This is a genomic window from Dorea sp. MB18-49 (assembly GCF_023669465.1).
GTDB lineage: Bacteria > Bacillota > Clostridia > Lachnospirales > Lachnospiraceae > Dorea_A > Dorea_A longicatena.
Genome location: NZ_JAMOYX010000010.1, coordinates 1 through 57671 on the forward strand (window position 1 = coordinate 1; position 57671 = coordinate 57671).

Below are 57671 nucleotides of genomic sequence, written 5' to 3' on the forward strand. Positions count from 1 at the left end.
ATACTTATCTGGCATCATCTGGATAAAAGATAGCAAATTATTTTTATATATCAATTTTATATATTATTTTGGAGGATATTATGAGTACATACGATTATTACCGCATTTTCTACCATGTCGCACAACAGCACAGTTTTACAAAAGCGGCAGAGGTATTACACAATAACCAGCCGAATATTACCCGGTGTATGAATAATCTTGAGACAGAACTTGGCTGCCATCTTTTCGTCCGTTCGAACCGTGGGGTCTCACTGACTCCGGAAGGACAGAAGCTTTTTAACCACGTTGCAATTGCCTTTGAACAACTGGAGCTCGGAGAAACCGAGTTGAAGCGTGACCAGAGCCTTACCAGCGGACTCATCTCCATCGGAGTCAGCGAAAATGCACTACGTATTATGCTGCTGCCAAAATTAGAAGCATTTCACAATCATTATCCACATGTAAGGCTTAAGATTTCCAACCATTCCACTCCGCAGGCAATCGCTTCCCTGGAAAGCGGGCTGGTGGATTTCGCAGTTGTAACAACACCTCTTTCGGTCCAGAAGCAGTTCCAGAAGATTTCCCTTGGTTCTTTCCGGGAAATTCTGATCGCCGGTCCGAAATACAAAGAACTGGCTTCTCACATCTGCTCGCTAGAAGAACTTGCGGAATATCCTTTTGTCTCGCTGGAGAATAATACCAGCACCAGAGATCTTCATATTCAGTACTTTTCTTCCCACGGCTTTCCGTTCCGTCCGGATCTGGAAGTTACATCTACCGATCAGTGTCTGGCCCTGATCCAGCACAATCTCGGTATCGGCTTCTATCCGGAGAAACTTGCAGAAGAACCGCTGAAACGCGGGGAAATTCTTCAGATTCATCTGAAAGAATCTCTTCCTGCAAGACACATCTGTCTTGTACAAAATGCTTCCAGGCCACAAAGTATTGCAGCACAGAAACTAATCGAGACATTGATCCGCATCTGACAGCGGATCAATGTCTCTTATTTTTTCTTCTATTATGCTCTGCTTCTCCGTGCTTCTATATCCAGGAACATCAGCAGGAAGCTGACAATCAAAAGTCCGCACGATACCCATATCATATGGATTCCGTAATTGGCAGAAAGATTGCCGCCGATTCCGGCTCCTATCGCAAACAGAACTATGATTCCCAAATAATACATTGCCTGGCGCAGCTGCTCTGGTCTTCTTTCTCTCAGATAAAAAGACAGTGCTGCCGTTCCGCTTCTCAAATTACCGATACACATCGTACTCGCATATGAGAATCCATTCACCTTCCGGAAACTCTGCACCTGCATCGCACAGGCAAAGGATACCAGAACAGTCGCGATCATATTTCCGCGTTGTGGAATAAATCCTACAATGAACAGGATTATAATCTCTGCTCCCAGAATTCCCTGTCTCCAGTGCAGACGTTTTGCATATTTATACTTATGCTGGATCTGTTCTGCGATCAGAACACCCAAAGCAAATGCAAAAAGCGGAAATAAATACTTCAGTCCCGCCTCCCATTTTCCCGTCATGAAATTCTGGCTCATCAGCACCACGTTACCTGTCTGTGCATTCGAGAATACTTCATTACGCGTATTATAGGTATATGCATCCTGAAATCCTCCCGATAAAGCCAGAAATGCACTACAGATGAATGCCTCCGACATCTGTTTCCCGGAAAATAAACTTTTCATTACTCCCATGTTTTCATCTCCTTAGAAAAAACGGGGAATTGCTTTCACACGTTTTTACGTTTTCAAACCAATCCCCCTCAGCAGACTATTATACGAGAGAATATCAAAAATGTGAAACGTATATTTGATATATCTTTCATATCTTTTTTATATATTCAATTTGATATTAAGCCTCCCAGACTTCTTCTGCAACTTCTTTTACAAACGAAACCTTTTTCCACTGCTTTTCACCATTATTCTGAATTATTCTTACATCCCGCCTGTGTATTTTTTCAACGCTTCCATATACACCTTTCCATACCGGCTCAGTGCCACATCTTTCCGCACGATCGTTCCAATCCGCATATATTCATCCACCAGAAGCGGCTTCCCGATGATATTCTCACCGTTCAGTTCTTTACTGATCACGCCGGAGCTTACCGTATACCCGTCCAGGCCGACCGCCAGATTGAAAAGCGTTGCCCGGTCTCTGACTTTGATGTTCTTATTCCGGTCCAGTGTGCTTAATATCTCTTCGGAAAAATAAAAGGAATTATAATCCCCCTGCTCAAATGACAAATACGGATACTCCTCCAGATCTTCCAGTGTCAGTGCTTCCTTATCTGCCAACGGATGCTTTGAACTGATAAATACATGTGGCTTTGCTACGAATAACTCTTCGAATTTCAGATCATTCTGACGGATCAGTTTCATGATGATCGTCTCATTCTGTGAAGAAGTATACAGAATACCTATCTCACTTTTCAGCTTCGCCACATCTTCGATGATCTCATAAGTCTGTGTCTCCCGCAGTGTAAAATCATATTTTCTCGCATCAAATTTACGGATCACATCTACAAATGCATTGACCGCAAAAGAATAATGCTGGCAGGATACGGAAAATCTCGGGTTCCGTTCATTTACATTCAGATACCTCTCCTGCATGAGGCCGACCTGATCCAGAATCTGTCTTGCATAGGCGAGAAATTCATCTCCCTCTGCGGTGATCGTCACCCCTTTATTCGTCCGGTGAAAAATCGTCACCTGCATCTCCTGCTCCAGTTCCCGAATCGCATTGGTAAGACTCGGCTGGGAAATGAACAGCTCTTTTGCCGCCTCACTTATCGTCCCCTTCTCCGCAACCATGGTAATATACCTTAACTGCTGTAATGTCATAAATTCTTCCTCCCTACAGCATATAGATCAGTGCGTTACAGATACATGCCGCAATATTACTTCCGCCTTTTCTCCCCCTCGCTACAATATACGGGGTATCTTCCAGTGTCAGGATCAGTTCTTTGGACTGTACCACATTTACAAAGCCGACCGGTACACCGATCACGAGCTCCGGACGGATTCTTCCGTCTTTGATCAGTTCATACAGGTGAATTAGTGCTGTCGGTGCATTTCCGATGGCAAAGATCAGTTTTTCGTTCAGTTCACACGCCTTTTTCATACTGGCAACAGCTCTTGTGGTTCCATTCTTCTTTGCCGCCTGTGCCACATCTTCATCTGACATGAAGCAGTATACCTGACCGCCGTACTGTGCCAGTCTCTTTTTGTTAATTCCGGAACGCCCCATCTGTGTATCGGTTACGATGGAAGCACCGCCTCTGATCGCTTCGAGTGCTTTCTCCACCGCATGCTCGGAATACACCAGATTCTTCGCATAATCAAAATCCGCACTGGTATGTATGCAGCGCTTTGTAATTGGTGCCTGAATCTCAGGAAGCACGATGCCTTCCTGCTCCAGTTCTTCCGTAATGATCTCAAAGCTGCGCTTTTCGATCTCTGTCGGAAGAACATTTTCTATCTCTATTTTAGTATGTGCCGCGTGATTATTTTTCTGTATATTCAACGTTTTCTTCCTTTCTCTTCATAGTCCGTCATAGCCCACATCTCATCTTTTCTAACTACAAAACTTGCCATCGGCAACTTCTCTTGCATACTTTGGTATCTACAGCTCCTTACGAATACATAGTAATCCCGAAAAATTATTTCTGCATTCCCATGATCTGATAGATTGCCTTCATGTCCAGATGTTTTCTGAGTGTATCTGCCAGAAGATCATACTGGCTTTCTTTGAATGCTTTCAGGTCTACACCTTCCACTTCTTCCATTGAAAGTCCTTTCTTTTCTGCCAGGGATTTTACGATCTCCGATACAATTTTCTCCTTATCAAAAATGCCGTGGATGTATGTTCCGTATACATTTCCATGCGAGATTCCGTCTGTACTGTTCTCTATTCTGTTTTCCGGCTCCATATCCGGAATCTGTCTGTCCTTTTTCTTCACCGTATCGTGAATCTGATTCATCGGACATCCTTCCAGAAGTTCGGTCTTTCCCATATGGATCTCGTATCCTTCAAACTTCAGATTCTCAAGTGCTTTCAGATTCCCCTCCACATGAAGGAGTGTTCCATTCACCCTTGTTCTGGTCTTTTCTGTGGTAAATGTAGTCGTTACCGGCAAAAGGCCGAGTCCTTTCATACTGCCGCCATCTTCCACGCCTTCCGGATCACTGAGCGACTGCCCTAGCATCTGGTAGCCGCCGCAGATTCCCCAGACCACACAGCCGCCGGCATGCGCCTTTAGAATCTTCGCTTCCATTCCGCTCTGTCTTAACCATTTCAGATCTCCCATCGTATTTTTTGTTCCCGGAAGGATAATCATATCAGGATTTCTAAGTTCTCTTGGATTCTTTACATAACGCAGATTCACTCCCGGAGCATTTTCCAACAGCATGAAATCCGTAAAGTTCGAAATTCTCGGTGTCCGGATGACTGCGATATCCACCAGACCGATCCTTTCTTCTGCACCTTTTCCACCCTTTGTCATGTTAAAACGCTCTGTCAGACTGTCTTCATCTTCAATCTCGACCTGCATATACGGTGTAACTCCGACTACCGGAATGCCGCCTCTTTCTTCCAACATAACAATACCGGGATCCAGGATTGTCTTATCCCCGCGGAATTTGTTGATGACCAGTCCCTTTACACGTTCTTTCTCATCATCTTCCAGGAGCATAAGCGTCCCCAGAAGCTGGGCAAATACTCCTCCGCGGTCAATATCTCCGACCAGAAGCACCGGCGCATCTACCATCTTCGCCAGCCCCATATTTACAATATCATCTTTCTTCAGGTTGATCTCTGCCGGACTTCCCGCTCCTTCGATCACAATGATGTCATTCTCTTCTTCTAATTTGTGAAATGCTTTCATAATGTCCGGTATGAGCTGCTTTTTATAAGCAAAATATTCTCTTGCACTCATATTCTTCAAGACTTCACCATTTACGATCACCTGTGATCCTACATCGTTGGTCGGCTTTAACAGGATCGGATTCATCTCTACCTGCGGCGCCACGCCTGCTGCCTCTGCCTGCACAACCTGTGCACGTCCCATCTCCAGTCCATCCTCTGTAATAAAGGAATTCAGTGCCATATTCTGGGATTTGAACGGAGCCACCCGGTATCCGTCCTGTTTGAATATTCTGCAAAGTCCCGCACACAGAAGACTCTTTCCTGCGTTGGACATTGTCCCCTGTATCATAATTTTTCCAGCCATGTTATCAACCTTTCATTCTCTTCTTCAGATCTTATTGCAATCCGGTAATGCCCTTCTGTCAGTCCTTCATAGTTACTGCAGTCCCGGATCAACAGTCCGCTTTTCAGTGCCTTCTCATACAGTCCTGCTTTTCCTTTAAAAAATATATAGTTTGCTTCCGATCCCCATACATTCAGACCAAGCTTTCTCATCCGCTCTGTCATCCAGAACTTTTCTTTTTTTATATATTCTCTCGTTCTCTTTAAATATGCTTCGCAATCAACAAGTGCTGCCACACCTGCTTCCTGTGCCGTTACCGACACATTCCACGGCTGGAGCATTGCCCTCATTCGTTTCCTAAGAGCTGCATTCTCACACAATGCATATCCAAGTCTTACACCCGGCATACAGAATATTTTCGTAAATGCTTTGATAATGACCACATTCGGATACTGTGTCAGATACTCCCGGCATTCATATCTTTCTGGTTCTTCCAGAAACTCTATAAAACACTCATCCAGGACCAGTATCGTACCGCATTTATTACACCTGTTCATCACACGGATCAGCAGTTCTTTTTCCGTTGTCTGTCCGGTCGGATTATTGGGATTGCACAGAAATATCATATCTGTATCTTCCGTAATCTGTTCCAGTATATCCTCCTGTATCCGGAAATCCTGTTCTTCTTTTAATCTGTAATATTGTACCTCTGCTCCAACTGTGCCAAGTGCCCGCTCATACTCGGAAAAAGCTGGTGCCGTCACCAGTGCTTTTTTCGGTCTCACTGCCATTACGACAGCAAAAAAAAGCTCTGCAGCACCATTGCCGCAGAGTATCTTTTCTTTTTCTATTCTCTCAAAATCACTGATCGACTCCCGAAGTCTGTCGCATCTGACATCCGGATAATACATGATCCTGTCTGCACTTTCCTGTACGCTCTTTCGTACCGCTTCGGGAACTCCCAGCGGGTTACTGTTTACAGAATAATCTGTAACAGATGGATTCCGGTAAATGTCTCCACCGTGAACTGTCTCTTTTGGTTCTGCCAACGTTCCTTCACCTGTGCGGATAAACCGCTCTCTCTGCTATTTTGCTACAACCATCTTACTCACTTTGCAGAAAATAGTCAACCGGAATCTTATACCTGAATTCTTGTTGCCGCATCGCTGCTCATTGCGATCCGCTTCTCACCACTCCTGATGATCAGGTCTCTTCCGGAATTCTGAATGACTGTGATCTCACTGCCTTCATCAATCTTGCATTTTCGGATCTTATCCAGAACTTCCGGGATGCCGAACATCCACTTGATGGTGTAGCTTTTTCCAGCCGCCGCCTTTGACAATGCCTGCATAACTAACACCTTCTTTACCTCTTTTTTATATTGTAAGTTGCACTGACTATGTTAGTCAACAGGAACATTGTTTGCACAATTCTAACTTTTTATTCATAATTTGCAGATAATATTATTTGTTTTTTGATTTTTATTATCAATATCATCTACAGAACCAGAATCCGGAGGATGATTCCAAGTATCAAACCAAGCATTGCCGTCCCATATAACAGCTTATGCGATCTCCGGATATCCAGTAGTTCCATCTCCCGGACCGGATCTCCGATCGTCGGCTTCTTATGCAGCTTTCCAAAATACCACGCATCTCCTGCAAGCTGCACATCCAGCGCCCCCGCCATGACTGCTTCTGTCTGTGCCGAGTTCGGACTTTTATGATTAAAGCGGTCTCTTCGGAAGATACGTGCTGCATTCTTTCCATCCATTCCGGTCAGATATGCAGCCAGGATCATCAACACTGCCGATACCCTTGCCGGAATGAAATTCACCACATCGTCTAACTTCGCTGCTGCCGTTCCAAACCACTGATACTTGTCATTCTTATATCCAACCATCGAATCCATCGTATTGATCGCTTTGTATGTAAATCCCAGAACAGCTCCGCCGATCAGCATATAAAATAACGGTGCGATCACACCATCTGATGTATTCTCTGCCACCGTCTCTACGGCCGCCTTGGTCACACCTTCTTCCGTCAGATTCTGTGTATCTCTTCCGACGATCATGGACACGGCCTTTCTCCCGGCCTCCAGGCCCTTGTTTTTCAGTGCTATGTAGACCCTGTCACTTTCTACTTTCAGGGATTTCGTTGCAAGGATCTGATAACACCAGAAGCTTTCCAATGCAAGTCCAAGCTGCCAGAAATACTTATATGCAACCGATAAGATCACCGCCGGAACTCCTGTACTGACCGTCACAACCACCAGCACCAGAATCCCTCCACCGATGCGTTCCCCTGTCTTATTCGCCGGCAGACAGTTTCTGATAATTCTTTCGGTTCCCGATATCAGATGCCCGATCAGCCTCACCGGATGATACAGCCATCTTGGATCCCCGAAGATCAGATCCAGAACAAAGCCCGCCACGATCGCGATCGTCATATATGTCATTCTCTGAAATTCTAAGTTCATATCCTTCTCCATTCTTTATCTGATAATCATAATAACTTCCTGCTGGTGTCCCGTCTTCCTTTACTGCATACCGTTCCATGATACTCATGATCGTTCCGCCATGTGCCACAACCGCAATCGTCTCCCGGTCATGTGCCTGCGCATCCCGTACGACTTCCCGGAACCCTTCCAGTGTCCGCCGGATGAACGCTTCCCTGCTTTCCCCTTCCGGAAATGGCAGCTTCCCACCACTGTCTATCCATGCCTGATACTCCGGGCAGCCGGAAAGTTCGATATAATTATGATTTTCAAACAGGCCAAAATCACACTCCCGTAACTTTTCATTACAGCTATATGCTCCTGCTTTCATCATCTCCGGATAAATGATCTCTGCCGTCTGCACGCACCGCTTCATCGGACTTACATAGACATATGTAACCTCAGGATACATTCCTTTTCTCTCTTCCAAAAGCTGTATTCCTTCCAGACATAAAGATTCATCCGTCGTTCCGATATAGCGTTTTTCTTTATTTCCTTTCGTCATCGAATGACGTATCAGATAAATCCTCATACTTCCTTTATCACCTGTCCGATTCCGCACATCACACGGTATACTTTCTCCGAATATGCCGCAAGGCGCGTGCACACTCTTCCGGTCTGCTCTCTGTATTCCCGTTCCATCCGGTCAACCGGCACGATCCCGTATCCGATCTCATCTGTGATCAGGATCAGTTCCGGATTCTTCCGAATCAGTTCTTCTGCAAGATCATCTATCGGTTCTCCTTCCTTTATCTTTCTTTCGATATACTGATGGAAATGATATATCCCTTCGCAGCTATATAGTTCTTCTTCCGTACATACCGCACCGTCTGCCCATGTAACATCTGGGTAGATTTTCTTTGCGAATGCAAGTTTTCCCTGATATGCGCCGCCTATTATCATGATCATGACTTCTTTTCCTTCCTCCAATCCTGTATTTTCATCTTTCTGTTATTTTCTACTATTTCTCTGCTGTTTTCTTTCTGCCACTTGTTTTCTTCATTCTTTCCACACTTTTATCCAGCCTGTTCATCATTTGATGATTCCGCTTTTTACTACGATATCCACTACTACCACGACAAGCGCCATCACAAGTTCACATACCTGCAGGAAATATCCACACAGATCCCCAGTCACACCGCCGAAATTCTTCATCGCCATCCGGTAATAATATCCAAATACCACGCCTGCCGAGATCACACATCCGATTCCGCAGATTCCTCCGGTCAGTGGAATCAGGAAACACAGTACAATCAGATAAATGCTCAATACCATTCTTGTAATTCTGGTCGATGCACTTTCCGAAAAATCTGCCACCATACCTTTCTTCCTTGCCTGTGGAAATGTAACTACAGACAGTCCACTCAATGTTCTCGATAGCATGAAGCTATATGCGATCACTTCCATACTCCGTACACTCAGACAAGAATACACGCCAATATACATCAGAAAATAGACGGTACATGAAATGATAGCAAATGCTCCTGCGTGGGAATCTTTCAGTATTTCCAGACGACGCTCTTTCGTCTGCCAGGAACTCAGCGCATCCTGTGTATCCAGAAATCCGTCCAGATGAATTCCTCCCGTAATAAATACCGGGATCAGGATCAGAAATATTACAAAAAATAAGGAATAATTTCCTCCTCCATTCCCATCAAACCATTTTGAAAACCGAAACACTCCATAAGACAAAAGTCCGATCACCGCACCGATCCATGGAAAAAAACACATTGCATACGATTTATTTTCATCTGTCCATTCGCTGCGCGGCATCGGAATCCTGCTGTACATGGAAAACGCAATTTTGAAACTATTCCATATTCTTTTTATACTCTTCATACTTCTTTTGCTCCTTACGAATGCATACCGGAATTCCATACACAACTTCCGTTACTATATCTGCAAGCTCTGCAAGACTTTGATTCACCATTCCGATGCATTCCCGATATTTTTCCGTCTCTTCGCTATAGCTGTTTATATCTGCGTTCACTTCATTTGTAACAATTACAAGACGTGTCGTAGAATTGCTCAGTCTGCGTACTCCTGCCAATACTTTTTCTTTTGTTTCTTTTAAATCATTCAATGTCCCATCTTCTCTGTAAAGCTCATTGGCCACCAGATTCGATATGCACTCCAGAAGGATTCCCTGATTCTTTGGTATCTCAAGTTCTGATAGATCTGTATATTTTTCCAATGTCCGGAATCCTTTTCCGGCTCTCAGCCTGTGATGTCTTTCAATCTTTTTCATCGTTTCTTCTGTGTATGGCTGCATGGTTGCAATATATATGTAAGTACCATCCTTCTTATTTCTGCCTGTCAGCCAGTTCTCCGCATACTCAGATTTACCGCTTCCGCTTCCGCCTGTCACCAGATGTATCATTCTTTCTCACCTAATTCTTTATAATCTTCGATGTCATTTTCTGAAAATGTACTCATCCGTCCATACACTTCTGCCGCAAGATCCAGCACCGGAAGATATGCCACAGCTCCGGTTCCCTCACCCAGGCACATATCTGCATGCAATGGTGCATCCATGTGTAACTCTTTCAGGATCTTTTGCATTCCAGGTTCTTTCGAGACATGTGACACAATCATCGCATCTTTGACCCACTCACAGATTCTGACGGCCGCAAGTGCCGCAACCGCTGAGATAAATCCATCAACTACAATCGGGATTCGATATACAGCACCTCCCAGATAGAGTCCGGTGATTCCCGCCAGATCGAATCCGCCTACTTTTGCCAGTACATCCACCGGATCATCCCATTTCGGACGATTGACCGCTATCGCCTTCTCGATCGCGTGTATTTTTCTTTCCAATCCTTCGTTCGTCAGTCCTGCTCCCCGTCCCGTTATCTCTGCCGGTTCGTCTCCCAGAAGTACGGAAGCCACAGCACTGCTGGTCGTCGTATTTCCGATTCCCATCTCTCCGGTAGCAATGATCTTATATCCGGCTTCCTTCTTTTCCTTCACCTGATGGATCCCGGTTAAGATTGCCTGTAACGCCTGCATTCTTGTCATAGCCGGACCTTTGGTCATATTTGCGGTTCCATTTGCCGTTTTATATCTTGGGACTTTTGTATCCGCTGCCATACCGATATCGATGGGAAAGATGTCTACACCGGCTTTTTTACACATGATCGCCGCACTGGTATTACATGTCAGAAAATTCTCTGCAACAATTGCAGTTACTTCCTGTCCTGTCTGCGTTACACCTTCTTCTACCACTCCGTTATCCGCACACATCACGATCAGCGCCTTCCGGTTCAGATTCACGTCTGTATCGCCGGTCAGTGCCGCAATCTGCATAATATGATCTTCTAGTTTTCCCAGACTGTGTAACGGTTTCGCAATGGAGTTCCACTTTTTCTGCGCATTTCCTTTCGTTACTACATCTGCCGGATGAATGCCCGATACGATCTGATGGAATTCCTGTTCCAGTTGTTCTAAACTTTGCTCTGCCATGCTTTTATCCTCTCTGTTCTCTATGTTCTATCTCTTTCCCTAGCTCTTTTCTCTTGTTCCCTGCATCTTCTGCATTGTTCCAGAAAGTTCTCCGGAATCTTTTCATTTCCATAATAATGAATATGCGGATATCCTGCCAGTACCGTATCGGTACTGATCATGCATTTCCACGAACGGTTTGACATTGGTTTTTCCGCCAGAAATGCTTCCCCGCATACTTCTGAATCATAATAATGAAATTCATGTGCCGGGATACCTCCTGCTTCTTTACCGAATATTCTTCCCCCTGTCAGGGTAACATAGCCGAATCGCTTTAAGGAACCTGTCGGATAACTTTTCCCTTCTAAAAATCCAACCATTGGAAATTCTGTGCCGCTTTCATCTCTGATATATTCCTGCAGGTACATGAATCCTCCACACTCCGCGATACATGGCATTCCGCCGTTCAATGCTTTTTTAATACTCGTCTTCATTGACTCATTTTTACTTAGTTCTTCTGCATATAGTTCCGGATAACCGCCATAGAACAAAAGTCCCGACAGATTTTCCGGAATCTGCTTATCGTAAAGAGGAGAAAACGGAATCAGTTCCGCTCCCATCTCCTGCAGCAGTTCCAGATTATCCTGATAGAAAAAACAGAATGCATCGTCACTTGCAAGCCCGATCCGTACCGTATCTTTTGTTCTAACCGATTCTGTACTATACTGTGCATTTTCCGCCAAATTTTCTACCATTTCTGATGTATATCCTTGCGTTTTCTTTTCCTGCAGCTCCGGTGCATTTTCTGCCAGTTCCAGAAGGCCTGCGATATCTACACTTTTCAGAATCTGTTCTCCCAGTCTTGTGAGTTTGTCTTCCGTATCTTTTCGTTCTTTTGGAAGCTTCAGTCCCAGATAACGGCTCTCCAGTGCACAATCTTTCATAACCGGAACATAGCCGTAGACTTTGATTCCTGTCCGCACCTCGATCATCTCTTTCATTCTTCCATACATCATCGGAGACAAACGGTTCAGAATTACGCCTTTGATACGGCTGTCTTCTTTATAATGCAAAAACCCCTGGATACACGGCACTGCAGACACGCTTAGTCCTTTACAGTCCAGGATCATCACAGCCGGGGTATCGGTAATTCTGGCAATGTCATAAGCACTCGCCTCTGAAGAGATCCCTGCGATCCCATCATAGTATCCCATAACACCTTCCATTACGGAAATATCTGCTCCGGCACCATTTTTTTTCAGGATCTCTCTGACTCCATTTTCTCCACACAAAAAGGAATCCAGATTATAGCTGCTGATGCCGATCACAGTCTTGTGGAACATTGGATCAATGTAATCCGGCCCGCACTTAAAAGACGCAGGATTTATCTCCTGCATCTTCATTGCTTTCAATATTCCGCAGGTCAGCATGGTTTTACCTGCGCCACTTCTCATCGCAGTAATCAGAATTCTAGGAAGTTTCATTACTCAGATTCCTCCATTTCTTCCCGGATTTTCTCCGGTGTCAGATCCCCTACAGAGATCACTTTCGTAATATCCTCCACAATATCTCCGGCCATATCTCCGGTCATATCTTCCGGTTCCACCTCGTCCAGATTGATTTCTTCCAGAACGAAATCGTCTTCATTTTCCGGATCTGCTTCCTTTTTTGCCGGTCTGCTCGTAAAGCTGATCACATAGATCGGATTCTGTCCATTCATCATATGATAACTGCCCACTTTTTTCGCACGGCTTACCGCTACCTGAATGACTTCTGCCTCTTCTATCTCATTCTCTTCCGTATATTTTAACACCTGCATCATCGTCTCGAGTGAGATTGCATTGAGCACCACCCGTACAAATGGGTTCTTCTTCCGGATAGCATCCAGGATTTCATACAACTTTCCTTTACTGCCCCCGATAAATACGCAATCAGGTGCCGGCAGTTCTTCCAGTGCCTCCGGCGCCATACCTTCTATCACATGCAGATTATCCACGTGCATCCGCCTTGCATTTTCACGGATCAGTTCCTGCGCCTCCACTTTCTGTTCGATTGCATAGACGTTACCTTGCGTTGCAACCATGGCGGCCTCTACGGAAATAGAGCCTGTTCCTGCTCCGACATCATATACAACTGCATCCTTCTTAATCTTAAGTTTAGCAATCGAAATGCTTCTTACTTCTTCCTTGGTCATCGGTACATCGCCACGTACAAATGTATCATCCGGAATTGCCGGAATCACCGGGCTTTCGCCGCCGGATTCATTTTCAATATAAAGGACCGCCAGATTCTCTCCTTTGTAATGAAGCAGTGATCTTGCTGTTCCTGTCTGAATCTCTTCATTCTTATAAGAAAGTTCTGTTCCGATCCTGACTGTTACTTCGCCCATTCCATATTCCGTCATTTTTGTCAGGATCTGACGGATCTCTTCTGCATTACTTACAAGGGCGAATACCTTTTTATTCTCCTTAATGACCGCCATCAGATTTTCTTTTCTTCCATGCAGGCTTACTAGTGCCGCATCCTCCCATGTTACGCCAAGCTTTGATGCAAAATATATGATGGATGACACTCCAGGCACTACTTTTGTCTCAATCTGTGGGTCATCTTTCGTCAATTCCAGAATCTTCTTCGCACCGCTGTAAAATCCTGTATCACCGGACAACGCAATCGTTACATTTTCATATTCCGGATTTTCTTTGATATAAGAAATGATCTCATCCGGGCGGTATGCTTCATATATGGTCTGTCCGACTTCTGCCACTGCCTCGATCATCCTGCCTGCTCCGATCAGAAGTTCTGCTTCCTGACAGCATCTTTTTGCTTCCAGTGTAACCTGGTCTCTGGCACCTGCACCGATTCCCACCAGTGTAACTTTCCAGTGATTATCCAGTTCCAGTTCTTTCTGAAGGAATTTGGACATTTCTTCAAAATTCATTCCCTCTTCTTCTTCCGGCCTTCCGATCACAACCATTTTCACACCGGCTTCTAGTGCAGCCTGACATTTCTGCGGGTATCCGCCTGCAAGTCCTGATTCTTTCGTTACCATATAAGCAATATCATATTCCTTTAACATGGCACGATTCATTTCCGTAGAAAACGGTCCCTGCATACAGATGAGATGACGTCCGGAGAATCCAAGTTCTTCACAATTAACTGCCACCTGGCCAATAGACAGAACGCGCGCATATACCCGGCTTTCGTAATCCGTCAGTCTTGTATAGGATTCCAGCTCCTTGCTTCCTGTTGTTACCAGAATATTTCCTTCTGTTTTTTCCAGATACTTTATCGCTTCATCCATATTTTCCACACAGATGCTTTCTTTGGTCTCTTCACTTCCCCTGACCAGTCTTAAATACGGAACCTGCATAACCTCGCAGGCACTTTTCAAGTTTTTGGTCACTTCTTTGGCATATGGATGTGTTGCATCGATCACATAATCCGGCTCAAACACCCTCATAAACTCGCCCATCTGCCCACTGTCCATCCGGTCGTGTGTCACCGTTATATTCTTCTCTTCCGGAAGCAGACTCTCCCCATAAGCGGTTGCCACACAGACGTGCAGTCTTACGCCTCTTCTTCCGAGATAAGATGCTAATTTTCTTCCTTCTGTTGTCCCTGCATATAATAGAATCTTTTTGTCTTTCATATACGATATCCCCTTGGTGTAACCATTTTTTCCCGAATTACTTTTGTCTGTTTATTTCCGATAAATACAGTAGAGAACATATCTACTGTTGTCTCTTTTAATTCTTTCAGTGTCAGTGTCTGCATTGTTTCTCCATCGCGGGCAATGTTTTTCACTATTCCGCAGACGGTATCTTCCGCCTTATATTCCAGCATAATCTCACATGCTTTTGCAAGATAGGTACTGCGTTTCCTGCTGGAGGGATTATAAAGGCAGATCACAAAATCAGCTTTTGCCGCACAGCGAAGCCTTTCTTCAATCAATTCCCACGGTGTCAGAAGATCACTTAAACTGATCAGACTGACATCATGTCCGACTGCTGCTCCAAGTACCGCAGAACCTCCCAGTGCCGCTGTCACTCCCGGGATTACTTCGATCGCGACTTCCGGATATTCCTCACCGATTTCATACATCAGTCCTGCCATTCCGTATATCCCGGCATCTCCGCTGCATACCATTGCCGTTACAGCTCCTTTTGCTGCCTCTTCGAATGCCATCCTGCACCGTGCTGCCTCCTGTCTCATGGACGTTGTCAGATATCTCTTATCCGGAAAATATTCTTTTAATAATTCAATATATACGGTATATCCGACGATCACATCACATTTTTCCAGCGTCCGGACTGCTTTCACCGTCATCTGTTCATATGCCCCCGGTCCCATTCCTATCACATATACCTTATTCAAACTTCACCCTCCAATTATCCCAGGCAAATGCTGCTGTCACACCATTTTCTGCCTGTTTTCTGATCCGCAGTGTACCACCTGTATATACAGCACTTCTTTCACATACATTATCCACTCCGGTAACCTTTTTTACAAATGTAGAAACACTGAATTCTCCTTCTACTTTTTTTAATTCTTCTGCCGGATAAAATTCCGGCTCTATGTTATATTTGTTGCAAAATGTAAGCAATCCCTCTTCGTCTTTTTTTAGATCAATGCTTGCGATCCTGCCAATACTTTTCTTATTAATATGTGATTCTTTCAGTATCTTATCCACCAGCTGTTCTATCTGCTCTGCGGATGTCCCCCGTCTGCAGCCGATTCCCACCGTGATCCGTTGTGGTATCATCCTTAATACATGACTGCTTAATTTTCGTTCATATATCCCGATATAGATATCTGGATTCTCATAGGTTTCCTGTACGATCTTCACTTCTTCCGGCACAGTACCCTCTATCGAATCTCTTCCGCTCTCAATCGCGGCCACAACTGTCTTTCCTTCCAGAATCTTTGCCGAAATTTGCTTTGCCTTCTGCATATCTTCTATATAAAGATGATTCTTTCTGGCAAATACATCTATTGCCCATTTTCCCCGGATATCTGTAGCTGTTGTGATCACAGGCAGTGCTCCTGCCATCTCTGCAATTCTTTCAGCCATCTCATTTGCTCCGCCAATGTGCCCGGACAGGATCGGGATACAATATTGTCCTTTCTCATCCAGTACCAGTACCGCCGGATCTGTTGTCTTTGATCCTATAAAAGATGCGATCAAGCGCACGGCAATCTGTACTGCTCCAATAAAGATCAGTACATCCCGCGTCCGGAACTGTTCACCTGTCCATTCTCTGGCACTGCATTTTACCGCATCCTTGTCCGATTCCAGTTCTTTGCATTTTACCGCCTGCAGCACCTGGTGTCCTTCTTTTTCCAGTTCATGTGCTAAAGATCTCTCCAGTCTTCTTCCATTTCCGGTAAAACTGATCATTGCAATCTTCATCTTATTTTACTCCCTGACGGAACTCGGTGGTGAATTCCGGATCATACAGTTTCGAACGTTCATACGTATGATGTGTCACCACATCTCCAACGATGATCAATGCTGTCTTTGTAATTCCATGTGCTTTCGCAGTCTCTGCCAGTGTACTGACAGTACAGATGTAACTTTCTTCCTCCGGCCATGTTGCCTTGTATACAATTGCTGCCGGCGTATCTTCTTTATAACCGCCTTCTATCAACTGGCCTTCCAGCTTTTCCAGAAGTCCTGTACTTAAGAAAAGTACCATCGTCGCATTATGACTTGCAAACGCTGCAACCTTTTCCTTCGCTGGAACCGGTGTTCTTCCTTCCATACGTGTGATGACAACACTCTGTGACACCTCCGGAAGTGTATATTCCAGATTCAGTGCCGCTGCTGCCCCGCAGAAGGAACTGACACCCGGGCAGGAATCATACGCAATTCCCAGTTCATCCAGATGATCCATCTGTTCCCGGATTGCACCGTACAGACACGGATCACCTGTATGCAGCCGAACCGTCATCTTCTGTTCCCGTTCTGCCTGTTCCATCACTTCCAGAACTTCTTCCAGTGTCATCTTCGCACTGTTATATATCTCGCATGTCTCCTTTGTACTCTTTAACATCCCCGGATTCACCAGTGATCCCGCATAGATCACCACATCAGCCTGCTCCAGATAACGCTGTCCACGGACCGTGATCAGATCTTCGGCTCCCGGACCTGCTCCCACAAAATGTATCATTTTCCGACTCCTTCCTGTCCTGCAAAGAACCTGCTACCAGCAACTTCTCCTGCATACTCTGGTATCTATTGTATATGTCGTTCTTTTCTGAATCTTTCTATCAGTTCTTCTGCTTTTTCTGTCTTTCCAAGGATTCCGTATACATTGGAAAACGTGACCGCTCCCACCTGTATCTCTCCTTTCCCCCGGTAGTTCAGATATTTCTCCATACGCATCATGATTTTTTCCATAATGCGTGTTCGTTCTTCCTCGCTGCATTTCTCCAATGCATCATCCGTCGTCACACAGTCAAGAAATTCGACTGCCTTCTCTCCGGCAATTCCCGCTCTCAATGCGGCCGTGGCGAATAAATCCATCCGACAGTCTGCCCATCTGGAATGGGTATTCATGATTCCGCCGGATACCTTGATCAGTTTCCCGATATGTCCGACCAGCAGGACACCTTTACAATCCTGTTCTACCGCCATATCTATGGTCTGACCAATATAGTTACTACATTTTACCACATCATTTTCTTCTATACTATACTGTTCTTTCAGAAAATCCAATCCGTAATTACCCGGTGCAATGATCAGATACCTGTACTTTTCCGCAAGGCATACCTTCATCTCTACTTCAATGGTATCGATCAGCGCCTGTTCACTCATCGGATTCACAATACCGGTTGTCCCAAGTATTGAAAGTCCTCCTTCTATTCCAAGTCTTGGATTAAATGTTTCTTTTGCCAGTCTTGCCCCTTCCGGAATCGAAATCTCTACATCAATTCCACCGGTATAGCCAACCTCTTCACAGGCTTCTTCTACTTCTTTTCTTATCATCTGCCTTGGCACACGGTTAATTGCGGCTTCTCCCACCGGCTGATTCAGTCCGGGCCTGGTCACTCTTCCTACCCCGATCCCGCCATCAATATGAATCTGTCCTGTTTCAGAAAGCCTTACCTGACTGTAAACCAGTACTCCATTCGTGATATCCGGATCATCTCCGCTGTTTTTTTTGACCGCACAGGATACCATATCCGGCAATTCCCTGTCTGTATATTTTCTCTGTATATCCGTGATATCCAACTGCAGCTTTTCTCCCTGCGGCAGTTCTACCGACACCTGCTCTACTTTTTCACCTGTAAAAAGCATCTGCATTGCTGCCCTCGTTGCAGCCTGTGCACAGGTTCCGGTTGTATACCCTTTTGCTAATTCTTTTTTCGGCATATGGACTCCTTTCCATCAGGAAGCGAGGTTTTGGCTTTTTTAATATCCCCTGACGCAAAAATGGAGGACTGCAGTTTTCTACATTCCTCCACCAATTTTAGCGTTTTCATACTTACATGTCAAATTATCTGTATGACGGTTCTCCACTTATTCGTTACCATTTTTGTTCTTACATTCTTGTTCCCATGCTTTGATTTCACCGCATGCGATCTTCATTCCCGAATCTCCGGACGGCTGGGTCTTGAAGTCATCCGGCATCTCATGAAGTACGATCGTCCTGCCGACAACATCCATTGGATAGAATCTTCCGGTATAAATCTCCATCCATGCAGTTCCATCATTACTTAATACCGGCGGCAGATCTCCTGCATGTCTGGGATGTTCTTCTTTTTCCGGATTATAGTGTCCTTTTGTATCTGCAAATGGATCCTGTGAATCTCCCGTACACGCATTTCCTTCATGAATATGAAATCCAAAAAATCCTCCGTATTTCTTCTCCAATTCCTCCGGGATTCCCATCAGTTCTCCTAAAAGAACTGTGCCATTATACACTTCATAGAGATATACATTTCCACGAATATCAGGGTATTCTTTGCTCCCTTTTATCCTGGCATGGGCCTGCGGAAGTCCCTGGATTGCTTTATAGATCATATTATCACGCTCCTTCGCATTTATGGTATGCAAAAGAGTATAAATATGTGTGGCTTTTTTCTATTTAATTAATTATCGCGGACTCTCTTCCTTTTCTTCCGGCCGGGTATCAGACGCTTAATGCATTAAATAGCAACTCTACTGAATAAACATCGCATCCCCAAATGAAAAGAACCGGTACCTCTCCTTCACAGCCTCTTCATAAGCCGCAAGCACGTGCTCCCGTCCTGCAAGCGCAGATACCAGCATGATTAATGTAGATTCTGGAAGATGAAAGTTCGTGATCAGACAATCCAGTACTTTGAATTTATAGCCCGGATAGATGAATATCTGTGTCCATCCACTCTTCGCTTCCAGATGTCCATTCTCATCTGCTGCCGATTCTACCGTTCTGCAGCTTGTCGTTCCGACGCAGATAACACGGTGTCCCGTCTCTTTTGCACGATTGATCTTCTCAGCCGCTTCTTCATCGATCATGAAGAATTCCGAATGCATATGATGCTCGGTAATCTCATCCACTTTTACCGGACGGAATGTTCCAAGCCCCACATGAAGTGTAACTCTCGCAATATCCACACCTTTTGCCTTAATCTCTTCCAGAAGTTCCGGTGTAAAATGCAGTCCTGCCGTCGGTGCTGCTGCCGAACCTGTGTGAGTTGCATATACCGTCTGGTAACGGTTCTTATCCTCCAGCTGGTGTGTGATATATGGAGGCAGCGGCATCTGGCCAAGCTGGTCTAAGATTTCTTCAAAAATTCCGTCGAAATCGAATTTGATCAGACGGTTTCCTTCTTCTACCACATCAATGACTTCTCCCATCAGAAGACCATCACCGAAACTGATCTTTGCTCCGACTTTTGCTTTCTTACCTGGTTTTACCAGCGTCTCCCATACGTTATTTTCTTTTCTCTTCAATAATAATACTTCGATTTTGGCATTGGTCTCTACTTTGGAACCAATCAGTCTTGCCGGAATAACCTTTGTATCATTGATTACCAGACAGTCTCCCTCATGCAGATACTCTGTGATTTCTTTAAATACATGATGGGAAAAAGCCCCGGTCTCCTTGTCAAGGACAAGAAGTCTGGAGCTCGAACGATCCTCAAGCGGATCCTGTGCAATCAGTTCTTCCGGCAATTCATAATAAAAATCCTGACGTTTCATAATTATGAATTCCTTTCCCTTTTATTCTTTACGTATCTTTTTCTGATATGTTTTCATTTACAGTTGCATTTGAAGCTATTTCTTTTTCTGATTTATTTTCTACCAGACGATAGCCATTATACACTGGTTTTCCCAGTTTCTCAACTACAGAACTCTGTGTATTTTCTGTTTTTTTCAATTCCCGTATCCCAGACTCTTTCATTTGGACATTTTCCTGCGTTTTTGACAGCTCACCCTCTGATGTCTGCGGTTTCTGCTCTTCTACATTTGGCTTTTCACATTCTGGTACAACTGTTCCCGGTTGCGCCATCCATGCTTTTATCTTCTTCTGATAGACCACTCTGGTATCACAAAGCAGGTCATGAAATCCACGTTTTTCCGAATCAATTCCTGCAACAATATAACCGATATTCACCGGAAGGCTACATAAGAATCTTCCAACCGTCTCGCGGTACACCACATTGAACAGTGTCAGCTTCTCTTCCGGATTTTTTGAAACTACCCGGAGATTCATCGCTTTCTTTCCAAGTGTCGTTCCTGTCAGATAGGTAAATGCAATAAAATACAACACTTTCAGAGCATACAGTACGATATCTTTCAACGAATAATGAAACAGGATATCCGTTCCCGTTATCGCACCGCCGCCAGCCAGTGAGATACCTGCAAATATCAACCGCACGATCAGGAGGCCTGCAAATACTACCACACTGTCGATCATATAAGCCGCCATCCGCACCCAGAACCCGGCATACTCCAGATTCCCACTGGCACAGCAACTGTTCTGTCTGGCTAACTTCTCCTGATTATCGTAACTGTTCTGCATAGTACATCAGCACCCCGCTTTCTACACTTTTGGCGGTTTCCGTCAGAACCTGCGCTTCTGACTTCGGAACTAATGATTCTGCTTTGGAAAACAGCGACTGCAAAAGTCCTTCATCTGATTCCATCTCATAAAATGTAGATGTTCCAAGTTTTTTGCTCATCGCATCTTTCATATCCGGATACAGACTGATCTCATCGATCAGACCGTTGTTCTTCGCCTGCTTTGCAGTATAAGTTCTTCCGTCTGCCAGTTTCTTTACATCCTCCACTGACATATCACGGCCGTCTGCCACGATATTCACGAATTCCTCATAAGCTTCATTGATCTGATCCTGATAAATAGCAATCTGCTCGTCCGTAAATTTGCTGCTGTCCTTATTCTTTCCGCTCGTGATACTTACATAACGGATTCCAAGCTTTTTATACAGCCCGGACATATCATATCCTGACATGATCACACCGATGGAACCGGTCGTTGTATTCGAATTTGCATAGATTTTATCCGATGCCATAGACACCATATATCCACCGGATGCCGCATAATGTGCCATATAATCCCAGATCGGACGTTTTGTTGTCTCTTTATATTCTTTCAGTTTCTGATACAGTTCTTCGGATTCATAGACAGTTCCTCCCGGAGAATCTACATACAGAAGAATTCCTTTATTGTTAGAATCATCCATCAATTCATCGATATAATTCATCGTTGAATCATGCTGATATCCGCTGGATGCCTCCAGTGCACTGCTTCCACTCTGTTCCTGGATCGTACCTTCTACTCTTACGATTGCAATATAATCTTCAGACGGTGGATTAAACTGATACGAACCTCCGAGATTAATTATATCATCGGCACTGTTCTGAAGCAGATTTTTTGAAATTGTATTGGTAAATACGCTGGCAGCACTGACTCCAACGAACAGTGCTGCCGCTACTACCAGACCTATGATCTGTTTTTTCTTCATACGTAATCCTCTTGCTCTTTTTTACCGAGCTTTTATCTGATATGAATGAATGTTTTTTTATTTACGAAGTTCGATTCCCATACCCTCGAGTGCCTTTAAGATACGGTCCATAGCTGTAGATACATCTGCATCTTCCAGAGTCTTATCCTTTGCACGGAATACGATAGAATATGCAACAGATTTGAATCCTGTTTTAATCTGAGCACCTTCGTAAATATCGAACAGTGAATAGCTTTCCAGATATTCACCGCCCTTGCTTTCGATCACATCTTCAATCTGTCCTACCAGAATCTCTTTTGGCATTACCATACTGATGTCACGTGTCACTGCAGGGAATTTTGCAATTCCTGTATATTTACGATCAAATGTTGCTCTTGCTACGATCTCTGGCATATCGATTACTGCAATGTAGGCTCTTGTTCCGATTCCATAGTTATCTGCAACTTCCGGATGTACTTCTCCAAGATATCCGACTACTACACCATCATAAATGATGTTTGCCTGACGTCCCGGGTGAAGGAATGATTTTCCTGCATTCGGATCGTATTTTTCTTTCTTATGAAGTCCTACTTTATCGAAGAACTCTTCTACGACACCCTTCATAGTGAAGAAGTCGCCTTCGCCATACATACCAAGTGTGAACTGTACTCTTTCATCCGGCAGTTCTGTAAGTGGAAGTGCCTTTGGAAGATAAATGTTAGCCAGTTCGTATAATTTTACGTCTTTATTTCTTCTGTTATAGTTTGTTGCAAGTGATGTCAGCATACCATTCAAAGAAGATGTACGCATGATACTATAATCTTCTCCCAGTGGGTTCATGATCGGAATAGCCTTACGAAGATCAGAATCTTCCGGAAGCAGAAGCTTGTCAAATACCTTCGGGCTTTCGAATGAATATGTCATTCCCTGGCTGAATCCGCAGAACTCAGCGATATCACGTGCAACCTGCTCTACTCTTAACTTGAATGATAATTTTCCTGTTGTAGCTTCTCCACTTGGAAGTGTGGTCGGAATGTTATCATATCCGTAGAATCTTGCAACCTCTTCCGCAAGGTCGGCGATGCGGAATAAGTCATGACGGAAAGTAGGTGCGATGACTTCGCTTGTCTCTTCATCGAATTCCAGATCGATCTTCTTGAAGTATCCGATCATTTCTTCTTTAGAAATGTCTGTTCCAAGCAGCTTGTTGATCTTTTCCGCATCAAATGGTACTCTTACAGGCTCTTTCTTCCTGCTGTATACATCAACCATTCCTCCGACAACTTCACCGGCTCCCATCTCTTCGATCAGCTGGCATGCACGGTCAATGGCTGCCTCTGCATTATTTGGATCCAGACCCTTCTCGAATTTACCGGATGCATCGGTACGAAGTCCGATCTTCTTGCTTGATTTACGGATGTTGGTTCCATCAAAGCAAGCTGCTTCGAATAACATTGTCTGAACATCGTCTGTGATCATAGAGTTTTCTCCACCCATGATACCTGCGATACCGATGGATTTCTTACCGTCACAGATCATCAGTACAGATTCATCCATCTCTCTTTCCTGTCCGTCAAGAGTTGTGAATTTCTCACCTTTTTCTGCAGTACGCACTACAATTTCTTTTCCTTCGATCGTATCAAGGTCATATGCATGCATTGGCTGTCCGTATTCTTCCATTACATAGTTTGTAATATCAACCAGGTTGTTGATCGGGCGGATTCCTACAGAAGCCAGACGTCTCTGCATCCATTTTGGAGATGGTCCGATCTTAATGTTCTTTACGATTCTTGCACAATATCTTGGGCAAAGTTCCGGATTCTTAACGGTTACTTTGATATAATCTGCTGCATTCTCATCATTTCCTGTTGGTGTGACAACAGGTGGATAAAACGCTTTATTAAATGTAGCTGCTGCCTCTCTTGCAATACCTACAACACTGAAGCAATCTACACGGTTAGATGTGATCTCATATTCTACAACGACATCATCGAGGCCAAGTGATTTGATCGCACTCTCGCCTACAACGGCATCATCATCAAAAATATAGATTCCGTATTCCGGAGCCTCCGGATACATCTCTCTGTTAGAGCCAAGTTCTTCGATGGAACACATCATACCATCACTTTCAACACCACGGAGTTTTCCCTTTTTGATCTTGATTCCGCCTTCTACACGCTGTCCAGGCTCATGTCCGCCTGCTACACGTCCGCCTGCTAATACAACCGGTACCTTGTCTCCCTCTTTTACATTCGGAGCGCCTGTTACGATCTGAATCGTCTCTGTTCCGACATTTACCTGGCAGATGATCAGTTTATCTGCATCCGGGTGTTTCTCAATCTTGTCGATCTGTCCGATCACGATCTTATCAAGATCTGCATCTAATTTCTCATAACCTTCGACTTTTGTACCAGACAAAGTCATTGCATCTGTATATTCCTGAGCTGTTACATCAAGATCCGGAACATACGCTTTTATCCATGATAATGAAGTATTCATTTATAAATCTCCTTTTCGTATTATTACTTGTGCTCGCTAGAACTGTTTTAAGAATCTGATATCATTTTCGTATAACAGTCTCATATCATCGATCTCGTACTTCAGAAGTGCGATACGTTCCAGTCCTACACCGAATGCGAATCCTGTATATTCTTCCGGATCAATTCCGCACATTTCCAGTACGTGTGGATGTACCATACCACATCCGAGGATCTCGATCCATCCGGATCCTTTACAGAAACGGCATCCTTTTCCACCGCATTTGAAGCAGCTTACATCCATCTCGGCACTTGGCTCTGTGAATGGGAAATGATGTGGTCTGAATTTTGTCTTTGTGTCTTCTCCGAATAATTCTTTTGCAAATACTTCCAGTGTTCCCTTTAAGTCAGCAAATGAAATATTCTTGTCGATGATCAGTCCTTCGATCTGATGGAAAGAAGGTGAATGTGTTGCATCTACTTCGTCTGAACGGAATACACGTCCCGGTGACAGGATACAGATTGGAAGCTTGCCCTGCTCCATAATACGTGCCTGTACAGGAGATGTCTGTGTCCTGAGCACGATGTCTTTATTAATATAGAATGTGTCCTGCTCATCCTTTGCCGGATGTCCGTCCGGGATGTTCAGTTTACGGAAGTTGTACTCATCATATTCGATCTCAGGTCCTTCTACGACTTCGTATCCCATACCTGTAAATACACGCTCTACTTCTTCCAGTGCGATTGTATTCGGATGACGGTGTCCGACGCAGTTTTTCTTAGCTGGAAGTGTTACATCGATCACTTCTTTTTTCAGCTTTTCTGCACGGATTGCTTTTTCCATCTTTTCTTTATTTTCTTCCAGAACAGCTTCGATCGCTGCTCTTGTCTCATTTACCATCTGTCCAACCTTCGGTCTGTCCTCCGGTGCAACGTCTTTCATACCTTTTAATACAGCGGTAAGTTCACCTTTTTTACCAAGGAACTTTACACGCACATCATTCAGTTTTTCAGGCATATCGGCAGCTTCAATTGCTTTCAATGCTTCCTCTTTGATGTTCTGCAGTTTTTCTTTCATCATTTTCTTCCTTTCTTCGCATATCTTTATGTCAGCGTATGCTTTTGGGTATGCAAGAGAACTTGCCACTGGCAGCTTCTCTTGCATGCTTTGGCATAAAAAAAGCCCCGCCCCAAAAGGGACGAGACATATAACCCGTGGTACCACCCTGATTCCCGCAAAATATTTTTGCGGACACTCATTACTGCGTAACGTGCATCATACGGCATTCTCTACTTTTATTTCAAGAACACAGCTCGCGCGGGAAATTCATTCACCATCTGAACCCAAGGGAACTTTCAGCCTGTCGATTCCCTCTCTCTAGCGGAAAATGGCTCACTACTTACACGGTCATTGCCTTTATCTCATAATACTTAATTATTGTATCACATGAACAGAAGTTGTCAAGTCAGAAATTCTACTCCTGCTCCATATCCCGCAGGATCACATTCACTTCCCCGCCAAGCAGCAAAATATACATACAGAAGTACAGCCACAGCATGATCAGTACAATTGTCGTCAAACTTCCATACATAGATGAAAATCCCTTAAAAATATCCAGATAGACCGAGAAGATCCATGATACGATCATCCATCCGACTGCTGAAAATGCCGCACCCATCAACTGAACTTTCAACTGTACAATGTGGTTCGGCAAAAATTTATAGATCATCATTGTAAACACAAACAGCAATACCGGTGTAATGATTCCACGTATCTGCATAATCTGATCCACAAAGCGTTCCATAAGCGGATAATGTTCCGTTACAAACAGATTCAATGTATTACCAAATACTGATAACACCAGCAGAAAGATAATTACAATAATAAACGCAACTGTATAAAACGTTGCGCGTATTCTTAAAATAATATAATTACGTGTCTCCTTACAGTCGTAAACGCAATTCAGACCTGTCGTCAGTGCCAGTACACCCTTCCCGGCTGACCAGAGTGCAACGATAATGGTCAGTGAAATGATACCGCCGGACTGATTATATACCTGATTCACAATGGATGTGATCAGGCTGTCTACTGATTTTGGAAACACCTGAAGGACAGCCGTCATAACGTCTGCCTTCGTAACCGGCGTATACTGTACCAGTGTGATCAACAGTAATATGATCGGAATCAGACTGAGCATGAAGAAATACGCTGCCTGTGCAGCATAGGCACCTACATGATCTTTCCCGACTTGTCCGGTTATTTCCATTACTTTATCATATAGAAACTTAACTTTTTTCATCTTTTTCTCCCAAAATATTCGTCTCTATATTCTACCCGATTTTCTTTCGTTTGTCTATTAGAAATCATTCCGTTTCCAGGTGTGTTTTTCTCAACTATTCTTTCATTGATTATACTTATTTTTCAATTGTTGTTCCTGGATAGAACATTTGTAATATTTCCTGATAATTCTTCCCTTTTTTCGCCATTTCATTTGCTCCATTCTGGCTCATACCAATGCCATGACCGTATCCGCCGCCTATGATTTTGAATATATTACCAGCCTTTTTCACTTTAAAAAATGCGCTTGGAAGCAGCGTACCACTTTGGGCAACCGTACCATCCTGTTTCTTTATTTCATATCCATTTCCCCCCAGCGCCTTTCGTATCTTATTCTCTGTATCAACTGTAATACTTCCCTTATCACCGACAGCTTTTATCTGCAGCGCGACACCTCCCGGTCCTGTTTTCGTTACTTCTAATGACTGTACCGTCCCGATATTCTTTTTTACATTCTCCGCCAAAAGTGTACTCAATATATCCTGATCTATATCAGCTTCCCACCGGTACCATGGAAGTGATTTTTCATAATCTCCATTCTTATCTTTTACTTCTACCGACTGAAGATATCCATTACTTTCATTTTCACTCGTTCCCCAGGCTTTCATGGTTGTTGTCTTTCCGCAAGATGTTGAATAATAATACGTTGTTACAATATTACCTTTATATTTTAACACCTCGCCGGCAGTTTCCCTTACCGCTTCTGTGGATGCATCCTGCTGTGCCGAATTATTATATACCTGATAATCTGTGCTGTCATTGACATGCGCCTGATATTCCGGATAAGCATAGTCTTCCATCTGGCGTTCCGCGTAATTTCTTGCGCAGACTGCCTGTGCCTTTAAGGCTTCTTTCTGATAGGATGCCGGCATTTCACTGGGAACAACTTTGCATAGATAACTTTCCACCGGAAGTTCATTGATAATTACTATTCCTTCTGATGTTGCATAAAGATCCAGTATTCCGGCATAAGAAGGATTTCCATATCCTCTCCTGATGCTGCTGACAACCATCTCTCCCCCATCTTTTGCTGTTACTCTGATTTTTCCATTCTGAAATCCGACATCTTCCTTTGTGATCGTTATTTTCTCATTTTCTGCAGTCTCTTCCCTGGTACCAGTTTTTTCTATTATAAGACCTCCCGTTGCACTGACCTTTAATTCTTTATGTACAATCTGTTTATATCCATCGGTCATGAGCAATATCCTGATATTTTTCTGTGCTGCCTCCGTACTCTCTGATTTTTTCTGGTCTTTCTTTTTATCATTTTTCTTTTCAGATACAGATTTCAGTAATTCTTCCCATCTGCTCTGAATAGATATTTCAGAATGCGTTTGCTCTTTTCCCACAGCACTTTCTTCTATGCCTGCTTTCAAGCCTCCGATCACACACAATAACAGTAAAATCCATGCTATATAGATACTGTAATGCTTTTTATTCCGTCTCCGCAATTTTCTTTCCTTTCTTCCCGCCCTTTATACCCGAAAAAAGACAGCCGTAAAAACGACTGTCTTTTATCTTTTGTATATTCCCCAAAATGCCGGTTCCTGTATTCTGACTCCTAGCACCCAGCTAGGTGGGTATCCGCATCTGCTTTTCTGCCTTCCACTGCAAAATCGATGGCCTGACATATTACAGAGATGTAAGACTCCCGTTTAAAGTATTGTAGGTTCAAAACTACAGGAGTGTCGAACATTCCAGGTTTCCACTGCACTTATTATAACCCATTTACATGGATTTTACAACCCTATAACATTATCCGATTTTAATCAGATTCATTAGTGGATCTTATAACTGTGGTCCTGCTGAAACTAAAGCTTTACCTGCTTCATTTCCTTCATATTTAGCAAAGTTCTTGATGAATCTTGCAGCAAGATCTTTTGCCTTTTCTTCCCACTCAGATGCATCTGCATATGTGTCACGAGGATCAAGGATTCCTGTATCAACACCTGTAAGTTCTGTAGGTACTTCAAAGTTGAAGTATGGGATTGTCTTTGTTGGAGCATTCTTGATATCTCCGTTCAGGATAGCATCGATGATTCCACGAGTATCTTTGATAGAGATACGTTTTCCTGTTCCGTTCCATCCTGTGTTAACAAGATAAGCTTTTGCACCGCTCTTCTCCATCTTCTTAACAAGTTCCTCTGCATATTTTGTAGGATGCAGTTCCAGGAATGCCTGTCCGAAGCAAGCTGAGAATGTTGGTGTAGGTTCTGTGATTCCACGCTCTGTACCAGCAAGTTTTGCTGTAAATCCTGACAGGAAGTAGTACTGTGTCTGTTCTGGTGTCAGTACAGATACCGGAGGAAGTACTCCGAATGCATCAGCAGAAAGGAAGATTACATTCTTAGCTGCAGGTGCTGAAGATACCGGACGTACAATATTTTCAATATGATTGATTGGGTAAGATACACGTGTATTCTCTGTTACACTCTTATCTGCAAAATCAATCTTTCCATTCTCATCAAGTGTTACGTTCTCAAGAAGAGCGTTACGTTTGATTGCGTTGTAGATATCTGGCTCAGATTCTTTGTCAAGGTTGATAACCTTAGCGTAGCATCCACCTTCAAAGTTGAATACTCCGTTGTCATCCCATCCGTGCTCATCATCACCGATCAGGAGACGCTTAGGATCTGTAGAAAGTGTTGTCTTTCCTGTTCCTGAAAGTCCGAAGAAGATCGCTGTATTCTCTCCGTTCAGGTCTGTGTTAGCTGAGCAGTGCATAGAAGCCATTCCCTTAAGTGGGAGGAAGTAGTTCATCATAGAGAACATACCTTTCTTCATCTCTCCGCCGTACCATGTATTCACGATAACCTGCTCTTTGCTTGTGATGTTGAACATTACTGCTGTCTCTGAGTTCAGTCCTAATTCTTTGTAATTTTCAACTTTTGCTTTAGAAGCATTGTATACTACGAAGTCTGGCTCAAAGTTTTCAAGCTCTTCTTCTGAAGGTTTGATGAACATATTTGTTACGAAATGAGCCTGCCATGCAACTTCTACGATGAAACGGATTGCCATACGTGTATCTTTGTTTGCTCCGCAGAATGCATCTACAACATAAAGTTTTTTGTCAGAAAGTTCTTTGATCGCAATATCTTTTACTGCTTTCCAAGCTTCCTGTGTTGCAGGATGGTTATCATTCTTATATTCATCAGATGTCCACCATACAGTATCTTTTGAATTCTCATCAACTACGATGAACTTATCTTTTGGAGAACGTCCAGTGTAGATACCTGTCATTACATTGACTGCACCAAGTTCACTTTCCTGTCCTTTTTCAAAACCTTCGAGTTCTGGTTTTGTCTCTTCCTCAAATAATAATTCATAAGAAGGATTGTGTACGATTTCTGTCGTTCCTGAAATGCCATACTTGCTTAAATCGATTTTAGCCATCTTCATTTAACCTCTTTTCTTTTATTTGCTGCTGTATATTTATAAATTCTAGTCTTGTTATATTCTCCCACAACAGCATTTGTTTTATTATTGCATTTTTCTACGCAAAAGTCAATACTTTAACAATCTTTTCACAATGTGTTTTTGCAAGTTCTTTCTCTAAAACTTTTATTTTTTATTCTATTTTTTGTTTTAAAAGCATAAAATGCAAGATTTCACACGAAATCTTGCATTTTATGTATTTTTATCAATACAGAAAATATATTTATCATTTTGTAAACGTTCTATACTTCCAGAATATTCTTCACTGTATCTTTCATCTTATCAGCATCACATTCCAGATCATGCAGAATATTTGCATTCAGGATATCTTTGATCGCCTGCGGCATCTCACGTCCTGATGTTTCTTCCAGAACCTTCAGAAGACTGAACTCATCCTGATCTGCATACTTCGGATCAATTGCACTCATGACACTCTTCACGAATTTATATGGACTTGCTGTTGATGCAATCACGCATTTCCTATTGTCTCCACTGTTCTTCTGATAACATTCACACACATAAGATGCTACACTTGTATGTGTATCCATCACATACCCTGTCTTATCATATACTTTCTTGATATTCTGCGCACACTCTTCTTCTGTCGCATATCCAGCTGCGAAATCATCAAGACGTGCCTTCATATCTTCTGTAATTGTATATTTTCCTGTGGATTTTAATGCTTCCATCATATCTTTTGTCTTCTGGTCATCATCTCCGCTAATCCGATAAAGCAGACGTTCCAGGTTGCTTGAAATCAGGATATCCATAGATGGTGATGTTGTGAGGATAAACTCACGGTTTCTGTCATAATCACCTGTCTGGAAGAAGTCAAATAACACTTTATTGTCATTCGATGCACATACCAGTTTATCGATTGGGACTCCCATCTGTTTTGCATAGTATGCAGCCAGGATATTACCAAAGTTACCGGTCGGAACTACTACATTGATCTTCTCACCGTCTTCAATCTCTTCATTTTCCAGAAGTTTGGCATATGCATTGACATAATATACCACCTGTGGAACCAGACGTCCGATATTGATCGAGTTGGCTGATGAGAACTGATAGCCTTTCTTCGCAAGTTCTTCTGCAAGTTCTTTATCCTCGAACATGGCTTTTACACCACTCTGGGCATTATCGAAATTGCCATGGATCGCTACTACATTTACATTTTCGCCTCTCTGTGTCACCATCTGAAGTTCCTGCACTTTGCTGACTCCGTTCTTAGGATAGAATACGATGATCCTTGTTCCTTCCACATCTGCAAATCCGGCAAGTGCAGCTTTTCCTGTATCTCCGGATGTGGCAGTCAGGATTACGATTTCATTCTTTACATCATTCTTCTTTGCTGAAGTCGTCATCAGATGTGGCAGAATAGATAACGCCATATCTTTGAACGCGATCGTTGCACCATGGAATAATTCCATATAATAAGTATCATCTACTTTTACAAGCGGTGCGATCTCTTCTGTGTCAAATTTGCTGTCATAAGCTTTATCGATACAGCTTTTCAGTTCTTCTTCCGTAAAATCTGTCAGGAACTGTTTCATTACGAGATATGCGATCTCCTGATATGTCTTTCCTTTCAGATCCGACATTGATACATCCAGTTTCGGAAGTTCTGATGGTACAAAAAGTCCTCCGTCCGGGGCAAGTCCCTTCAGAATTGCTTCAGATGCTGTTACTTTCAGATTCGAATTTCTTGTACTTTTGTAATATAAACCCATGCCAATGCTCTCCTTATATGATTACTTTCTCTTGCTGTTTGTATATTTTACAAGTCCACCTGCAGCGATCAGTTTCTGCATGAATTCAGGGAAAGGCTGTCCCTGGAATTCCGTGCCTTTTGTTCTGTCGTAAATCTTACCGCTGTCAAAGTCGATCTCTACTTCATCACCTGCTTCGATTGCTTTTGCCGCTTCCGGACACTCAATGATCGGAAGTCCGATATTGATCGCATTACGATAGAAGATTCTTGCAAACGTCTCTGCGATAACGCAGCTGACACCTGCTGTCTTAAGACATAATGGCGCATGTTCTCTTGAAGAACCGCATCCAAAGTTCTTGTTGGCAACAATAATATCTCCAGGCTGTACTTTATTTACAAATTCAGGGTCGATATCTGCCATTGCATGGCTTGCAAGTTCCTGTGCATCGAATGAATTCAGATATCTTGCAGGAATGATTACGTCTGTATCTACGTTATCTCCGTATTTAAAAACATGTCCTAAAGCTTTCATTATTTGTCACCTACTTTCTCTGGGTTAGCGATATATCCTGCGATCGCACTTGCTGCTGCTACTTCCGGTGATGCCAGATAAATCAAGGAATCTACATGCCCCATTCTTCCTACGAAATTGCGGTTTGTTGTAGATACACATTTTTCTCCTGCTGCCATAACACCCATATGTCCACCCATACAAGGTCCACAGCTTGGTGTGTTGACTGCACATCCTGCGTCTACGAAGATTTCCAGAAGGCCTTCTCTGATACACTGTTTGTAGATCTTCTGTGTTGCCGGAACGACCATAACACGTACATCCGGATGAACAGTATGTCCCTGAAGAATGGCAGCTGCTTTTCTCATATCTTCCATTCTTCCGTTTGTACAGGATCCGATCACGACCTGATCGATCTTGATTGGTTCCATTGCTTCGATCTCGTCAATCGTCTTCGCATTGCCCGGAAGATGCGGGAATGCTACTGTTGGACGGACTTCGGAAAGATCGATCTCTACAACACTTTCATATTCTGCGTCCTCATCTGCTTCGTACACTTTATATTCTTTCTTTGTATGTTCTTTTAAGTATTCTTCTGTCTTTTCATCTACCGGGAATATTCCGTTCTTGGCTCCGGCTTCGATTGCCATGTTTGCCATTGTGAATCTGTCTGCCATGGAAAGATTCTTGATTCCGTCTCCGGTAAATTCCATGGATTTGTAAAGAGCTCCGTCCACACCGATCTTACCGATGATATGGATGATGATATCTTTACCACTTACATATTTGCCAGGCTTTCCTGTCAGTACGAACTTGATCGCACTCGGAACTTTGAACCACAGTTCTCCCATTGCCATACCTGTTGCAATATCGGTTGTTCCGACACCTGTTGAGAATGCACCCAACGCACCATATGTACAGGTATGGGAATCTGCGCCAATGATACATTCTCCTGCTGCAACAACTCCGGCCTCCGGAAGGATTGCATGTTCTACTCCTGATTTTCCCTGTTCAAAATACCAGCTAAGTCCCTGATTCTTTGCAAATTCACGGATCGATTTTGAGTTCTCTGCTGATTTGATATCTTTATTCGGTGTAAAGTGGTCTGGTACCAGTACCACCTTGTCTTTGTCAAATACTTTGTCTGCCATCTGTCTGAAGATTGGCAGAGCCATAGGACCTGTGATGTCATTTGCCATGACTACATCTAACTTTGCTTCTATTAACTGACCGGCTGTCACGCTGTCAAGACCTGCATGAGCTGCCAGTATCTTCTGTGTCATCGTCATTCCCATAACGAACCTGTACCTCCTTGATTTCTCATAGTTTTATACTGTATTTTAGCACAGTAAAAAAGGGCATGCAAGAAATTATAAATTTTAGTGCATAATTTTTCACTTCTGTTTCTTGATATTATGCAGGTATGGGATCTCAATCGGATCGATCGGAGTAGCCGGATTTTCAATTTTTCCCTTCAGAGTTCTTTTGTGTTTCTTAAGGAGCGCACCACCTTTGTTATAGAACCAGAAAGAATATGTCAGAATTTTATGGGCCGGTCCCATCTTGTCTTTTGCCGTCTTTCCATAGAGCACTCCGCCTGCTTCAATCGCAGCTTTACTCCGTATCAATGCGATCAGCTCTGTCTCACAGGTAACTCTTTCCGGAAGAATCGTATAGCCTGTCCCGATGCAGTCCGGTCTGTGTGCATCGCTTCCCCCTATTCCCGGCTTTTTATATTTTTCCGCAAGCTTTCTTGCACCTTCGTTCGATTCTGCAGATTCACATGCATTAAAAGCCTCTATAAAGTCAAATCGCTTGATCAGTTCCGGTGACTTATAGAATCTGCTGGTATTCGTAAAGCTCAGGTACTTTTCTCCGCATGGATGTGCAGGTCCTAAGATTCCACCATGTCTGTGCACAAAGTCGATCAGCACAGACACCGGAAGTCCCTTCACTTCCAGGAGACGCATCTTAACACCTTCCGGCATGATACAGATAATATGACCTGCATCCAGTGTATCGTATTCGATTCCCTTCAGAACTACGAAGTCTTCATGTACCTTTCCTTTCATGTGATATTTCCAGTGACGATAGCCATGATAAGTGTCATGATCCGTGATCAGCATTCCGTCAAATCCTTTTTCTTTCAAGGTTGTGATGTATTCATCCAAGCTTACCCGGCTGTCCACTGAGCCTTCCCGCACATGGCAATGCATATCTATCTTCATAAGTAAGCCTCCTTAACTTTATTCTTAATAGTATTATATCACATCCCTCTTAAATTACAACGAAACTGCTTCCCGGCTTTCTTATATCTTTCTTAATCTGATCTGTCAAAATAATACATCCTGCCTGTAGGTAACAGTTTCTATTGCATATTTCGGCATAAAAAATACCTGATGCAGTTTTTAATTTTCTGCACCAGGTGTTTTTCTTATCACATTCGTATATAGAAATTACTGTCTGTGTCGGATTTTCTTCATTAATCAATATCGTCAGAATGAAAAACTACAACATCTGAATCATCTGTTTCAAAAATCTCCACATCATCTTCATCCAGAAATCCGTCTTCCGGCTCATCCGTTTTTTCAACTGTCACAACATCTTCATCGTCGTCCAGATTATCTTCATCTGGCTTCGTATCATCCAGATCAAATATTTCTGTCACAGTCTCTTCCTTATCTGTATCTTCAGCATTATCCGTTTTTTCTTTATCCCCGGCTGCTTCCATACTTTCTTCCGGCTCTCCATCATCTAAAAGCATTCTTGCTTTTTCAACCTCAGACTCCATAGATACCTGTTCTTTGATCTTCTTTGAGAATATCTTTTCTTTCTTTCCAATCTTTCTGGACTGCATCATCGTCTGAACTACAATTCCGATCACTGCGATTGCTGCACTCATCACATATCCGATCCAGCCAATCTTCGTCATTCCACACACAAACGGTAATGCCATTCCAGCCTCTACACCGCCCATGATGCCAGTCACAAATATAACAAAAAACTCAGCAAAAATTACCGTAAGTATCGCAACGATCAGAGCGATAACCGCACAAATAGCAAGTACTATCACTGACTTTGTTTCAAGCAGCGTAACAAATGTGCCGAAGGATCCGAAAAATGTCATAATAAAGATTCCAAATTTGCGAAGTGCCGCACACATAACGCATAATATTACCGCACACACTGCAACCGCCACAAGCATTTTTGTCATATCAAAGCCGGCAATCACTCCTGCCGTTGCTCCAATAACTGCTCCCACAGCCAGTCCTACAAGTGCCGATAACACCCTTACAATTTTCAGTCCAAACAAAGCTATGATTACTCCTACCACAACTGTTGCGATCAAAGCCCCCATAATTTCCGGCGTCTTTCCTGCAACAAAGATACTCGTGGGTCCGTCTGCCGATTTCAAAACTGATGTTACGTTCTCCATATCCATACTCCTTTCTCTTATACCCCTCATTATACATAACCACCGCTGCCGGTTTTGTATTCTCAAAAGTATAAAAGGCCGTGTTTCCGAAGATTCACAGCCTCTGGTTCCATATCTGCCTTTAGAATGCTACTGCTCCCGTTGATGTTCCGTTAATTACATAATAAACAGCTGACTCTTCTGGCTTTATGTATAAATCCATTGTCTTGATATCTCCGATTTTGTTTCCAGAAGATGTCCATGCTTTTTTTACTCTTGCAATGATTTCTTTTTCTTCCACCTGTTTTCCATAGTATTCAACAAAAGCACTTACTTTAATCTCTTTCTTTGCTGTAGATTTCTTAGCTGTTGTTTTCTTTGTCGTTGTCTTCTTAGCTGTCGTCTTTTTAGCAGGTGCTTTTTCTTCTGCTTTTTTGGCAGTTACTTTTTTCTCTGCCGTTTTCTTTTCTGCTGCCTTAGGCTCGGTTTTCTTCTCTTCTGCTTTCTTCTCAGCCTTTTTTTCTTCCGGCTTAGCTTTTTCTTCTTTTACAATTGAGTTTACTGGCTCTGCCTTTGGAGCTGCGACTTCCTTCTCAGTCTCCTTCTCTATCTTCTTCGGCTCTGCTGCTGCCACTACCTTCACTGTCTCTGCTTTCTTTACTGTCTCTGCTTTTTCTGATGTCTTAGTTTCTGGTGCAGTTACTTTAGCAGTTACATCTTTTGTGGTTGCTGTTGTTACTTTTTTTGTAGCCATTTTATTTCCTCCTAAATCTCTCTAAGCCCTATTACCTAGTTGTCAATATTATAACACATTCTTCCAAAAATGCAATTCCACGCCATATTACATGCACATTACACACCAAACATCTCTAAAATCAGCCCTGCTGCCACAGCAATTCCATATAATACTGCAATAATCTTTACGTTTTCTTTCTTATCCGGATTTACCTTAAACAAAACGACCAGACCAATTCCGGCCCCTGTACACAATCCCGCAATAACCGATGCAAATGAAATTGCTCCACTTAAATATAGCTGTGTCAGAATCACAGATGCCGCACAGTTAGGGAGCAATCCGATCAATGCTGCAATCACCGGCTGGAATACTGTATCCCCCAGCATCATAGCAGAAATCCTGTCAATTCCCAGTACTTCAATACACAGATTTAAAATAAATGTAAATACAAATAAATATAAGAATATCTTTCCGGTATGACGAAGTGCCGGCTTTACAATTCCGGATGAATGATTGTGACATCCACAGTCATGACAGAGTTCTCCTTCATGATGTGGAACTGCAATTTCCTTTTTAAAGAAAATATCCACCAGATATCCTGCAACGATCGCAATGATCACTTTCGCCAGAAGCAATATACCAATCTTGCCGGCATGCTCCGGATTTCCCATAATAATAAGAATTGCTTCGTCCGATGTTGCCAGAAATACAGCAATCAATGTTCCGATCGTAATAATCCCTCCAGAATATAGATTGGCTGCCATAACTGAAAATCCACACTGTGGAACACATCCTACTACTGCTCCTACTACCGGTCCGGCCTTATCTACTTTTATCATAAGCTTTTTTGTAAAATCACTGGAATAGTGTTCCAGTGCCTCTATCAGCAGAAAGGCCAGAAACAGAAACGGGAGCATCTTAATACAGTCAATCGCCGCATCAGTAAATACATCAATCAGCATTTCCATAATTTCTATCTCTCCTTTATCTATTTTTTCATAACATTTTTATTCTAGTTTGTATGTCCGTATTTTTCAAGCAAAACATGCCATTCGGCATTACATATTTTTTCTCAGTTATTCTGTAATTTTCAGTCTTTTTTTCTGTATAATACATTATATATAGACTATTTTCACAGAAGGGAAGTGATCATATGAGTACTTTTGAACGAATCCGGTCCGGTCTTCCGGGTCTTGACTCTATGCTTGATTCCATCCGTATGGGCGATAATGTCGTCTGGCAGGTATCCAGCATGGATGACTATATGCACTTTGTAGCTCCACTCTGTAACCAGCTTTATGAAGAAGGAAAGGAACTTTTATACATGCATTTTTCCGGACACCCTGCTCTTCTTCATACATTGCAGCAGGCTTACCAATATCCTGTCGACATCGAATTCACCATCAATGGAACTGATACCGGTGAATTTGTATTTAACCTGTTACAGTGCAGACCGCTTCAGGTCGGCACAAGAAGAGATGCCGTAACCGTTCCTTCGCTCCCGGAAGATAAAACAGTGTTCTCCGTTACCGGTTCTTCCATGGGCGGGTCCCGGGCAGAAGATATTGACTATGTAGTCTTCGTCGACTCCAGGGCTTATTATGAATTCCCGTATAAACGAAAACCAGATATCGCTCATATTATCGGAGATATCAATCATCATTTCCGCAAAAGCAATCAGAACTTGCTTTTGTTCGTACCTGGACGTATCGGAACTTCCTCACCGGAACTTGGGGTTCCTGTAAGCTTTGCCGCGATCAATCACTTCTGTGCAATCTGCGAAATGTCGGACAGTGAAGTTGGATACATGCCGGAGCTTTCTTACGGAAGCCATATGTTCCAGGATCTGGTAGAGGCAGAGATTTTTTACACCGCGTTATTTGACACTCCAAAGACACGGATTTTTAATCGTACTGTTTTTTACGATATGCCTAACATTCTCACGGAAATACTGCCGGATTGTAAAGAGTATGAAGACATTGTAAAAGTATGCCATACGGAAGGCATGCATTTGAAGTTATACTCAGATATTCAGAACAGTGAAACCGTACTGGGATTCGAATCATAATCAAATACATCACAACACACAAGAAATGAGCAGCGTACACTGCTCATTTCTGTTTTATACATTATTAGATTATATTCATTGTCAGTTATCTTTTATAGATTCCCTCCAGTATATCTACGGTCCCTTCAATTCCAAGAAGGCTTGCATTCAACAATATCTCATGAGAACTGATGCTTCCCCATTCCTGCCCCGTATGGGTTTCGTAATAGTATTTCCGTTCTCTGTCCATTCGTTTAATGCGGTCGAGAGCCTTCTTCTCAGACACATCGTATCTTTCTGCAATACGTTTGATACGGTCAGCCCTGTCAGCACAGATAAATACATTGATACAGTTCGGATTATCCTTCAAGATATAGTCCGCACATCTTCCAACGATTACACATGGTCCGCGTTCTGCAAGCTTTTTGATAATTTCCGTCTGTAATTCATACATCTGTTCAGATAACGGCTGTACATATTCTTCCGAATTAATATAGGAAGAATATCCCATCGGTGTGATCAGATAACTGGATACAAAACTGGTAAGAGACGTCTCATCAATCGCCTTTGCAGTCTCTTCTCTGATATCCATCTTCTCCGCTGCCATTCTGACCAGATTGTTATCATATAACGGAATATCCAGTCTTGTTGCAAGAAGGTTGCCAATCTCATGGCCGCCGCTTCCAAACTGTCTGCCTATTGTTATGATCTTATGTGTCGTCATAGGTATCCCTCCTTCGGATGAAAGTATCACGATTTCTTTGTCCCTATTATACCTGTTTCCGTCAGAAAATACCATATATTTCATTCAATTATTCTGTCAATTTTTATACTGCCTGTCGCCTTTCCTCTACCAGAAATCCTTTTTCCCTCAGCTCCTGCTCGATCAGATCCAGCGTCTCTTCGCTGTCGGCACTGACCTTATGATAATGATAGTTGGATGTGATGTTCTTAAGCGGACTGGACTTGCCACTTCGGATATCTTCCATAAATGCTCCGACCTTTCTCCGGGAACTTAAGGCCAGTTCCGCCTCCATCTTTCCATAGACTCTGTGATGGATCATGACATTGTCTACACATCCTCCCAGGTCAACGATCGTATTCAGCTCTTCTTCCAGCTGTTCATCTGTGTGCTGTACTTTAAATATCCGACACACCGTCTTTGGCTGGTTCAATATATAGCCGCGGTTTGTAGATATGATCTCATATCCTGCTGAGCGGATCAGTGCGATATCCTGCACGATCACCTGACGGCTGACACTATAAAGAGAAGCAAGCTTTGTTCCGGATACCGGAGCTTTGCTTTCCTGAATCTGTCTGATTATCTGTTCTCTTCTTTCAGATCCATGCATTTCCTGTTGCCACCTCCCATGTTATTTTCCCAAATGATCTATTTATCCATGTATTTTTCTCCACACACGGTAATTACATCTATTATACCGCATGAAGGTGCTTTAAGGAAATATCTAAAATCGGTGCGGAATGTGTCAGTGCTCCGCTGGAAATATAATCTACGCCGAGAGAAGTCAGTCTGCTGATATTCTCTTTCGTTACATTACCGGAACACTCGGTCTCGGCACGTCCGTCAATGATGCGGATTGCTTCCTGCATCTCTTCCGTGGACATATTATCGAGCATGATAATGTCTGCCCCTGCTTCTACCGCTTCTTTCACCATATCCAGATTTTCAACTTCTACCTCGATCTTACGTACAAATGGTGCATATTCTTTTGCCATCTGAACAGCTTTTGTCACGCTTCCTGCTGCACCGATGTGATTGTCTTTCAGCAACACTCCATCAGACAGATTATAACGGTGATTGTATCCGCCACCCACTCTGACTGCATATTTTTCAAAAATTCTCATATTCGGAGTCGTCTTTCTGGTATCCAGAAGTTTTGTCTTACTTCCCTCCAGAAGCGATGCTACGGAATGTGTATAACTTGCGATTCCACTCATTCTCTGCAGATAATTCAGCGCAACTCTTTCTCCGGAAAGGAGTACACGGATATCTCCGGTTACTTTCCCCATTAACTGTCCATTCTTTACTTCATCGCCATCTTTGCAGAAAAATTCTACTTTTGTATCTTTATCTAATAATTCGAAGACTCTCTGAAATATCTGAAGTCCTGCGATCACACCATCCTGTTTACAGATCAGATCTACTTCTCCGGTTACAGCTTCGTGCATGACCGCATTGGTGGTCACGTCCTCACTTGAAATATCTTCTCTTAATGCTTCCATGATCAGGTGGTCTACCTGTAAAGTCATTGTTATGTTATTCATATTATGCTTGTCTCCTTTATCATTCTTCCTGTTCGTCTGTTTCTGTCCTTTTCCTGTTTATTTTTCTATTCATTTTTTGACAGATAGCAATTTTTATCTATGCATCCGTATACTGCATTTATTATAACATCTTATACCGCTTTACGTTCAGATATTTTTTCCTGTGTTTCTTCTTTTGTAATCTTTGTTGCTGCGCGCTTTGCAAATACCAGACTTTCCAGAAGTGAGTTACTTGCCAGACGGTTAGCACCATGTACACCATTACAGCTTGTCTCCCCGACTGCATACAGGTGTTCCATAGAAGTTCTGCTGTCTGAATCTACCCAGATTCCACCCATAAAATAATGCTGTGCCGGTACAACCGGGATGCATTCTTTCGTTACGTCATATCCTTCTTCCAGACAATGTTCATAGATATTTGGGAAATGCTTTAAAATCGTTTCTTTTGGTATATGTTCCATAGAAAGCCATACATGATCAGTTCCTTCTTTTTCCATCTCTTCTCTGATTGCTTTTGTCACAACATCTCTTGGAAGCAGTTCGTCTACAAAACGTTCTTTGTTCTTATTATAAAGGACCGCTCCTTCACCACGTACCGATTCTGAGATCAGGAAACGTCTTCCCGGTTTCTTGGAATATAAAGTTGTCGGATGGATCTGTACATAGTCCAGATGTTCCAGACAGATTCCATGCTTCTTTGCAATCTCAATCGCATCCCCTGTCAGATGTGGAAAATTCGTGGAATGCTGATAGGTTCCGCCGATACCGCCACTTGCAAGGATCGTATTTTCTGCATAAATTTCATACGTTCCCTTTTCATTCTTTGCCTTGATTCCTACACATTTATCATCTTCGATGATCACATCTGTCATCTCTGTATATTCATACATTTTCACATTTTCAAGCTTCTTTACCTGTGCCAGCAGCTTGCTGGTGATTTCTTTTCCTGTCACATCTTCATGAAACAGGATTCTCGGTCTGGAGTGCGCTCCCTCTCTTGTATAGGCAAATTCGCCGTCCTTCTTTTCAAACTCTACGCCATACTTTACCAGATCATTGATGATATCTCTGGAATTACGGATCATGATATCTACAGATTCTTTCCGGTTCTCATAATGACCGGCTTTCATCGTGTCTTCAAAATAACTGTCGTAGTCGCTTTCGTCTCTTAATACACAGATTCCCCCCTGTGCAAGGAACGAATCACTGCTTTCCAGATCTGACTTGGTAATTAATATAATATCCTGTTCTCTTGGTAAATTCAACGCGCTGAAAAGTCCTGCGACTCCGCTTCCTACGATTACTGTATCTGCATTCAGTTTCATAATACAACATCCTCTTTTCTATACTGCTTTCCGTTTACGGACAGTCCCTCCACATATATTCTTCTGACCGCTTAAACTTTTCACATTATACCACTGTTATTTACATGTGACAAGACAGTTGTTGTATTTATTCTTTACACGTGATTTTCTATTTAATGCATCATGACGGCTGTCACCGATCGAACCTTTGTATGTAACCAGAAGGTTAAAATGAAAGATATGCTTAATCAGCAGATACAACACAATCGTAAATGCAAACAAATACCCAAACGTACCCCCCCGACATTCCCATATCTCTGCCTTCATATCGGTCGTGCAGATAATGCTTGAGCTGATCAGAAGCAGCTATCACCTAGAGTCCTATTACCACATGTCTTTCCAGCATCGTAAGCCCCTGCGGCATGCTGGTTTTATTCTCCTTCATGACTTCCATCAAATCCATCTTCACTTCCATAACGTCAATCTCTCCCATATCATAGCCGTCTGAAAGAATTTTTTCTTTGTCATCAATTGCAGGTCCTTCGATGTATTCCATGACCAGCGCATGCATGGTCGTATATTCCTGAATTTGTAAACAAAAAAGATTATTGTGCCGGAATTTCATTTCTGTATCACAATAATCTTTTTTATTTATACCTATTTATACAAATTCTCCCCATCAGATTTGATAACACCCTGATACCAGTAAAAGCTATCTTTTTTATAGCGGTTTAATGTACCGCCTTCTTCCTCTTCACGGTCTACATATACGAAACCATAACGTTTCTGATAACCATTTAACCAGCTTAAAAGATCTGTGAATGACCATGTACAGTATGCCAGAACTTCACAGCCTTCTTCAATTGCTTTTCCCAGTTCTTTCAAATGTTCTTCCAGATAATGGATTCTATATTCATCATGAATCTGATCATCTTCTGTCTTTTTATCAAATGCTCCCAATCCATTTTCAGAAATCACAATTGGCAGACCATAACGGCTTGTAATTTCACGGCAGCAAAAGCGAAGCCCCATCGGATCTATCGTCCAATCCCAATCTGTTGTCATAAGATATGGATTTACTGGATTCTTATATATTCCCTGCATTCCCAGTTCTTGGGCAGATCCCTTTACACCTGTTGTATTCATCGTACCATACGGCGTAACTCCATCCATTGGATTATACTCACACACACAACTCTGATAATAATTTACACCCATGAATGTAATCTCTCCGGCAGCTTTTTTCAATATCTCCATATCTTCATCTAAAATTTCCGGAGCATAACCTTTTTTCTTCAGATAAGCCATCGCAGCTTTTGGATAACGCCCATATGCATATATATCCATCCACCAGAAATTTTTCAATTCATCATAATCACGTTTTGCCATTGCATTTACCGGTTTGCAGTCCAACGCATAGGATGGTACATACGCAAAGCTTGCACCAATCTCTCCTTTTCCACCCATTTCACGATAAGCAAGTACTGCCCTGGCATGTGCCATAAAAGCATAATGATTAACCTGATAAAAAGTCTTCTGGTCATCAAATTTTCCAGGCGGATGCTGTGCTGTCAACCAACCAAGAGAAGTAAATATATTCTGTTCGTTTAATGTAATCCAGTATTTCACTTTATCGCCAAAGTTTTCGAAGAGAGTCTTTGCATAAGTCACATAATCCTGAATGATCTCCGGGCTTTCCCATCCACCATACAGATCCACCAGTGCCTGCGGAAGATCCCAGTGGAAAATTGTCACCATCGGCTCAATTCCATATTTCAAGCATTCATCAATAATATCCTGATAAAATGCAAGTCCTTTTTCATTGACCGTACCTCTTCCTTCCGGATAAATACGGGCCCAGGAGATAGAAAACCGGTATGTTTTTAATCCCATCTCTGCCATTAATGCAATATCCTCTTTATAGTGGTGATAATGATCTACCGCTACATCACCGGTCGTTGCTTTATATGTTTTCCCTGGGATACGTACAAATGTATCCCAGTTTGTCACACCTTTTCCATCTTCTTTCCATCCACCTTCAATCTGATAAGCCGCTGAAGCGCTTCCCCATAGAAAGTCTTTTGGAAATCTTGTCACTTTCATTTCTTCCATATCCATATTCCTTTCCTTTACTGAACTTTGATAAGGTTACTTTCTTTTGTTACTTCTCCTGTTGCTGTTTTTTCAACTATTGCATACTGATCTGTGTTTGAAACGATCACCGGCGTTGTTACATCATATCCAGCCTCTTTTATTTTTTCAATATCAAATTCGATCAACACATCACCCTTTTTCACAACATCTCCTGCTGCTTTCTTCGGTGAGAAATATTTTCCTTCCAGATTTACGGTATCGATTCCGATGTGTACCAGAAGTTCTACCCCATTCTCTCCTACAAGACCTACTGCATGTCCCGTTTCAAACATCACATCTACTTTTCCATCAAATGGTGCATAGATCACTCCTTTTTCCGGAACAATTGCCGCACCTTTTCCAAGAATTTCCTGTGCAAATGTTGCATCTGCAACTTCTGACAGTGAAATTGCTTTTCCTTCTGCCGGACTTGCAATATCAATCGCATTCTCCATTACTTTTACTTCTTCTTTGCTTTCTGTTTCCAGCATGTCTAATTCATCATCATTTTCATCTACTACATCTTCAAATCCAATGATCATTGTCGCAATGAATGCAACCACTATTGTAAGGAGAATCGTAAGTGCTGCAAATAACAGACTCTGCGGTTTCCCTTTTTCTACATACTGAACGATTGTTACGATCGCAGGTGTCGCAATACCAAAACATTTCATCTGGAAAAATCCACCAAATAATCCACCTGCAGCAGCACCGATACATGCTCCTAACATCGGACGTTTCAAACGTAATGTTACACCATACAGAGCTGGCTCTGTAATTCCTGCAAATAATGCCGAAAATGCAGAAGATCCGGCAATCTGTTTAAAATCTTTGTTCTTACTCTTTACTGCTACTGCAAGCGATGCAGCACCCTGTGCCATGTTAGAGCAAAGTTCTCCGATACAGATAAAGTTTTCAAATCCTGTGGAAGCAATCATTCCCAGTTTGATTGGTGTAAATGCATGATGCATACCTGCCATAACAACGAAAGGATATACACCCGCCACAAGACCGATCGCAATAAATCCAAGTTTATCATGAATTGTATAAACAACTGTTGATAATACGTTACCACAGATTGCACCTAAAGGTCCAAGAATAATCAATGCAATAGGTGCTTCGATCAGCACTACCAACATCGGTTTTAAGAAGTTCTTGGTTACTACCGGTGTAATCTTATCTACCAGACGCTCGACATATTTCAGCGACCATACTGCCAGAATAATCGGAATAACAGAATAAGCATAAGATGCATATGTTACCGGAATAAATTTAAGAAATTTTACAGTTTCTTTTGCATCATTTGCACTATTCATGAATGAAATAAAATTTGGATGCAACATAATCAACGCTATACTTGCCGCATAATACATATTCGTTCCAAATTTTTTAGATGCAGATATCGCAATCAATACCGGCATAAAGAAAAATGCGCCGTCACCCATAACACTTAACAGATTATAAGTATCACCTTTTGTACTCAGAACACCGATCATTGGAAGTAATGTAAGAAGTACTTTGATCATTGTAGCTCCGATGATCGCCGGAATAACCGGTGCCATGATACCGGAGATTGTATCCATCAGCATAGAAAATACATTCTGTTTTTCCTTATTCTGTGGTGCTTTTTTCGGTACTTCTTTTGAAAAATTTCCAAGCTTATTAAGCTCTGCATAGACATTTGCCACATCATTACCGATGATAATCTGATACTGACCGGCTTTTTTCATGATTCCCATAACGCCTTTGGTCTTTTTCACTGCTTCATCGTCTACAATTGATTCATCTTTTAATGTAAAACGCAGTCTCGTCATACAATGTACCAGGCTGATTACATTTTCCTTTCCCCCGACTCTTTGGAGGATTTTTTTTGCTATACTTTCGTAATCCATTTTCATTTACCTCAATTTTCTTTTTTATTTTTTCATATATATAACAAAGACCCGACTTAAAAGAGCATACGCTTCCCGGGACCGCTGCTTTCTTTTAAGTCAGGTCTTGCTTAACTGAATAATAACAAACCTGCAATCTATTCTGATTGTTCATCTAATATTCTTTTAATGTGTATTAATAAATATAATCTTTCATCTATTGTCAATTTGTAGGAATACTGTTTTTCAATATATTCCACAATTTTTCTGACTCCTGAATAAGCATATTCATTCTCTTCTATCAATACTTTGTATATTTCCTGCATGCTGTCTTGATAAATGGTATTATCAAATACTCTGGTCGCAAAAAATTTCAAATGAGTTAGAAACCGTTCATACGATATCGATTTCTCGTTAAATTCTATCTTAAAATGGATTCTGACAATCTGAAGAACTGCATTAATCAATTTCGTAATCTTATTAACATCTACATTACTTCCGCTGCCAAGTTCGGCCGAAACGATGTGCATCGCTATAAATGCAGCTTCGTCTTCCCCTAGATTCTCATCATTTTGTTCCTTTCTTCTCAATAATGAACTTCACTTCACCTTTCTGCCTTTCTTTTATTCTAGTGAAGCTCTGATATCATCATTCCAGAAAGCATTAGGGCAACTACTTTTCTCTTCTCTCTCCTCCTCTTTTTATATTCAATTACTTCTGTCATACGTTTCTATGCGTTCTTTTGATCATTCCACATTCTTCAATGCTTCATCCATCGGAACTTTCTTAATCTTGCGGTATTCAAGAAGTGCTACCACACCATAAGTAATGAATCCTGTCAGGAACATTTCCACATATATCTTTGGATCGATCCACAGTGTGATCCATCCGGTCAGACTTTCCATCATCATTACACGGAAGATTACGTTCATAACCACCGTTTCAATCGGAAGACTTAATAGCAGTTCTATTACAACTACAACCATGGTTGACATAATATACAACCTGCTGATCTCTCCGTTGGTATATCCAAGGATCTTCGTCATGGAAATGGACTGCGCATTTTTCTCGATAATGATCTTTGACAACAGATAAATGACAATCATATAGATCATGATCGCAAATCCATTGACCAGTCCCATCATATTTCCCATGGATACATCCAGCTGTCTTGATACCTTCGTCAGTGCTTCCAGATCAACTACAGACCCTATGTATTTCTCATCAATGTCTTTAATCTTTGTATTTGCAAAATATCCCGCATAATAATCACTTCCAAGATCAAATGTCTCGTTTAATTTGTCACGGCTCATAAATACACTGATTGCCCCGCTGTAATCATAGACTCCTTTTACTTTGAATGTGTAGCGTTTGCGTTCGTATTTTTCTTTTAATGTAATCTTATCTCCCGGTTCTACTTGATACTTATCTGCATATGCCGTCGATATATATACGCCATCTCCCAGATCTGCCTTAATATACTTACTGTCCGGTTCTACTCCGTACAATACTACCTCTTCGCTCTTGGCCTCTCCCGGAATTGTATTTAATGCGTATGCACTGAATTTTTCTGCTGTCTTGTTATCTGTCTTCGTGCCGTTCGAATACTGCATCAGCGATAGTAAACTTTCCAGTTTACTTCCACTGATTGCATCCGTCGGAACCTCCAGCATATACTGGTACTTTGCCAGCATATTTTCCTGTATTTCTTCCTGATAATGGTTCAGTACCGACGGGAGCAGCAATCCGAAGAATAACAGCAGATTTGCAAATATAATTCCTACAAACAGCACCAAATAATTACTGATATTCTGAAAAATAACTCTCAGACGGAATCTGCGGAAGATACCGAGTTTTGTACTTAAATGAACTGCCCTTTTTTGTTTTCTGGAAGAAAGATCTCTTCTTATGAACTTAAGCGGCGACAGTCTTAATTTGTAATGTAAAATTCCATAGTTGATCACCAGCATGATAATAACCGGTACAACCGTTGTCATCCAGAATGCTTCTGCATTCCAGACCGTTACATATGTCGGAAGGCTGTAACTTCCATAGTACATCCCCGCACATACCTGCTTTAATACTGTATATCCGAGAATATTTCCGACCAGTGCCCCGATCAGTGTGATCACAACCGGAAGTGCCATATAATGTAAGATCAATTCACGCCTTGTATACCCGGATGCACGCAGTGTTCCGATCACGCCCGCTTCTTTCCTGATCGTATTGCTGATCGTAATACCGAATACAAATGCAAGAATCGCCATTACAATATAAAGCAGCATAACGATCATCGCACGGTCACTTCCCATATCATCCCCTGTAAAATGGATCGACTGATTCTGGTATTGTGGTACAAAACTTTCTATCGTCACGACATCTGCCATGTCTTCCATCAGATCTTCGGCCATCTTCTTTTCTTTTTTCTCTGTTGCAGGTTTTTTATCATAGATCCAGGCATAATTATACTGTACCTTTACCTGATTCAATGCTTCAAAATCTTTGTCTGTAACAATTGCCACTCCGAACTTTACAGCATCAAACATCGTATCATTATTATTTTGAAATAATGCACTGTAATCGGAAAGTGCCACAAGACCTGTAATCCGGAATGTCTTCTTTCGACTTTTCACCGTATCCCCGACTTTCAGCTCATTATTATCTGCATACATACGGTCCACAGCAATCTCACCGGACTTTTTCGGCATCTTCCCCTTCATCAGGCAGACCTTATCTACCTCTTTCCGGTTCTTGAAAAATCGTATGGTACTTCCGTTCGTAAGCTTTTGCTCTATATAAAAATTCTCATATACCTTTACATCCGATTTTTCAATATCTTCTTTCTGTGCCGGAGTCAGCTTCTTCTTCGTCTGGAAATATCCGTCTTCGATATTGTATTTTTGAAAGCTGTCATCATATGCCCGGAGCATACTTCCATCAGCTACCAGGAATCCTGATACGAAACCAATCGTTATTGCCATCATGATAAAGACAACTAAATACTTTCCAAATTCACTTTTTAATTCTCTCGGCAATCTTTTTCTTAAAGGACTTTTCATCTGTTATGTCCTCCTTACCATTCCAGATTGATCGCCGGAATCTTTACTTCATTTCTGTAATTCTTCCGAATCATTCCGTCTCTTAACTTTACTACCCGGTCGGCCATGTCTTTGATCGCATCATTATGTGTAACCATGATAATCGTATTGCCATATCTCTGATTTACCGTCTCGACCAGTTTCAGGATTTCCTTGGACGTATGATAATCCAGCGCACCGGTCGGCTCATCGCACAACAGGATATCCGGATTCTTGACAATTGCACGTCCGATCGCAGTTCTCTGCTGCTGTCCTCCTGATAACTGATTCGGCAGTTTTTTCTGATGTTCATAAAGACCAAGCGTATGTAACAATTCATCCACATCTAACGGATGATCACTCAAATATGCCCCTACTTCAATATTCTCCCGTACCGTCAGATTCGGTATCAGGTTATACATCTGAAAAATATATCCCAGATGCTTTCTTCTATACAGTGAAAGTTTCTTCTCCGTCATATCCTCCAGACGTTCGCCTTCAATCGTGATACTGCCCTCATCAGCACCATCAATTCCCCCTATGATATTCAGAAGTGTTGATTTACCCGAACCGGATGGTCCAAGCAAGACACAAAATTCTCCTTTTTCAATATCCAGATCCAGACCTTTCAACACGTTCACACGGCTGTCGCCTGTCCCGAATGACTTTTTAATTCCTCTTATTTCCAGAAACATAATTCTCCTCCCTTCAGTTACCTTCCTATAACCAATGTTAGTTTAAACTTATTTATTTGTCAACGAAATCCTTTTTTAGAATGTCTTCATCCGGAATTTTCGTCAGATTTTTCCTAATTTATCTTTATATTTTTGCATATTTGGTATTAAAAAAAGGATGACTCTCTACTTATGTCATCCTTTTCATTCTCAACTTATCTGAACCTATCCTGATTCTTTTTCTTATTACATTTTCTTATATCGAAACAATCGCTTTGAACTGATCACAGTCGATCTTAATATCAAATTCTCCTCCCAGTGCTTTCGCATAGGTACTTACGATTGCAAGGCCCAGTCCGTTACCCTCACTGGTTCTTGCCTTGTCGCCTCTTGAAAACCGTTCGATGATATCTTCTTTTTCAAAATCCATCTCATAGCCGGATGTATTCGTAATCTCCAATACTATTTTCTGATCTGTTCCCGCTTCCTTTTTATACGTCTTGACAAATACCCTGGTTCCTTTCGCCGAATACTTCAGCGCATTTTCGATCAGATTCTGACAGATCCTGTAAAAATAAGAATTATCAGAATAAATTGCCGTGTCTTCTTCGGTAAACTGAGTTACAAATTTCAGTCCGCTTTCTTTTATCCGGTCATCCATATCTGCAAATATCTGTTCCATCAGACGGTTAAGCTCAAAAGTTTCTTTGTGAAGTTCTACATTCCCACTGCTCGCTTTTGCCAGCGAAAACAGGCTGTTGATCATCTCACCAAGCTTTCCTGCTCTTGTCGATATCACGTCTACATAGTCCCTCACTACATCACTTAATTCTTCTTTTTTGATCAGTTCCAGATATCCGACGATGGAAGTCAGCGGCGTCTTCAGATCATGCGATACATTTGTGATCAAGTCTACTCTTAACTGGTCACTTCTCGATACCTTTTCCAGACTCTTCCGTTCAATCTCCAGCGCCTGTTCCAGACGCTTCTGAAAGAAGCTCTCCGTCTGCTCCATGATCTGATCCAGCTCATTTCTCCAGTATCTCTGGATCACTTCCCGGCAGCAGATATATTCTATAAACACCGTTGCTACCATCATATATCCGGCTGCATAATTCCATCCCCATCCGCTACTGTAACTGATAAAGAAAAGATATGCCGCTGCTGCCGACAGTTCTACCGCCAGTATATTCCGAAATCTTTTTTCCGACTGTTTTTCTTTCGCCTTCCAGGTCTGATAATAGATACTGTCTTCTGTATCCTGCAGATAGGTCTCTGCACTCCCTTTCTGACTCCAGTTCCGATATCTCAGTTTCATATACCTGCGTACGAGCAGGCAGATTCCCGGCTGCACCAGGATATTGCCGATCAAGCAGATTCTCCATACGCCCCATGTACTGAAATAATATCTGTTCACTAACACCACAAAGAACAGGAAGCTTCCAATTATAAACAGCAGAAATCCAAATACGCAATCATAATATTCTTTTATAAACTTTTTAATTGCTTTTACCATATTTTTCCATTTTGTATCCAATTCCCCACACCACCTTTACATATCTTGGCTTCTTCGCATCAATCTCCACTTTTTCCCTGATATGACGGATATGTACCATTACAGTATTCTCTACAGTATAATCTGCTGTTTCCTGCCATACATTCTCATAGATCTGCTCTGCCGGAAATACCTGCCCGGGATGCGCCATCAATAGCTCCAGGATCTTATACTCCGTTGCCGTCAGATGCACTTCTTCTCCTTCAACAAAGATGACTCTCTGCTTTTTATCCAGTACCAGACCGCCATTCACGATCTGATCCGGATCTTTCTTTTTCTCCGTTTCTCCACCGCTCCATGCGCGGTATCTGCGTAAATGCGCTTTCACTCTGGCGATCAACTCCGCCGGATTATACGGCTTCTCAATATAGTCATCTGCTCCGAGCGTAAGTCCCGACACCTTATCACTTTCTTCTGTCTTGGCCGACAGGATGATCACCGGGATCCTGCTTTTCTCACGCAGTTTCATCAGTGCCGACAGACCGTTGAGTCTTGGCATCATCACATCCAGAAGGATCAGGTCTACATTCTCCCGCTCCATAATATCCAGTGCTTCCATACCGTCATATGCTTTCAAAGTCTCATACCCTTCATACTTTAACAGTTCACTGATGGAATAGACGATTTCTTTGTTATCATCTACTACTAATATTTTTTCTGCCTCCATTTCTTTCGTCTCTCCCCTCTTTTTCTTTGCATGCTTACTATATCGTTCATGATTTAAATATTTCCCGATACAATTCTTAAAAATTTCTTATGATTAATCTTCGCTATGCAAGGATGAATAAAATGCGATTCCAAGTATCACTGCACCTCCGACCAGTTCTCTGACCGTAGGGATTTCTCTTAAGAAGATCAGTGCAAATACGATCCCGTATACCGTCTCCATACCGGAAATGATTCCCGCAGTCTGCGCTTTTACACCTTTCTGCGCCGTTACATATAAAGAATAGGCAATCGCCGTACATAAAAAACCAATTGTTGCAACACCTGCGAAATCCACCGGACGCCATTCTGCTTTCACCAGTACCAACGCCGGAAGCAATGCAATTGCTGCTGTTCCCTGTTCATACAGACAGATGGTACGTCCTTTGTATCTGCTGGAAAAATACCGGTTTGATAACGTCATTACTGCATAAGTAAAACTTGCCAGCATTCCCCAGAGAATTCCAATCGTCACTTTATTCTCCACTGAAAATTCCGGAATCGTGATCAATACTCCCATCAAAAGGATCAAAGCATTCAAAATATTCTTACCGCGTATCTTCTCATGGAATAATAAAGGTTCCAGAAATGTCAGAAACAGTGGGAAAGTTGAAAATGTAATGGTCCCGATTGCCACGGACGATGTCTGGATCGATTGAAAGAAACTAGACCAGTGGATTGCCATCACAACACCTGTCAAAATCATAAGTCCGTAATCTTTCTTCGAATCCAGTGTCAGCTTGTCTTTACACACCAGCGATATTGCCAGTAAAAGTAACGACGAACAGATGACTCTTCCCATTGCCACCTGTACCGCCGGAACCTGTACATACTGACCGATCACGCCGGAGCAGCTAAAACACATAACCGCAATATGCAGCAGTATCACATTCTTTCTTGTATCTTTGCTCATTGATTTCTCACTCATATCTTTCTCCCATGTATCTCTTGTGTATTTTTATTTATTTTCATTCCCGACCAGTATAACACATTCTCACCAGTCTCCGCTCTGTCTATTTATAATTCTTCACAAGTTCTTCCTTCTCTTTCCGGCAGATCAGATGATACGTCACATCCGCCTCCGGATCCGTCAGCGGAATGACCTTTCTTCCCTTCAGAAGATGGTTCACATCCGTTGCAAAATTCGTGGTAAAACAAAAGACACCTGCACAGGTTGCTCTTCGCTTCCTGATCCAGAGTGGCGTTGTTGTAATTCCAAAGTCCGTTCATAAAGAACGTATGGAAGAGAACTTTAATGTATTTGATTTTACACTTTCTGAGGAAGATATGAAGACACTGGAAGCTCTGGATGGCGGAGAGAGTCTGTTCTTCTCACATCACGATCCGGCTACGGTGGAGTGGTTTATGAGTATTGTTTAGATTCAAAAATTGTGTGCCTTAAAAGCTATGTAGCCCCGTAGGAAAAATATAATAGGATGCTGGTTCCGTTCACTTCGTTCAAAGTCACCTGCATCCTATTATATTTTTCCTACGGGGCTGCGTAGTTTTTTGTGATTTTTAAATCATGTTCTTTTTTCGGAGAATACATCCAGGAATTTTTTTACGGTCTCTGACAGTGCTTCGTTTTTGCGCCAGATCAGGATGCATCAGCTGTCTTGACAGTGTCGGCTGTGTAATATGAAGAAGCTTTGCTGTTCTTGTAATATTCTCTTCACGCGCTGCCATCAGAAAGTATTTCAACACCCGAAGTTCCATACTTTTTTGCTCCTGTTTATCCGTTTTTCTTTTCATATGCTCATTGTAGCTTATTTTTGTTCGTACGAAAAGCAATTGTCATGATTGTTCATATATAAATTTGATATTTTCATAGATCAGTGAAAAATCGACCACACATTTTCCATCGAATATCCGTACAGGTACCTGATCTGTAAATCCATATATCACTGGTATCTCGACTTTCTCCAGATCATACACAATCACTTTTTTCTTATCCGGATCCACCAGCCAGTATTCTCTTACCCCCGCTTTCTGATACTTCATAAGCTTCAGATAACTGTCCTTCTTCCTTGTACTTTCAGACAGGATCTCAATAATAAAATCCGGCGCACCAAAAACCCCCTGTCTGGTAAGCTTTTTTCTGTCACAGACGATCATAAGATCCGGCTGTACCATCGTTTTATCGTCCTGATCCAGTTGTACATCCACCGGCGCAAACATTGGAATACAAGCGTCTTGGTTCTTTTCAATGTATCCGGCAAGCGAACTATATATCTTGGATGCCAGCAGCTGATGTACACTAAGCGGTGCTGCCATGTCATATATCGTTCCATCGATCAGTTCGGCTCTTTCATCTTCCGGAAGTTTCCGATAATCCTCTATTGTATATTCGCCTTGTTTCTTCTTTGTTGCCACATAATAACCGCTTTCTTCTTTTACGCTCTCCGGATAGATATCCGGATGGCTGTCCTCCAGATATGTTCCAGAACATTTTTTCTTTTCTTTTTCCATATCATCTTGTTTCATCGCTTCATCTCACCCTCGATCCACGTCATGATGACATCCACCAGATATTCCTGCTGCACCTTACTTAACTCTTTGCCCGGACGCATCTTATGCCATTTATATATGCATCCCCTGCAGCATGTCGCGGTTGCATGTTGTGCTATGAATACCGGGTGTCCCCGCATCGGCGTCTGCTTTCCGTCGTTGGGGATCACTGCAGGTGCTTCTCTCTTTGCAATAAAATCTTCGGCGTGACGCCGGATGGTATCCATACCCTTTTCACGTATATATGCCTTGTCCTTTTCTTTCAGATGAAAACTGCTTCTGAATTTGGACTGTTCCAGACGGGAAAATAATTGCTGATACCATTCTTCCTTTGTCATCTTTTTCATGCCTCTTTTCATTTGTAAATGTGTTTCAACCTATCTTAGATACTATATTAACATATACTAGATGATTTTTCCACTTTATAGATCTAACATATATTACGTTTCATATATAAAAGCGGATACGGATTACCTTCCTCATCACACTCCGTTCTCTTATATGTCTGAAATCCCAGATGTTCATAGAATCCAACAGCCTGTGGATTCTGTTCATTGACCGTTACTTCCTGGTTTGATGTGATTTTCCAGAATGGATTCGTATTTGACATAAGTTGCTTCCTCAATCTGATAAATACTCACGAGTCACACTACCGGAAGATTCTAACATTTCTTTCGGCGTCCCTGTAAAGAGAATCTCGCCGCCAGCCTGACCTCCTTCCGGTCCAAGTTCAACAATATAGTCCGCATCCTTCATAACGTCAAGACTATGTTCGATAATAAACAGCGTATTGCCCTGGTCCGTCATCTTGTTGAAAAGTTTCATCAGCCGTCTGATGTCATCCAGATGCAGTCCGTCTGTCGGTTCATCCAGAATGAAGATCTGTCCGCGCTCTTCAAGCTTGTCCGCCAGCTTTACACGCTGCAGTTCTCCACCCGAAAGTGTCGTCATAGACTGATTCAGATGCAGATATCCCAGTCCAACCTGCTCCAGCATATCGAGTTTATTGACGAAATCAGTGTTTTCAAAAAACCGAATTGCCTGACGTACAGTCATATTCATAACTTCAGCAATGTTTTTTCCCTTATACTGATACTTCAGCACTTCTTCCGAATACCTGGTTCCATGACATACCTCACAAACCGTCTCAATAGAATCCATATAGGCCATATCCGATATAATAACCCCTTTTCCCTGGCATACAGGACATGCCCCTTTGGAATTAAAGCTGAAATATGACCGTGCAATATGATTTTCCTTAGCAAACAGAGCCCTGATCTTATCTGCAATGTCCAGATAGGTAGCCGGGGTCGATCTTAAATTGATCCCTATATCTTTCTGTCTGATTGAAATAACCTCTCCCGGATACTGGCTGGTAAAATATTCCATCAGCGAACTTTTTCCGGAACCGGCCACGCCGGCAATGACTGTCATAACGCCAAGTGGAAGTTTCACATTTACATTCTTTAGATTATGAAGATTGGCATGCTCGAGCTGATACCAGCCTGTCGGCTTTCTATATTCCATTTTTACCGGCGTTTTTGTCCGCAGCATACGCCCTGTCACCGTATCAGCCTTTAAAAGTCCTTCGTAACTGCCCTGGTACATAATCTGTCCACCGTTTATACCGGCTTCCGGTCCCATATCCACAATATGATCCGCCAATGCAATAATTTCCCGGTGATGTTCCACGATCAGAACTGTATTTCCATGTTCTTTTAATTTGATCAGGGAATTTTTCAGCTTCTGGATATCTCTTGAATGCAGTCCTACACTTGGCTCATCCAGTACATACATCATATCTGTAAGCGGTGAATTGATATATCTGGCAATTTTAATCCGCTGTGCCTCGCCGCCGGAAAGTGTATCCGTTCCCCGGCTGAGCGAAAGATAACCCAGACCAATCTCAGTAAGCGCATTCATCCGTTTTAAGATCTCCGTTTTTATGTCACGTGCCAGCGGATCTTCAATCTGACGGATAAATTCTGCTGCCTCAGGAATCGGCATATCGGAAACTTCACAGATATTCTTGCCATTGATCAGGCAGCTGCGGATCTTTGCATTCAGTCTGGCTCCATGGCAGACCGGACATGTAAATGTGCTGACAATCCGATCCAGTTCTTTCTTATGAAGCTGCCCTTCTTTGGATGTGATGATACTGCGGTACATACGCGGATAAATTCCTTCATATTTCGCAGATTTCGGCCAGTTATCCGGTGGATTTTTAAGACGGATCTGCGGAGAATAAAGGAACAGATCCATCTCTTCTTTTGAATAATCTTTAATCTTCTTATTCAGATCAAACAGACCGCTGTAAGCATATCGTTTCCATCTCCAGGCTCCGGTTGTAAATGCGGGCCATTTAATAACCCCTTCATCGTTTAAACATTTATCAAAATCTACAAGCTTGTGTATATCTAATTCTGTCACAACTCCAAGACCTTCGCAGCGCTCACATTTTCCGCTTGGATGATTGAAGGAAAAACTATCCGAATATCCGACAAAAGGTTTTCCGACACGAGAAAAAAGCAGGCGCAGCAACGCATAAATATCGGTGTAAGTACCAACCGTAGACCTCGAATTAGCAGCCGGTTTTTTCTGATCGATTACGATCGTGACCGGAAGATTTTCCATGCGGTCTACTTCCGGGCGGCCATATTTGGGCAAAAACTGCTGCACAAAACTTGGAAATGTTACATTCAGTTCCCTTCTCGATTCTGCCGCAATCGTATCCAGACAAAGAGAAGACTTTCCCGAACCGGATACTCCGGTAAAAACTGTGATTTG

General features: G+C 42.4%; 55 protein-coding genes, 1 other RNA gene, 1 pseudogene and 1 other annotated feature. Of the genes and pseudogenes, 3 read left to right on the forward strand and 54 right to left on the reverse strand.

What is annotated here, in order from left to right; all coding sequences use genetic code 11:
• Positions 1-80: 80 nt before the first annotated feature.
• Complete coding sequence (locus tag NCY30_RS04820; protein ID WP_022416240.1) at positions 81-965, forward strand: LysR family transcriptional regulator; 885 nt, start codon at positions 81-83, stop codon at positions 963-965.
• A gap of 32 nt (positions 966-997) precedes the next feature.
• Here the strand turns inward: NCY30_RS04820 and NCY30_RS04825 are convergent, their stop codons facing one another.
• The 35 genes from NCY30_RS04825 to NCY30_RS04995 form a co-directional block, all read right to left on the reverse strand.
• Positions 998-1693 carry a YoaK family protein gene (locus NCY30_RS04825; protein ID WP_022416239.1) on the reverse strand — a complete coding sequence of 232 codons (696 nt, stop codon included), beginning with the start codon at positions 1691-1693 and terminating at the stop codon, positions 998-1000.
• 240 nt (positions 1694-1933) lie between these two features.
• Positions 1934-2839 carry a LysR family transcriptional regulator gene (locus NCY30_RS04830; protein ID WP_006426272.1) on the reverse strand — a complete coding sequence of 302 codons (906 nt, stop codon included), beginning with the start codon at positions 2837-2839 and terminating at the stop codon, positions 1934-1936.
• A gap of 13 nt (positions 2840-2852) precedes the next feature.
• A complete protein-coding gene (locus NCY30_RS04835) occupies positions 2853-3521 on the reverse strand; it encodes a precorrin-8X methylmutase (RefSeq protein ID WP_022416237.1) in 669 nt (222 codons plus the stop codon).
• Between the two features lie 136 nt (positions 3522-3657).
• Positions 3658-5226, reverse strand: coding sequence for a cobyric acid synthase (locus NCY30_RS04840; protein WP_055181215.1), 1569 nt, complete (start codon positions 5224-5226; stop codon positions 3658-3660).
• Positions 5208-6254, reverse strand: a complete 1047-nt coding sequence (locus NCY30_RS04845) for a pyridoxal phosphate-dependent aminotransferase (RefSeq protein WP_022416235.1) — start codon at positions 6252-6254, stop codon at positions 5208-5210. Before NCY30_RS04845 ends, NCY30_RS04840 begins: the two co-directional genes overlap by 19 nt.
• Positions 6255-6343: 89 nt before the next feature.
• Positions 6344-6556, reverse strand: coding sequence for a ferrous iron transport protein A (locus tag NCY30_RS04850; RefSeq protein WP_006426277.1), 213 nt, complete (start codon positions 6554-6556; stop codon positions 6344-6346).
• A 146-nt stretch (positions 6557-6702) separates the two neighbouring features.
• Positions 6703-7623 carry an adenosylcobinamide-phosphate synthase CbiB gene (cbiB, locus tag NCY30_RS04855; RefSeq protein ID WP_242853917.1) on the reverse strand — a complete coding sequence of 307 codons (921 nt, stop codon included), beginning with the start codon at positions 7621-7623 and terminating at the stop codon, positions 6703-6705.
• A complete protein-coding gene (locus NCY30_RS04860) occupies positions 7514-8233 on the reverse strand; it encodes a histidine phosphatase family protein (protein ID WP_022416233.1) in 720 nt (239 codons plus the stop codon). The genes cbiB and NCY30_RS04860 overlap by 110 nt, the downstream gene beginning before the upstream one ends.
• Positions 8230-8610 (reverse strand): bifunctional adenosylcobinamide kinase/adenosylcobinamide-phosphate guanylyltransferase, encoded by a 381-nt coding sequence (locus NCY30_RS04865; protein ID WP_006426280.1) that lies wholly within the window; start codon positions 8608-8610, stop codon positions 8230-8232. The genes NCY30_RS04860 and NCY30_RS04865 overlap by 4 nt, the downstream gene beginning before the upstream one ends.
• 123 nt (positions 8611-8733) lie before the next feature.
• Positions 8734-9540, reverse strand: a complete 807-nt coding sequence (locus NCY30_RS04870; RefSeq protein WP_055194784.1) for an adenosylcobinamide-GDP ribazoletransferase — start codon at positions 9538-9540, stop codon at positions 8734-8736.
• A complete protein-coding gene (locus tag NCY30_RS04875; RefSeq protein ID WP_006426282.1) occupies positions 9512-10081 on the reverse strand; it encodes a bifunctional adenosylcobinamide kinase/adenosylcobinamide-phosphate guanylyltransferase in 570 nt (189 codons plus the stop codon). Before NCY30_RS04875 ends, NCY30_RS04870 begins: the two co-directional genes overlap by 29 nt.
• Complete coding sequence (gene cobT / locus NCY30_RS04880) at positions 10078-11166, reverse strand: nicotinate-nucleotide--dimethylbenzimidazole phosphoribosyltransferase (protein ID WP_006426283.1); 1089 nt, start codon at positions 11164-11166, stop codon at positions 10078-10080. The genes NCY30_RS04875 and cobT overlap by 4 nt, the downstream gene beginning before the upstream one ends.
• 20 nt (positions 11167-11186) lie before the next feature.
• Entirely contained in the window at positions 11187-12629 is a 1443-nt protein-coding gene (locus NCY30_RS04885) for a cobyrinate a,c-diamide synthase (protein ID WP_055303725.1), read from the reverse strand.
• Positions 12629-14794 carry a precorrin-6A reductase gene (gene cobK, locus NCY30_RS04890; RefSeq protein ID WP_139009717.1) on the reverse strand — a complete coding sequence of 722 codons (2166 nt, stop codon included), beginning with the start codon at positions 14792-14794 and terminating at the stop codon, positions 12629-12631. The genes NCY30_RS04885 and cobK overlap by 1 nt, the downstream gene beginning before the upstream one ends.
• Complete coding sequence (gene cobJ, locus NCY30_RS04895; protein WP_055181232.1) at positions 14791-15519, reverse strand: precorrin-3B C(17)-methyltransferase; 729 nt, start codon at positions 15517-15519, stop codon at positions 14791-14793. The genes cobK and cobJ overlap by 4 nt, the downstream gene beginning before the upstream one ends.
• Positions 15512-16555 (reverse strand): cobalt-precorrin 5A hydrolase, encoded by a 1044-nt coding sequence (locus tag NCY30_RS04900; RefSeq protein ID WP_173784621.1) that lies wholly within the window; start codon positions 16553-16555, stop codon positions 15512-15514. The genes cobJ and NCY30_RS04900 overlap by 8 nt, the downstream gene beginning before the upstream one ends.
• A gap of 1 nt (position 16556) precedes the next feature.
• Complete coding sequence (cobM, locus tag NCY30_RS04905) at positions 16557-17315, reverse strand: precorrin-4 C(11)-methyltransferase (RefSeq protein ID WP_250818528.1); 759 nt, start codon at positions 17313-17315, stop codon at positions 16557-16559.
• A 65-nt stretch (positions 17316-17380) separates the two neighbouring features.
• Entirely contained in the window at positions 17381-18520 is a 1140-nt protein-coding gene (gene cbiD / locus NCY30_RS04910; RefSeq protein WP_055181237.1) for a cobalt-precorrin-5B (C(1))-methyltransferase CbiD, read from the reverse strand.
• Positions 18521-18667: 147 nt separating this feature from the next.
• The gene (locus NCY30_RS04915) at positions 18668-19171 is read right to left on the reverse strand and encodes a superoxide dismutase family protein (RefSeq protein WP_173784619.1); all 504 of its coding nucleotides are present in this window, start codon (positions 19169-19171) and stop codon (positions 18668-18670) included.
• Between the two features lie 138 nt (positions 19172-19309).
• Complete coding sequence (gene queA / locus NCY30_RS04920; protein WP_022416223.1) at positions 19310-20335, reverse strand: tRNA preQ1(34) S-adenosylmethionine ribosyltransferase-isomerase QueA; 1026 nt, start codon at positions 20333-20335, stop codon at positions 19310-19312.
• A 28-nt stretch (positions 20336-20363) separates the two neighbouring features.
• Entirely contained in the window at positions 20364-21158 is a 795-nt protein-coding gene (locus NCY30_RS04925; protein ID WP_055181239.1) for an RDD family protein, read from the reverse strand.
• The gene (sppA, locus tag NCY30_RS04930) at positions 21139-22122 is read right to left on the reverse strand and encodes a signal peptide peptidase SppA (RefSeq protein ID WP_250818529.1); all 984 of its coding nucleotides are present in this window, start codon (positions 22120-22122) and stop codon (positions 21139-21141) included. Before sppA ends, NCY30_RS04925 begins: the two co-directional genes overlap by 20 nt.
• A 57-nt stretch (positions 22123-22179) precedes the next feature.
• Positions 22180-24600, reverse strand: a complete 2421-nt coding sequence (pheT, locus tag NCY30_RS04935; protein WP_055181244.1) for a phenylalanine--tRNA ligase subunit beta — start codon at positions 24598-24600, stop codon at positions 22180-22182.
• A 36-nt stretch (positions 24601-24636) separates the two neighbouring features.
• Positions 24637-25656: a phenylalanine--tRNA ligase subunit alpha gene (pheS, locus tag NCY30_RS04940; RefSeq protein ID WP_044919403.1), complete on the reverse strand. Its 1020-nt coding sequence runs from the start codon at positions 25654-25656 to the stop codon at positions 24637-24639.
• Between the two features lie 114 nt (positions 25657-25770).
• Positions 25771-25999, reverse strand: a binding site (T-box leader).
• Between the two features lie 54 nt (positions 26000-26053).
• On the reverse strand, positions 26054-26878 hold the full coding sequence (locus tag NCY30_RS04945; protein WP_022416220.1) for a YihY/virulence factor BrkB family protein: 825 nt from the start codon (positions 26876-26878) through the stop codon (positions 26054-26056).
• A gap of 115 nt (positions 26879-26993) precedes the next feature.
• Entirely contained in the window at positions 26994-28367 is a 1374-nt protein-coding gene (locus NCY30_RS04950) for a SpoIID/LytB domain-containing protein (protein ID WP_237998360.1), read from the reverse strand.
• A gap of 74 nt (positions 28368-28441) precedes the next feature.
• Positions 28442-28623: non-coding RNA, 6S RNA (gene ssrS, locus NCY30_RS04955), on the reverse strand.
• Positions 28624-28704: 81 nt separating this feature from the next.
• On the reverse strand, positions 28705-30309 hold the full coding sequence (gene pckA, locus NCY30_RS04960; RefSeq protein WP_022416218.1) for a phosphoenolpyruvate carboxykinase (ATP): 1605 nt from the start codon (positions 30307-30309) through the stop codon (positions 28705-28707).
• 284 nt (positions 30310-30593) lie between these two features.
• Positions 30594-32081: a threonine synthase gene (thrC, locus tag NCY30_RS04965; protein ID WP_055194790.1), complete on the reverse strand. Its 1488-nt coding sequence runs from the start codon at positions 32079-32081 to the stop codon at positions 30594-30596.
• 21 nt (positions 32082-32102) lie between these two features.
• Entirely contained in the window at positions 32103-32594 is a 492-nt protein-coding gene (locus NCY30_RS04970; RefSeq protein WP_022416216.1) for a 3-isopropylmalate dehydratase small subunit, read from the reverse strand.
• A complete protein-coding gene (gene leuC / locus NCY30_RS04975) occupies positions 32594-33868 on the reverse strand; it encodes a 3-isopropylmalate dehydratase large subunit (RefSeq protein WP_055181251.1) in 1275 nt (424 codons plus the stop codon). Before leuC ends, NCY30_RS04970 begins: the two co-directional genes overlap by 1 nt.
• A gap of 99 nt (positions 33869-33967) precedes the next feature.
• Positions 33968-34801 (reverse strand): PHP domain-containing protein, encoded by an 834-nt coding sequence (locus tag NCY30_RS04980; protein ID WP_006426307.1) that lies wholly within the window; start codon positions 34799-34801, stop codon positions 33968-33970.
• A 254-nt stretch (positions 34802-35055) separates the two neighbouring features.
• Positions 35056-36009: a TMEM198/TM7SF3 family protein gene (locus NCY30_RS04985; RefSeq protein ID WP_161159090.1), complete on the reverse strand. Its 954-nt coding sequence runs from the start codon at positions 36007-36009 to the stop codon at positions 35056-35058.
• 121 nt (positions 36010-36130) lie between these two features.
• Entirely contained in the window at positions 36131-36742 is a 612-nt protein-coding gene (locus NCY30_RS04990; protein WP_161159091.1) for a DUF6465 family protein, read from the reverse strand.
• Positions 36743-36840: 98 nt separating this feature from the next.
• On the reverse strand, positions 36841-37692 hold the full coding sequence (locus NCY30_RS04995) for a putative manganese transporter (RefSeq protein ID WP_006426310.1): 852 nt from the start codon (positions 37690-37692) through the stop codon (positions 36841-36843).
• Positions 37693-37877: 185 nt separating this feature from the next.
• Here NCY30_RS04995 and NCY30_RS05000 point away from each other — a divergent pair, with 185 nt between their 5' ends.
• Positions 37878-38792, forward strand: a complete 915-nt coding sequence (locus NCY30_RS05000; protein ID WP_243141409.1) for a PEP/pyruvate-binding domain-containing protein — start codon at positions 37878-37880, stop codon at positions 38790-38792.
• 85 nt (positions 38793-38877) lie between these two features.
• Here NCY30_RS05000 and NCY30_RS05005 read toward each other — a convergent pair whose 3' ends face one another.
• The 14 genes from NCY30_RS05005 to NCY30_RS05065 all read right to left on the reverse strand — a co-directional run bounded on the left by NCY30_RS05005 (position 38878) and on the right by NCY30_RS05065 (position 53304).
• Positions 38878-39495: a cytidylate kinase-like family protein gene (locus NCY30_RS05005; protein WP_250818530.1), complete on the reverse strand. Its 618-nt coding sequence runs from the start codon at positions 39493-39495 to the stop codon at positions 38878-38880.
• A 103-nt stretch (positions 39496-39598) separates the two neighbouring features.
• Complete coding sequence (locus tag NCY30_RS05010; RefSeq protein WP_161159092.1) at positions 39599-40123, reverse strand: transcription repressor NadR; 525 nt, start codon at positions 40121-40123, stop codon at positions 39599-39601.
• Between the two features lie 82 nt (positions 40124-40205).
• Entirely contained in the window at positions 40206-41057 is an 852-nt protein-coding gene (gene nadC, locus NCY30_RS05015; RefSeq protein WP_022416208.1) for a carboxylating nicotinate-nucleotide diphosphorylase, read from the reverse strand.
• Positions 41058-41188: 131 nt separating this feature from the next.
• Positions 41189-42382, reverse strand: coding sequence for an L-aspartate oxidase (locus tag NCY30_RS05020; RefSeq protein WP_055194802.1), 1194 nt, complete (start codon positions 42380-42382; stop codon positions 41189-41191).
• A gap of 96 nt (positions 42383-42478) precedes the next feature.
• A complete protein-coding gene (locus tag NCY30_RS15430; protein WP_207641758.1) occupies positions 42479-42643 on the reverse strand; it encodes a hypothetical protein in 165 nt (54 codons plus the stop codon).
• A gap of 91 nt (positions 42644-42734) precedes the next feature.
• Complete coding sequence (locus tag NCY30_RS15435) at positions 42735-42932, reverse strand: hypothetical protein (protein WP_022416205.1); 198 nt, start codon at positions 42930-42932, stop codon at positions 42735-42737.
• A gap of 86 nt (positions 42933-43018) precedes the next feature.
• Positions 43019-44473, reverse strand: a complete 1455-nt coding sequence (locus NCY30_RS05030) for a glycoside hydrolase family 1 protein (protein WP_044919496.1) — start codon at positions 44471-44473, stop codon at positions 43019-43021.
• 17 nt (positions 44474-44490) lie between these two features.
• Positions 44491-46386 carry a beta-glucoside-specific PTS transporter subunit IIABC gene (locus NCY30_RS05035; protein WP_250818531.1) on the reverse strand — a complete coding sequence of 632 codons (1896 nt, stop codon included), beginning with the start codon at positions 46384-46386 and terminating at the stop codon, positions 44491-44493.
• Positions 46387-46523: 137 nt separating this feature from the next.
• Entirely contained in the window at positions 46524-46955 is a 432-nt protein-coding gene (locus tag NCY30_RS05040; RefSeq protein WP_243259945.1) for a PRD domain-containing protein, read from the reverse strand.
• Between the two features lie 156 nt (positions 46956-47111).
• The gene (locus tag NCY30_RS05045) at positions 47112-49424 is read right to left on the reverse strand and encodes an ABC transporter permease (protein ID WP_055194804.1); all 2313 of its coding nucleotides are present in this window, start codon (positions 49422-49424) and stop codon (positions 47112-47114) included.
• A 14-nt stretch (positions 49425-49438) separates the two neighbouring features.
• Positions 49439-50137: an ABC transporter ATP-binding protein gene (locus NCY30_RS05050; RefSeq protein ID WP_055194806.1), complete on the reverse strand. Its 699-nt coding sequence runs from the start codon at positions 50135-50137 to the stop codon at positions 49439-49441.
• A gap of 235 nt (positions 50138-50372) precedes the next feature.
• Positions 50373-51653, reverse strand: coding sequence for a sensor histidine kinase (locus NCY30_RS05055; RefSeq protein ID WP_055181272.1), 1281 nt, complete (start codon positions 51651-51653; stop codon positions 50373-50375).
• Positions 51616-52338: a response regulator transcription factor gene (locus tag NCY30_RS05060; protein ID WP_006426324.1), complete on the reverse strand. Its 723-nt coding sequence runs from the start codon at positions 52336-52338 to the stop codon at positions 51616-51618. Before NCY30_RS05060 ends, NCY30_RS05055 begins: the two co-directional genes overlap by 38 nt.
• Positions 52339-52431: 93 nt before the next feature.
• On the reverse strand, positions 52432-53304 hold the full coding sequence (locus NCY30_RS05065) for a DMT family transporter (RefSeq protein WP_161159093.1): 873 nt from the start codon (positions 53302-53304) through the stop codon (positions 52432-52434).
• Between the two features lie 170 nt (positions 53305-53474).
• Here NCY30_RS05065 and NCY30_RS05070 point away from each other — a divergent pair, with 170 nt between their 5' ends.
• Complete coding sequence (locus NCY30_RS05070) at positions 53475-53756, forward strand: aldo/keto reductase (RefSeq protein ID WP_006426327.1); 282 nt, start codon at positions 53475-53477, stop codon at positions 53754-53756.
• A 228-nt stretch (positions 53757-53984) separates the two neighbouring features.
• Here the strand turns inward: NCY30_RS05070 and NCY30_RS15315 are convergent.
• From NCY30_RS15315 to NCY30_RS05095, 5 genes and pseudogenes are all read right to left on the reverse strand, one after another.
• Positions 53985-54092 (reverse strand): annotated as a pseudogene (locus NCY30_RS15315) (LysR family transcriptional regulator); the annotation flags it as partial.
• A 78-nt stretch (positions 54093-54170) separates the two neighbouring features.
• The gene (locus NCY30_RS05080) at positions 54171-54860 is read right to left on the reverse strand and encodes a Uma2 family endonuclease (RefSeq protein ID WP_070101038.1); all 690 of its coding nucleotides are present in this window, start codon (positions 54858-54860) and stop codon (positions 54171-54173) included.
• Complete coding sequence (locus tag NCY30_RS05085; RefSeq protein ID WP_044919428.1) at positions 54857-55222, reverse strand: DUF4186 domain-containing protein; 366 nt, start codon at positions 55220-55222, stop codon at positions 54857-54859. The genes NCY30_RS05080 and NCY30_RS05085 overlap by 4 nt, the downstream gene beginning before the upstream one ends.
• Before the next feature lie 92 nt (positions 55223-55314).
• Positions 55315-55494 carry a GNAT family N-acetyltransferase gene (locus tag NCY30_RS05090; RefSeq protein ID WP_055181279.1) on the reverse strand — a complete coding sequence of 60 codons (180 nt, stop codon included), beginning with the start codon at positions 55492-55494 and terminating at the stop codon, positions 55315-55317.
• 11 nt (positions 55495-55505) lie between these two features.
• On the reverse strand, positions 55506-57551 hold the full coding sequence (locus NCY30_RS05095) for an excinuclease ABC subunit UvrA (RefSeq protein ID WP_331476466.1): 2046 nt from the start codon (positions 57549-57551) through the stop codon (positions 55506-55508).
• Positions 57552-57671 lie beyond the last annotated feature (120 nt).

Bases quoted from the DNA above. Each gene is read 5' to 3' on its own strand.
- NCY30_RS04820 (WP_022416240.1), top strand. From the start codon at position 81: ATGAGTACATACGATTATTACCGCATTTTCTACCATGTCGCACAACAG.
- NCY30_RS04825 (WP_022416239.1), bottom strand. From the start codon at position 1,693: ATGGGAGTAATGAAAAGTTTATTTTCCGGGAAACAGATGTCGGAGGCA.
- NCY30_RS04830 (WP_006426272.1), bottom strand. From the start codon at position 2,839: ATGACATTACAGCAGTTAAGGTATATTACCATGGTTGCGGAGAAGGGG.
- NCY30_RS04840 (WP_055181215.1), bottom strand. From the start codon at position 5,226: ATGGCTGGAAAAATTATGATACAGGGGACAATGTCCAACGCAGGAAAG.
- NCY30_RS04850 (WP_006426277.1), bottom strand. From the start codon at position 6,556: ATGCAGGCATTGTCAAAGGCGGCGGCTGGAAAAAGCTACACCATCAAG.
- NCY30_RS04860 (WP_022416233.1), bottom strand. From the start codon at position 8,233: ATGAGGATTTATCTGATACGTCATTCGATGACGAAAGGAAATAAAGAA.
- NCY30_RS04865 (WP_006426280.1), bottom strand. From the start codon at position 8,610: ATGATCATGATAATAGGCGGCGCATATCAGGGAAAACTTGCATTCGCA.
- NCY30_RS04870 (WP_055194784.1), bottom strand. From the start codon at position 9,540: ATGAAGAGTATAAAAAGAATATGGAATAGTTTCAAAATTGCGTTTTCC.
- NCY30_RS04875 (WP_006426282.1), bottom strand. From the start codon at position 10,081: ATGATACATCTGGTGACAGGCGGAAGCGGAAGCGGTAAATCTGAGTAT.
- cobT (WP_006426283.1), bottom strand. From the start codon at position 11,166: ATGGCAGAGCAAAGTTTAGAACAACTGGAACAGGAATTCCATCAGATC.
- NCY30_RS04885 (WP_055303725.1), bottom strand. From the start codon at position 12,629: ATGAAACTTCCTAGAATTCTGATTACTGCGATGAGAAGTGGCGCAGGT.
- cobK (WP_139009717.1), bottom strand. From the start codon at position 14,794: ATGAAAGACAAAAAGATTCTATTATATGCAGGGACAACAGAAGGAAGA.
- NCY30_RS04900 (WP_173784621.1), bottom strand. From the start codon at position 16,555: ATGAAGATTGCAATGATCAGTTTTACCGGAAATGGAAGAAGACTGGAG.
- cobM (WP_250818528.1), bottom strand. From the start codon at position 17,315: ATGATACATTTTGTGGGAGCAGGTCCGGGAGCCGAAGATCTGATCACG.
- cbiD (WP_055181237.1), bottom strand. From the start codon at position 18,520: ATGCCGAAAAAAGAATTAGCAAAAGGGTATACAACCGGAACCTGTGCA.
- NCY30_RS04915 (WP_173784619.1), bottom strand. From the start codon at position 19,171: ATGATCTATAAAGCAATCCAGGGACTTCCGCAGGCCCATGCCAGGATA.
- queA (WP_022416223.1), bottom strand. From the start codon at position 20,335: ATGAAACGTCAGGATTTTTATTATGAATTGCCGGAAGAACTGATTGCA.
- NCY30_RS04925 (WP_055181239.1), bottom strand. From the start codon at position 21,158: ATGCAGAACAGTTACGATAATCAGGAGAAGTTAGCCAGACAGAACAGT.
- sppA (WP_250818529.1), bottom strand. From the start codon at position 22,122: ATGAAGAAAAAACAGATCATAGGTCTGGTAGTAGCGGCAGCACTGTTC.
- pheT (WP_055181244.1), bottom strand. From the start codon at position 24,600: ATGAATACTTCATTATCATGGATAAAAGCGTATGTTCCGGATCTTGAT.
- pheS (WP_044919403.1), bottom strand. From the start codon at position 25,656: ATGAAAGAAAAACTGCAGAACATCAAAGAGGAAGCATTGAAAGCAATT.
- NCY30_RS04945 (WP_022416220.1), bottom strand. From the start codon at position 26,878: ATGAAAAAAGTTAAGTTTCTATATGATAAAGTAATGGAAATAACCGGA.
- pckA (WP_022416218.1), bottom strand. From the start codon at position 30,309: ATGGCTAAAATCGATTTAAGCAAGTATGGCATTTCAGGAACGACAGAA.
- thrC (WP_055194790.1), bottom strand. From the start codon at position 32,081: ATGGGTTTATATTACAAAAGTACAAGAAATTCGAATCTGAAAGTAACA.
- NCY30_RS04970 (WP_022416216.1), bottom strand. From the start codon at position 32,594: ATGAAAGCTTTAGGACATGTTTTTAAATACGGAGATAACGTAGATACA.
- leuC (WP_055181251.1), bottom strand. From the start codon at position 33,868: ATGGGAATGACGATGACACAGAAGATACTGGCAGCTCATGCAGGTCTT.
- NCY30_RS04980 (WP_006426307.1), bottom strand. From the start codon at position 34,801: ATGAAGATAGATATGCATTGCCATGTGCGGGAAGGCTCAGTGGACAGC.
- NCY30_RS04985 (WP_161159090.1), bottom strand. From the start codon at position 36,009: ATGGAGAACGTAACATCAGTTTTGAAATCGGCAGACGGACCCACGAGT.
- NCY30_RS04990 (WP_161159091.1), bottom strand. From the start codon at position 36,742: ATGGCTACAAAAAAAGTAACAACAGCAACCACAAAAGATGTAACTGCT.
- NCY30_RS04995 (WP_006426310.1), bottom strand. From the start codon at position 37,692: ATGGAAATGCTGATTGATGTATTTACTGATGCGGCGATTGACTGTATT.
- NCY30_RS05000 (WP_243141409.1), top strand. From the start codon at position 37,878: ATGAGTACTTTTGAACGAATCCGGTCCGGTCTTCCGGGTCTTGACTCT.
- NCY30_RS05005 (WP_250818530.1), bottom strand. From the start codon at position 39,495: ATGACGACACATAAGATCATAACAATAGGCAGACAGTTTGGAAGCGGC.
- NCY30_RS05010 (WP_161159092.1), bottom strand. From the start codon at position 40,123: ATGCATGGATCTGAAAGAAGAGAACAGATAATCAGACAGATTCAGGAA.
- nadC (WP_022416208.1), bottom strand. From the start codon at position 41,057: ATGAATAACATAACAATGACTTTACAGGTAGACCACCTGATCATGGAA.
- NCY30_RS05020 (WP_055194802.1), bottom strand. From the start codon at position 42,382: ATGAAACTGAATGCAGATACAGTAATCGTAGGAAGCGGAGTCGCAGGA.
- NCY30_RS15435 (WP_022416205.1), bottom strand. From the start codon at position 42,932: ATGCATGCGCTGGTCATGGAATACATCGAAGGACCTGCAATTGATGAC.
- NCY30_RS05030 (WP_044919496.1), bottom strand. From the start codon at position 44,473: ATGGAAGAAATGAAAGTGACAAGATTTCCAAAAGACTTTCTATGGGGA.
- NCY30_RS05035 (WP_250818531.1), bottom strand. From the start codon at position 46,386: ATGGATTACGAAAGTATAGCAAAAAAAATCCTCCAAAGAGTCGGGGGA.
- NCY30_RS05045 (WP_055194804.1), bottom strand. From the start codon at position 49,424: ATGAAAAGTCCTTTAAGAAAAAGATTGCCGAGAGAATTAAAAAGTGAA.
- NCY30_RS05050 (WP_055194806.1), bottom strand. From the start codon at position 50,137: ATGTTTCTGGAAATAAGAGGAATTAAAAAGTCATTCGGGACAGGCGAC.
- NCY30_RS05060 (WP_006426324.1), bottom strand. From the start codon at position 52,338: ATGGAGGCAGAAAAAATATTAGTAGTAGATGATAACAAAGAAATCGTC.
- NCY30_RS05065 (WP_161159093.1), bottom strand. From the start codon at position 53,304: ATGAGTGAGAAATCAATGAGCAAAGATACAAGAAAGAATGTGATACTG.
- NCY30_RS05070 (WP_006426327.1), top strand. From the start codon at position 53,475: ATGACCTTTCTTCCCTTCAGAAGATGGTTCACATCCGTTGCAAAATTC.
- NCY30_RS05080 (WP_070101038.1), bottom strand. From the start codon at position 54,860: ATGAAACAAGATGATATGGAAAAAGAAAAGAAAAAATGTTCTGGAACA.
- NCY30_RS05085 (WP_044919428.1), bottom strand. From the start codon at position 55,222: ATGACAAAGGAAGAATGGTATCAGCAATTATTTTCCCGTCTGGAACAG.
- NCY30_RS05090 (WP_055181279.1), bottom strand. From the start codon at position 55,494: ATGTCAAATACGAATCCATTCTGGAAAATCACATCAAACCAGGAAGTA.